The organism is Hydrogenophaga sp. (assembly GCF_019264445.1).
GTDB lineage: Bacteria > Pseudomonadota > Gammaproteobacteria > Burkholderiales > Burkholderiaceae_C > Hydrogenophaga.
The window spans coordinates 56,878-108,179 of record NZ_JAHVAB010000044.1; the positions used below are offsets into that span (position 1 = coordinate 56,878).

48 protein-coding genes, 1 tRNA gene and 3 riboswitches (1 of these 52 running past the window's edge) are annotated in these 51,302 nt (G+C 66.1%); of the genes, 23 read left to right on the forward strand and 26 right to left on the reverse strand.

Annotation, left to right across the window (positions count from 1 at the left end; translation table 11 throughout):
• From glnA to ntrC, 4 genes are all read left to right on the forward strand, one after another.
• Positions 1–80: the 3' portion of a type I glutamate--ammonia ligase gene (gene glnA / locus KXJ60_RS07910; RefSeq protein ID WP_291126072.1), read on the forward strand. 1,336 nt of this gene lie to the left of the window's left edge; the window shows 80 of its 1,416 coding nt (coding positions 1,337–1,416); its start codon lies off the left edge, out of view; it ends in the stop codon at positions 78–80.
• 234 nt (positions 81–314) lie between these two features.
• Positions 315–812, forward strand: coding sequence for a hypothetical protein (locus KXJ60_RS07915; RefSeq protein WP_291126074.1), 498 nt, complete (start codon positions 315–317; stop codon positions 810–812).
• Between the two features lie 119 nt (positions 813–931).
• On the forward strand, positions 932–1,963 hold the full coding sequence (glnL, locus tag KXJ60_RS07920; RefSeq protein WP_291126158.1) for a nitrogen regulation protein NR(II): 1,032 nt from the start codon (positions 932–934) through the stop codon (positions 1,961–1,963).
• A gap of 48 nt (positions 1,964–2,011) precedes the next feature.
• Positions 2,012–3,577: a nitrogen regulation protein NR(I) gene (gene ntrC / locus KXJ60_RS07925; protein WP_291126076.1), complete on the forward strand. Its 1,566-nt coding sequence runs from the start codon at positions 2,012–2,014 to the stop codon at positions 3,575–3,577.
• Here ntrC and xth read toward each other — a convergent pair.
• From xth to KXJ60_RS07960, 7 genes are read right to left on the reverse strand one after another with little or no spacing between them, the layout of a single operon-like run.
• Positions 3,564–4,340 (reverse strand): exodeoxyribonuclease III, encoded by a 777-nt coding sequence (gene xth, locus KXJ60_RS07930; protein WP_291126078.1) that lies wholly within the window; start codon positions 4,338–4,340, stop codon positions 3,564–3,566. The two genes, ntrC and xth, sit on opposite strands and share 14 nt — an antisense overlap.
• A gap of 3 nt (positions 4,341–4,343) precedes the next feature.
• Complete coding sequence (locus KXJ60_RS07935; RefSeq protein ID WP_291126080.1) at positions 4,344–4,844, reverse strand: dihydrofolate reductase; 501 nt, start codon at positions 4,842–4,844, stop codon at positions 4,344–4,346.
• A gap of 4 nt (positions 4,845–4,848) precedes the next feature.
• Positions 4,849–5,742 carry a DMT family transporter gene (locus KXJ60_RS07940; protein WP_291126082.1) on the reverse strand — a complete coding sequence of 298 codons (894 nt, stop codon included), beginning with the start codon at positions 5,740–5,742 and terminating at the stop codon, positions 4,849–4,851.
• 22 nt (positions 5,743–5,764) lie between these two features.
• Positions 5,765–6,577, reverse strand: a complete 813-nt coding sequence (locus KXJ60_RS07945) for a thymidylate synthase (protein WP_291126084.1) — start codon at positions 6,575–6,577, stop codon at positions 5,765–5,767.
• Entirely contained in the window at positions 6,574–7,503 is a 930-nt protein-coding gene (locus KXJ60_RS07950; RefSeq protein WP_291126086.1) for a transglycosylase SLT domain-containing protein, read from the reverse strand. Before KXJ60_RS07950 ends, KXJ60_RS07945 begins: the two co-directional genes overlap by 4 nt.
• Positions 7,500–8,930 (reverse strand): FAD-binding oxidoreductase, encoded by a 1,431-nt coding sequence (locus tag KXJ60_RS07955; RefSeq protein ID WP_291126088.1) that lies wholly within the window; start codon positions 8,928–8,930, stop codon positions 7,500–7,502. The genes KXJ60_RS07950 and KXJ60_RS07955 overlap by 4 nt, the downstream gene beginning before the upstream one ends.
• Positions 8,927–9,400, reverse strand: a complete 474-nt coding sequence (locus tag KXJ60_RS07960; RefSeq protein ID WP_291126089.1) for a DUF2069 domain-containing protein — start codon at positions 9,398–9,400, stop codon at positions 8,927–8,929. Before KXJ60_RS07960 ends, KXJ60_RS07955 begins: the two co-directional genes overlap by 4 nt.
• 35 nt (positions 9,401–9,435) lie before the next feature.
• On the opposite strand from KXJ60_RS07960, the gene KXJ60_RS07965 reads away from it, so the two are divergent.
• Positions 9,436–10,725: a YihY family inner membrane protein gene (locus KXJ60_RS07965; protein ID WP_291126091.1), complete on the forward strand. Its 1,290-nt coding sequence runs from the start codon at positions 9,436–9,438 to the stop codon at positions 10,723–10,725.
• 9 nt (positions 10,726–10,734) lie between these two features.
• Here KXJ60_RS07965 and KXJ60_RS07970 read toward each other — a convergent pair whose 3' ends face one another.
• The 3 genes from KXJ60_RS07970 to KXJ60_RS07980 form a co-directional block, all read right to left on the reverse strand.
• Complete coding sequence (locus KXJ60_RS07970) at positions 10,735–12,018, reverse strand: cytochrome P450 (RefSeq protein ID WP_291126093.1); 1,284 nt, start codon at positions 12,016–12,018, stop codon at positions 10,735–10,737.
• Complete coding sequence (locus KXJ60_RS07975) at positions 12,015–12,836, reverse strand: alpha/beta hydrolase (RefSeq protein WP_291126095.1); 822 nt, start codon at positions 12,834–12,836, stop codon at positions 12,015–12,017. The genes KXJ60_RS07970 and KXJ60_RS07975 overlap by 4 nt, the downstream gene beginning before the upstream one ends.
• 97 nt (positions 12,837–12,933) lie before the next feature.
• Positions 12,934–14,241 carry an O-acetylhomoserine aminocarboxypropyltransferase gene (locus tag KXJ60_RS07980; protein ID WP_291126097.1) on the reverse strand — a complete coding sequence of 436 codons (1,308 nt, stop codon included), beginning with the start codon at positions 14,239–14,241 and terminating at the stop codon, positions 12,934–12,936.
• 127 nt (positions 14,242–14,368) lie between these two features.
• On the opposite strand from KXJ60_RS07980, the gene KXJ60_RS07985 reads away from it, so the two are divergent.
• Complete coding sequence (locus KXJ60_RS07985) at positions 14,369–14,836, forward strand: CBS domain-containing protein (RefSeq protein ID WP_291126099.1); 468 nt, start codon at positions 14,369–14,371, stop codon at positions 14,834–14,836.
• A gap of 155 nt (positions 14,837–14,991) precedes the next feature.
• Here KXJ60_RS07985 and phaZ read toward each other — a convergent pair whose 3' ends face one another.
• Complete coding sequence (gene phaZ / locus KXJ60_RS07990; RefSeq protein ID WP_291126101.1) at positions 14,992–16,200, reverse strand: polyhydroxyalkanoate depolymerase; 1,209 nt, start codon at positions 16,198–16,200, stop codon at positions 14,992–14,994.
• Between the two features lie 136 nt (positions 16,201–16,336).
• On the opposite strand from phaZ, the gene KXJ60_RS07995 reads away from it, so the two are divergent.
• Positions 16,337–16,996 carry a glutathione S-transferase gene (locus KXJ60_RS07995; RefSeq protein WP_291126103.1) on the forward strand — a complete coding sequence of 220 codons (660 nt, stop codon included), beginning with the start codon at positions 16,337–16,339 and terminating at the stop codon, positions 16,994–16,996.
• Positions 16,997–17,305: 309 nt separating this feature from the next.
• On the opposite strand, the gene KXJ60_RS08000 is transcribed toward KXJ60_RS07995, so the two are convergent.
• On the reverse strand, positions 17,306–17,728 hold the full coding sequence (locus KXJ60_RS08000; protein WP_291126105.1) for a cupin domain-containing protein: 423 nt from the start codon (positions 17,726–17,728) through the stop codon (positions 17,306–17,308).
• A 165-nt stretch (positions 17,729–17,893) separates the two neighbouring features.
• Between KXJ60_RS08000 and aroC the strand changes: the two genes are divergently transcribed.
• Together aroC and KXJ60_RS08010 are read left to right on the forward strand one after the other, a co-directional pair.
• Entirely contained in the window at positions 17,894–18,994 is a 1,101-nt protein-coding gene (aroC, locus tag KXJ60_RS08005) for a chorismate synthase (protein WP_291126107.1), read from the forward strand.
• Positions 18,995–19,082: 88 nt separating this feature from the next.
• Positions 19,083–20,261, forward strand: coding sequence for an MFS transporter (locus KXJ60_RS08010; protein WP_291126109.1), 1,179 nt, complete (start codon positions 19,083–19,085; stop codon positions 20,259–20,261).
• Here KXJ60_RS08010 and KXJ60_RS08015 read toward each other — a convergent pair.
• From KXJ60_RS08015 to aroE, 3 genes are read right to left on the reverse strand one after another with little or no spacing between them, the layout of a single operon-like run.
• Positions 20,218–21,108 (reverse strand): DMT family transporter, encoded by an 891-nt coding sequence (locus KXJ60_RS08015; protein WP_291126111.1) that lies wholly within the window; start codon positions 21,106–21,108, stop codon positions 20,218–20,220. The two genes, KXJ60_RS08010 and KXJ60_RS08015, sit on opposite strands and share 44 nt — an antisense overlap.
• 6 nt (positions 21,109–21,114) lie before the next feature.
• A complete protein-coding gene (gene aroQ, locus KXJ60_RS08020; RefSeq protein WP_291126113.1) occupies positions 21,115–21,576 on the reverse strand; it encodes a type II 3-dehydroquinate dehydratase in 462 nt (153 codons plus the stop codon).
• A 39-nt stretch (positions 21,577–21,615) separates the two neighbouring features.
• On the reverse strand, positions 21,616–22,437 hold the full coding sequence (aroE, locus tag KXJ60_RS08025) for a shikimate dehydrogenase (RefSeq protein ID WP_291126115.1): 822 nt from the start codon (positions 22,435–22,437) through the stop codon (positions 21,616–21,618).
• A 77-nt stretch (positions 22,438–22,514) separates the two neighbouring features.
• On the opposite strand from aroE, the gene KXJ60_RS08030 reads away from it, so the two are divergent.
• Positions 22,515–23,180 (forward strand): DsbA family oxidoreductase, encoded by a 666-nt coding sequence (locus KXJ60_RS08030; protein WP_291126117.1) that lies wholly within the window; start codon positions 22,515–22,517, stop codon positions 23,178–23,180.
• A 36-nt stretch (positions 23,181–23,216) separates the two neighbouring features.
• Positions 23,217–24,290, forward strand: coding sequence for an endonuclease/exonuclease/phosphatase family protein (locus KXJ60_RS08035; protein ID WP_291126118.1), 1,074 nt, complete (start codon positions 23,217–23,219; stop codon positions 24,288–24,290).
• A gap of 12 nt (positions 24,291–24,302) precedes the next feature.
• On the opposite strand, the gene KXJ60_RS08040 is transcribed toward KXJ60_RS08035, so the two are convergent.
• From KXJ60_RS08040 to KXJ60_RS08065, 6 genes are all read right to left on the reverse strand, one after another.
• On the reverse strand, positions 24,303–26,237 hold the full coding sequence (locus KXJ60_RS08040; protein ID WP_291126120.1) for a radical SAM protein: 1,935 nt from the start codon (positions 26,235–26,237) through the stop codon (positions 24,303–24,305).
• Positions 26,238–26,544: 307 nt separating this feature from the next.
• Entirely contained in the window at positions 26,545–29,451 is a 2,907-nt protein-coding gene (gene gcvP, locus KXJ60_RS08045) for an aminomethyl-transferring glycine dehydrogenase (RefSeq protein ID WP_291126121.1), read from the reverse strand.
• Between the two features lie 154 nt (positions 29,452–29,605).
• Positions 29,606–29,977, reverse strand: coding sequence for a glycine cleavage system protein GcvH (gcvH, locus tag KXJ60_RS08050; RefSeq protein WP_291126123.1), 372 nt, complete (start codon positions 29,975–29,977; stop codon positions 29,606–29,608).
• A 106-nt stretch (positions 29,978–30,083) separates the two neighbouring features.
• Complete coding sequence (gcvT, locus tag KXJ60_RS08055) at positions 30,084–31,211, reverse strand: glycine cleavage system aminomethyltransferase GcvT (protein WP_291126125.1); 1,128 nt, start codon at positions 31,209–31,211, stop codon at positions 30,084–30,086.
• Positions 31,212–31,268: 57 nt separating this feature from the next.
• A riboswitch (glycine riboswitch) is annotated at positions 31,269–31,373 on the reverse strand.
• Positions 31,374–31,385: 12 nt separating this feature from the next.
• Positions 31,386–31,499: riboswitch (glycine riboswitch) on the reverse strand.
• A 31-nt stretch (positions 31,500–31,530) separates the two neighbouring features.
• Complete coding sequence (locus tag KXJ60_RS08060; protein WP_291126127.1) at positions 31,531–32,034, reverse strand: hypothetical protein; 504 nt, start codon at positions 32,032–32,034, stop codon at positions 31,531–31,533.
• A gap of 128 nt (positions 32,035–32,162) precedes the next feature.
• Entirely contained in the window at positions 32,163–33,848 is a 1,686-nt protein-coding gene (locus KXJ60_RS08065) for an electron transfer flavoprotein-ubiquinone oxidoreductase (RefSeq protein ID WP_291126128.1), read from the reverse strand.
• Positions 33,849–34,027: 179 nt separating this feature from the next.
• Between KXJ60_RS08065 and KXJ60_RS08070 the strand changes: the two genes are divergently transcribed.
• From KXJ60_RS08070 to KXJ60_RS08085, 4 genes are all read left to right on the forward strand, one after another.
• Positions 34,028–34,810, forward strand: coding sequence for an SDR family oxidoreductase (locus tag KXJ60_RS08070; RefSeq protein WP_291126129.1), 783 nt, complete (start codon positions 34,028–34,030; stop codon positions 34,808–34,810).
• A 36-nt stretch (positions 34,811–34,846) separates the two neighbouring features.
• A complete protein-coding gene (locus tag KXJ60_RS08075; RefSeq protein ID WP_291126130.1) occupies positions 34,847–35,791 on the forward strand; it encodes a DMT family transporter in 945 nt (314 codons plus the stop codon).
• A 13-nt stretch (positions 35,792–35,804) separates the two neighbouring features.
• Positions 35,805–36,224 (forward strand): acyl-CoA thioesterase, encoded by a 420-nt coding sequence (locus tag KXJ60_RS08080; RefSeq protein WP_291126131.1) that lies wholly within the window; start codon positions 35,805–35,807, stop codon positions 36,222–36,224.
• A gap of 68 nt (positions 36,225–36,292) precedes the next feature.
• Complete coding sequence (locus tag KXJ60_RS08085; RefSeq protein ID WP_291126132.1) at positions 36,293–37,522, forward strand: PQQ-dependent sugar dehydrogenase; 1,230 nt, start codon at positions 36,293–36,295, stop codon at positions 37,520–37,522.
• A 12-nt stretch (positions 37,523–37,534) separates the two neighbouring features.
• Here KXJ60_RS08085 and KXJ60_RS08090 read toward each other — a convergent pair whose 3' ends face one another.
• Together KXJ60_RS08090 and KXJ60_RS08095 are read right to left on the reverse strand one after the other, a co-directional pair.
• Entirely contained in the window at positions 37,535–37,834 is a 300-nt protein-coding gene (locus tag KXJ60_RS08090) for a DUF5666 domain-containing protein (RefSeq protein WP_291126133.1), read from the reverse strand.
• A 131-nt stretch (positions 37,835–37,965) separates the two neighbouring features.
• A complete protein-coding gene (locus KXJ60_RS08095; RefSeq protein WP_291126134.1) occupies positions 37,966–38,547 on the reverse strand; it encodes a peroxidase-related enzyme in 582 nt (193 codons plus the stop codon).
• Between the two features lie 82 nt (positions 38,548–38,629).
• Between KXJ60_RS08095 and KXJ60_RS08100 the strand changes: the two genes are divergently transcribed.
• On the forward strand, positions 38,630–39,016 hold the full coding sequence (locus KXJ60_RS08100; protein ID WP_291126135.1) for a carboxymuconolactone decarboxylase family protein: 387 nt from the start codon (positions 38,630–38,632) through the stop codon (positions 39,014–39,016).
• Positions 39,017–39,077: 61 nt separating this feature from the next.
• Positions 39,078–40,049, forward strand: coding sequence for a Bug family tripartite tricarboxylate transporter substrate binding protein (locus tag KXJ60_RS08105; protein WP_291126137.1), 972 nt, complete (start codon positions 39,078–39,080; stop codon positions 40,047–40,049).
• A gap of 35 nt (positions 40,050–40,084) precedes the next feature.
• Here KXJ60_RS08105 and KXJ60_RS08110 read toward each other — a convergent pair whose 3' ends face one another.
• Entirely contained in the window at positions 40,085–40,663 is a 579-nt protein-coding gene (locus tag KXJ60_RS08110; RefSeq protein ID WP_291126139.1) for a LuxR C-terminal-related transcriptional regulator, read from the reverse strand.
• A gap of 95 nt (positions 40,664–40,758) precedes the next feature.
• Here KXJ60_RS08110 and KXJ60_RS08115 point away from each other — a divergent pair, with 95 nt between their 5' ends.
• From KXJ60_RS08115 to KXJ60_RS08135, 5 genes are all read left to right on the forward strand, one after another.
• Entirely contained in the window at positions 40,759–41,466 is a 708-nt protein-coding gene (locus tag KXJ60_RS08115; protein ID WP_291126141.1) for a CoA transferase subunit A, read from the forward strand.
• 2 nt (positions 41,467–41,468) lie between these two features.
• The gene (locus KXJ60_RS08120; RefSeq protein WP_291126143.1) at positions 41,469–42,104 is read left to right on the forward strand and encodes a 3-oxoacid CoA-transferase subunit B; all 636 of its coding nucleotides are present in this window, start codon (positions 41,469–41,471) and stop codon (positions 42,102–42,104) included.
• 17 nt (positions 42,105–42,121) lie between these two features.
• Positions 42,122–42,297: riboswitch (yybP-ykoY riboswitch) on the forward strand.
• 3 nt (positions 42,298–42,300) lie between these two features.
• A complete protein-coding gene (locus tag KXJ60_RS08125) occupies positions 42,301–42,879 on the forward strand; it encodes a TMEM165/GDT1 family protein (protein WP_291126144.1) in 579 nt (192 codons plus the stop codon).
• 33 nt (positions 42,880–42,912) lie between these two features.
• Positions 42,913–42,986, forward strand: a tRNA-Gly gene (locus KXJ60_RS08130).
• 302 nt (positions 42,987–43,288) lie between these two features.
• Positions 43,289–45,694, forward strand: a complete 2,406-nt coding sequence (locus KXJ60_RS08135) for an AMP-binding protein (protein WP_291126146.1) — start codon at positions 43,289–43,291, stop codon at positions 45,692–45,694.
• A gap of 12 nt (positions 45,695–45,706) precedes the next feature.
• On the opposite strand, the gene KXJ60_RS08140 is transcribed toward KXJ60_RS08135, so the two are convergent.
• Both KXJ60_RS08140 and KXJ60_RS08145 read right to left on the reverse strand, forming a co-directional pair.
• Positions 45,707–47,314: a gamma-glutamyltransferase family protein gene (locus KXJ60_RS08140; protein WP_291126148.1), complete on the reverse strand. Its 1,608-nt coding sequence runs from the start codon at positions 47,312–47,314 to the stop codon at positions 45,707–45,709.
• Between the two features lie 20 nt (positions 47,315–47,334).
• Positions 47,335–48,825 (reverse strand): NAD-dependent succinate-semialdehyde dehydrogenase, encoded by a 1,491-nt coding sequence (locus KXJ60_RS08145; RefSeq protein ID WP_291126150.1) that lies wholly within the window; start codon positions 48,823–48,825, stop codon positions 47,335–47,337.
• A 268-nt stretch (positions 48,826–49,093) separates the two neighbouring features.
• On the opposite strand from KXJ60_RS08145, the gene alaS reads away from it, so the two are divergent.
• Positions 49,094–51,302, forward strand: a 2,209-nt coding sequence (gene alaS / locus KXJ60_RS08150; protein WP_291126152.1) for an alanine--tRNA ligase, incomplete at its 3' end; no start/stop codon positions are given.

Below are 51,302 nucleotides of genomic sequence, written 5' to 3' on the forward strand. Positions count from 1 at the left end.
TCGAACTGAAGATGGGCGAAGTGACGCGCTTCCGCATGGCGCCGCACCCTGTCGAATTCGACATGTACTACAGCCTGTGATGGGTCTGCCCGGTTGGCCCGGGCAGCCTTTCGCATCGCACAAGAAGGGCCGCGCAAGCGGCCCTTCTTGTTGTTGGGTGGGCTATCGGCGCCGTTCGGGTGAGACCGGGGCACTTTGGCAGGGGTTTTCGGTCATACTGAAAACCGCTTTTGTGAGCCGCTTCCCCCAAACGCTTCCCTGGAGTTGAAGTTACCTTGAATCCGAAGCCTTTCCACCCGATCCGGTCGCTTGTCATGGCGAGCTTGGCACTGTGCGCGCTGCAAGTTGATGCCCAGGGGCGCATCTTTCGCTGCGGCAATGAGTACACCAACGACCCGCAGGTCGCCAAATCCAAGGGTTGCAACGTGATGGAGGGTGGCAACATCACCATCATTGAAGGCACGAAGCCAGCACCCGCACGCAACGCACCCGCCGCGGCGGCTCCGCGCAGCGGCAGTGGCACGGAGCGTGTGGATTCGAGCGCGCAGCGCGCCAGAGACAGCGACGCGCGCGCCATTCTGGAGGCCGAACTGCGAAAGGCGGAAGAGCGGCTCGCCCAGGCCCGCAAGGAGTACGCGAATGGCGAGCCCGAGAAACAGGGCATCGAATCGCGCAATTACCAGCGCTACCTGGATCGCGTGGCCGAGTTGAAGGCGGCTGTGGCCCGCGCGGAGAGCGATGTGTCGGGCCTGCAGCGCGAGTTGAGCCGACTGCCGGGCGCGGCCAACTCGGTCGGTTCTGCCGCAAAATAACCGGCTTGAAAAAGCCTACCTTCTCCTCATTCCTTCCCGCGTCCCAGCGCCGCGCACCTGTTGACCCCGACGGTGACGCGTCGAGAAAACCGCAGGCGACGCTCTCCCGTTTCCAGTCCCTGGATCTGCTGGCCACGCTGGTGGCTGTGGTGGATCCCAGTGGAAGCGTGCTGTACGCCAATGCGGCGCTCGAAGACGCGCTGGGCATGTCCCGCCGCAGCATCACCGGCGCCTTGTTGCAGGACAGCTTCACCGAACCGCCTTTGCTGGAGAACGCGCTCCAGGGGGCCAGTGGCAACCAGTTTGCGGCATTGCGCTACGACGCCTGGCTCAAGCGCCTGAGCCACGATCCGTTGCCCGTGCATGTGGTGGTGGCGCAGACCGACAACCCCGGTGAAGTCATCATCGAGTTGTTGCCGCTGGAGCAGCAGGCGCGGCAGGAGCGCGAAGAGCGCCTGATCGACCAGGCGCAGGCCAACAAGGAACTCATCCGCAACCTGGCGCATGAGATCAAGAATCCGCTGGGGGGCATCCGGGGTGCGGCGCAGCTGCTGCAGATGGAGCTGGAGTCGCGCGAGCTGATCGAGTACACGCAGGTGATCATTCACGAGGCGGACCGCCTTCAGTCGCTGGTGGACCGTCTGCTGGCGCCTCACCGCCGTCCCCATGTGGTGGGTGATGTGAACATCCATGAGGTGTGTGAGCGTGTGCGCTCGCTGATCCTGGCCGAGTTCCCCAAGGGCCTCAAGGTCGTGCGCGACTACGACACCTCGATCCCTGAGTTTCGTGGCGACCGCGAGCAGCTCATTCAGGCGGTGCTCAACATCGCCCACAACGCCGCCCAGGCGCTGGGCGAGCGCATCGCGGCCGGTGATGCGCGCATCGTGTTTCGCACGCGCGTGGGTCGGCAGGTGACGTTTGGTAAACAGCGCTATCGGCTGGCACTGGAATTGCATGTGATCGACAACGGGCCTGGTGTTCCAGACTCGATCAAGGACCGCATCTTTTTCCCGCTGGTGTCGGGGCGCGATGGCGGCTCTGGCCTCGGGCTCACGCTGGCGCAGACGTTTGTCCAGCAGCACCATGGCCTGATCGAGTGTGAGAGCGTGCCAAGCCAGACGGATTTCAAGATCCTGATTCCGCTGCCCTAGCAGTCACCGACATACGAACGCCGCGCCACAAGAAGGGAAGACAACTCAATGAAGCCGATCTGGATAGTGGACGACGATCAATCGATCCGCTTCGTGCTCGAGAAGGCGCTGCTGCGCGAGAACCTGCCCACCCGCAGTTTCACCAACCCGCAGGATGTGCTGAAGGCGCTGATCGACACGCCCGAGCAGGAGGGCCCCCAGATTCTGGTGAGCGACATCCGCATGCCGGGGGGCTCCGGGCTGGAGTTGCTGGAGAAGGTCAAGGAGAGGCTGCCGGGTTTGCCGGTGATCATCATGACCGCGTTCTCCGACCTCGACAGCGCGGTGTCGGCTTTCCAGGGCGGGGCATTTGAATACCTGCCCAAGCCCTTTGACCTGCCCAAGGCGGTGGAGTTGATCCACCGTGCGGTGGAAGAAAGCCAGCGCGAAGAAGTGGCGGAAGAGCGCATGAGCGCCGCGCCTGAAATGCTCGGCCAGGCGCCCGCCATGCAGGATGTGTTTCGAGCCATCGGACGCCTGAGCCAGAGCCAGGTGACGGTGCTGATCACGGGGGAGTCGGGCTCGGGCAAAGAGCTGGTAGCGCGTGCGCTGCACAAGCACTCGCCGCGGGCAGCCGGGCCTTTTGTGGCGATCAACACCGCCGCGATTCCCAAAGACTTGCTCGAGAGCGAGTTGTTTGGCCACGAGCGCGGTGCTTTCACCGGTGCGCAGACCATGCGACGGGGTCGCTTCGAACAGGCCGATGGCGGCACGCTGTTTCTGGACGAAATTGGTGACATGCCGTTTGACTTGCAGACGCGTTTGCTGCGCGTGCTGTCCGATGGTCACTTCTACCGCGTGGGCGGACACAGCGCGGTGCGTGCCAACGTGCGCGTGATCGCTGCGACCCACCAGAACCTCGAGCAGCGCGTCAAGGAAGGCGTGTTCCGCGAAGACTTGTTCCACCGCCTCAACGTCATTCGCCTGCGCCTGCCGGCGCTGCGCGAGCGGCGCGAAGACGTGCCCATGCTCACGCGGTTTTTCCTGCAGCAAAGCGCCAAGCAACTGGGCGTCGAGCCCAAGCGCATTTCGGAGTCGGCTCTGAAGCTGCTGGGCACGTTCGACTTCCCGGGCAACGTGCGCCAGCTGGAAAACGTGTGTCACTGGCTCACCGTGATGGCGCCAGCGCAGGTGATTGAACTCAAGGACTTGCCGCCCGAAGTGTTGTCCATGACGGGGGCATCGGCCGCAGCCCTGGCTGCGGCGCCCGAGGCGTCGGTCGTGGCGAGCGTGCCCATGGGCTTGAGCCTGCCGGTGTCGCCCGCTGCATCGGCTGAGCCGGCGTACGTCACGCACGTGCCCGCTGCGCCTGTGGAGTCACCGGCATTGGTCGAAGTGCTTGCGGTGCCGCCATTGGCATCGGGGGCGTGGGAGAGTGGTCTTCAGGCCGAGGCTTTGGCCTTGCTGGAAGACGGCCGCACCGACGTGTGGGACGTGCTCACCCGCCGGTTCGAAACCCGCCTGATTCAGACCGCGCTGGCCAACACGCGTGGGCGGCGCATTGAAGCCGCGCACAAGCTGGGCATAGGTCGCAACACCATCACCCGCAAGATCCAGGAACTCAACCTAGAGTGACCACCACGGGTGCGTGGTCGCTGGGCTGCGGGTTCTTGCGCGGTGCGCGGTCGATGGCGCAGGCCGTCACGCTCGGGCGCAACGCTTCGCTCACCAGGATGTGGTCAATGCGCAGCCCCCGGTTTTTCTGGAAGCCGAGCATGCGGTAGTCCCACCACGAGTAGCTCTTTTCCGGCTGCTCGAACTGGCGGTAGGCGTCGGTCAGGCCGAGCTGGAGCAACTGCTGGAAGTGGGCGCGCTCCTCCACCGTGTGGTGGATGGTGTCTTTGAGCCCGACGGGATCGAAAGAATCGCGGTCTTCGGGCGCGACGTTGAAGTCGCCCATGAGCACGAGGCGCGGGTGCGCCTTCATCTGTTCGCCCACCCAGCGGTGAAGAGCTTCCAGCCAGCGCAGCTTGTAGGCGAACTTCTCGCTTCCCGGCGCCTGGCCGTTGACGAAATAGCAGTTCACCAGACGCAGCGGCCCCTGTGCGGTCTCCAGCGTGGCGGCGATCACGCGCGATTGTTCGTCTTCGTGGCCGGGAATGTTGCGCACGACGTCGGTCACAGGCGCGCGGCTGAGGATGGCCACGCCGTTGTAGGTTTTCTGCCCGAAGACAGCGGCGTGGTAGCCGGCTTCTTTCAGGGCGTCGTGGGGAAACTTCTCGTCCACCAGCTTGAGTTCCTGCAGGCCCAGTGCGTCGACCGGGTTGGCGGCCAGCCAGTCGAGCACCTGCGGCAGGCGCACGGCCAGGGAGTTGACGTTCCAGGTGGCGAGTTGCATGGTTCAGCGCTCTCGGGTGTAGGTGACAAAGGAGAAGGGCAGTCCGCTGGCTGCGGTATGGCTTTCGCGCGCGGTGACGCGCCATTCGGGGCCGAACTCAGGGGCGAAGGCATCGCCCTCGAAGTCCTGTGCGATTTCGGTGACCACGGCCGTCTCGGCCAGCGGCAGGGCGGCTGCGTAGATCTGCGCACCACCGATCACCCAGGCATCGCTCCCTTCGGGGCAATGCGCGATGGCGGCGTGCAGCGAGTCGGCGCGCAGGGCGCCCTGGGCTTGCCACTGGGCGTCGCGGGTGACGACGATGTTGACGCGCCCGGGCAGCGGACGGAAGCGCGGCGGCAGCGAGTCCCAGGTCTTGCGGCCCATGATCACCGGCTGGCCCATCGTGGTCTGCTTGAAGTGCGCCAGGTCCTCCGGCAGGTGCCAGGGCAGGGTGTTGTTTTTGCCGATCACGCCATTGGCGGCGCGCGCGAAGATGAGGTGCAGACGGACGGGCTTGGGCATGCGCCTATTGTGCCGCCGGGGGCGCGGGTCGAGCGGGCCAGAGCACGCTGGCAATGGCCATCATCACGAAGGCAATGGCGACCCAGTCTTGCCAGTGCGGCACCTCGCCCACGATGAAGGTCGCGCTGAGCGTGCCCACCAGCGGGATCGCCATGACGCTCATGGCGCTGGTGGCCGGCGGCAGGCTGCGCGCCATGCCGAACCAGATCAATTGGGCCACGCCGTAGTTGATGAAGACGCCATAGGCCAGGCTCACCCGCATGGGCAGCGAGAAACGGGTGGGCTGCGGCAGCGGCTCCAGCATGAACGCCAGTGCCCACACCACCGCGCTGCCCAGCAGCAGCATCCACACCGTCACCACCATCGGCGAGAGCGTGAACGTCGCCCGGCGGAACTGCAGCGTGCCCAGGCCCCAGCAGAAGGCGGCGCTCAGCATCCAGGCGATGCCGGCAGGGCGCCCGCTCAGGCGCTGGAGTTCGTGCCACAGCAGCAAACCGATGGCGATGCCGGCGCACACCACGGCGAGGCGCACGCGCGGCGTGATGCGCTCGTGAAAGAAAGCCGCGCCCAGCAGCACCGTGAAGATCGGCATGGTGAAACCCAGGATGGCGGCACGGCCCGAGGCCAGCTCCTTCACGCCGAAGATGGACAGCGTGTGCCAGCCCAGCACGTTGGGCAGCGCCAGCCAGACGATGGTCATCCACTCCGCACGCGTGGGCTTCATGCGCTCGCCTTGGCGCGCGACGTACGCGAACAACCAGAGCGCGCCCAGCAGCATGGTGCTGGCGCGGAAGTACAGCGGGGTGAGCTCCTGCAGCGAGAGCTTCATCATGGGCCAGTTCACGCCCCACATGAGCGTCAGGGCGAGCAGCGCCCAGAGCTGTCGGCGGCTGATCACGCGCGCGCTGTCGACCGGGCGCTCACACCGCCACCGGGGCCTTGATGGCCGGGTGGTGCTGGTAGTCCAGGATCTCGAAGTCGTCGAGCTCGTAGTCGAAGATCGACGCCGGGCGGCGCTTGATGTTCAGCGTGGGGTAGGGGTGCGGCGCGCGGGCGAGCTGCGTCTGCACCTGCTCGTGGTGGTTGCTGTAGATGTGGCAGTCGCCACCGGTCCAGATGAACTCGCCCACCTGCAGGTCGCACTGCTGCGCGAGCATGTGCGTGAGCAGCGCGTAGCTGGCGATGTTGAACGGCACGCCGAGAAAGATGTCGGCACTGCGCTGGTAGAGCTGGCAGCTGAGCTTGCCGTCGGCCACGTAGAACTGGAAAAACGCGTGGCAGGGCATGAGCGCCATCTTGTTCAGGTCCGCCACGTTCCAGGCGCTCACGATGATGCGGCGCGAATCCGGGTTGCTCTTGAGCTGCTTGACCACTTCGCTGATCTGGTCGATGTGCTGGCCATCGGGGGTAGGCCAGTTGCGCCACTGCACGCCATAGACCGGCCCGAGGTCGCCGTCTTCGCGGGCCCATTCGTCCCAGATGGTGCAGCCGCGTTCCTGCAGCCACTTGACGTTGCTGTCACCGCGCAGGAACCACAGCAGCTCCACGATGATGGCCTTGGTGAACACCTTCTTGGTGGTCACCAGCGGGAAACCCTCGTTGAGGTCAAAGCGCATCTGATGGCCAAACACGCTCGTGGTGCCGGTGCCGGTGCGGTCGGTTTTCTGCACGCCCGTGGTGAACACGTGGCGCATGAAGTCTTCGTACTGGGAGCGGATGGGGCGGTCGGTCATGGACGGGCGGCAGACAGGATGCCGGGCAGGGCGGGGGATGGCGCGGTGATGCGCGCATCGAACGGGTGTTGCTGCAGGGCGAAGACCTGCTGGATGCGCTTGATGTAGCCCTGGGTTTCCGGGAAGGGTGGCACGCCGCGGTAGCGGTCAACCGTGCCTTCACCGGCGTTGTAGGCGGCGAGCACCAGCGGGACGTTGCCCCTGAAGTAGGCCAGCAGCCACTGCAGGTAGGCCAGGCCGCCGCGGATGTTCTGCTCAGGGTCGAACGGCTTGCGCACCGCGAAGCGCGCGGCGGTTTCGGGGATGAGTTGCATCAGGCCTTGGGCGTTCTTGTCCGACAGGGCGTTGGCGTTGAAGTTGGATTCGGCTCGGATCACGGCAAACGCCAGCCCGGGCTCGATGCCGAACTGCGGCGCGAGCTTGTAGACGATCTTCATGATGCGCTGTTGTTCGGGCGTGCTCACCAGCTCGCGGTAGCGCAGCGCGGCCAGTTGCGATTCGGCCGCCTTTTTCTCCTGCTCAGCGACGTGCTCTCCACGTTGCAGTTCGGCGCGCTCGGCTTGCAGCACGCAGTCGGGCTTGTCGGCGGGCACGCCCAGTCGCTTGAACATCACTTCGGCATGTGCGTCGCCCATGAGCGCGGCGCGGGCGAACCAGTGCGCCGCGTAGCCTTCGTGGCGCAGGGTGCCACGGCCGTTGGCGTACAGCCAGCCCAGCTTGTAGGCGGAGAACACATCGCCGGCCAAGGCCGCGCGGCAGTACAGCGCAATCGCCGCATCGGTGTCGCGTGTCACGCCTTCGCCCACTTCAAGGGTCCGCGCCTGTTCACGCCAGGCCAGGCGCTCGGCAGCGTCTGCCGCGTGCGCACCCGCGCTGGCACAGAGTGCGCAGGCGAGCAGCAGGCGAAGCAGAAAACGGGCTTTCATGGACGAGCGAGAACGCGGCCGGGGTTCATGAGGTGTTGGGGGTCGAGCGCCTGTTTGATGGCGCGCATCAGGCCCAGTGCCACCGGGTCCTTGTAGTGGGGCAGGTGCGACGCCTTGAGGCTGCCCACACCGTGCTCGGCGCTGATCGAACCATCGTAGCGCGCCACTGTGTCGAAAACCAGCGCATTGACGTGTGCTTCCTGCTCATTCAGGAATTTTTTGGCATCTGCGCCGGCGGGTGCCTGCACGTTGTAGTGCAGGTTGCCGTCGCCCAGGTGCCCGAAGTTGACCAGCCGCACGCCGGGTATCTCGCGCTGCAGCAGGGCATCGGTCTCGGCGCAGAAGGCGGGAATGCGCGACACCGGAATGCTGATGTCGTGCTTGATGTTCAAGCCCTCTTCGGCCTGTGCCAGCGGGATGCTCTCGCGGATGTGCCACAGCGCGCGCGCCTGGGCCAGGCTCTCGGCCACCACCGCGTCGCTCACCAGACCGCGTTCGAAGGCGGTTTCCAGCAGGCGTTCGAACTGGCTGCGCGCGTGCTCTTCGGATTCGCTGTCGCTGTTTTCCAGCAGCACGCAGTAGGGGCTGTCTTGCCACAGCGGCACCCGCAGCGCGGGGAAGTGCCGGTCCACGAGGCCCAGTGCGAACTGACCCATGACTTCAAAACCCGTGAGGCCCGCGCCCAGGTGCTGGTGGGCCAGGCCGAGCAGCGACACGGCGGCGTCCAGCGTGGGCACGGCGGCCCAGGCCGTGAGCTGTGCGGCGGGCAACGGGTACAGCTTGAGCGTGGCCGCGGTGATGACGCCCAGCGTGCCTTCGCTGCCGATGAACAGGTCGCGCAGGTCATAGCCGGTGTTGTCCTTGCGCAGCCCGGTGAGGCCCTGCCACACCTCGCCCTGCGCCGTCACCACCTCCAGGCCCAGGCACAGCTCGCGGGCATTGCCGTAGCGCACCACCTGCGTGCCCCCGGCGTTGGTGGCGAGGTTGCCGCCGATGGTGCAGCTGCCTTCGGCGGCTAGGCTCAGGGGCAGCAGAAAGCCCGCCTTCTCGGCGGCATCTTGCAAGGTTTGCAGCACGCAGCCGGCTTCCACCGTCATGGTGAGGTTGGCCGGGTCGATGGCGCGCACCGCGTTCAGGCGGGTGAGGCTGAGCAGCACCTGTGTGCCGGACTCGTCGGGCACCGAGCCCACCACCAGGCCCGTGTTGCCGCCCTGCGGCACGATGGATGTACCGGCCGCAGCGCATGCGCGCACCACGGAGGCCACTTCGGCGGTGCTGCCGGGGCGCACCACGGCCAGTGCCCGGCCGTGTGCGCGTTTGCGCCAGTCCTGCTCCCAGGCGGCGAGGTCGGCCGCGGGGTCTTCATGGGTGAGCACCTGCGCGGGGCCGACCGCCTCGCGCAGCGCCTGCAGCAGCGCCGCACTCATGGCTGTGCGACCCGCGAGGCGGCCGCTTCCGTGGCGCTGGCCACGTCGGCCGCCACGGCTTCCTTACCGGCGGCGCGCAGGCGCATGCGCACGTGCAAGGCGCAGGCCGCAAACAAGGCGATGCACAGCAGCACTTCGATGATGGCCAGCCACATGGACAGGCCCGATTCGCTCGTGGCGCGTACCACGCCCTCGGTGAAATACAGCCACACCAGCAGGCTGACCCAGCGGTAGGTGTACATGCGGTTTTTCAGCAGGCCGGCCAGCGGCACGGTCAGCGGCAGCACCTTGATGACCCACCACGAGCCGCCTTCGCGCAGCGGCGCGAGCCACAGCTCCCAGGCCAGGCCCAGCACGATCAGGCCCAACAGGCTGCCAACGGCCAGCCATCGGGTGCCGCGCACGGCCAGCGCGGTTTCGGTGCCGTGGGGCGAATCAGAGGGGGGCAGGGGGGTGTGGGAAGCGGGCATGGCGGCGGTCAAAGGGCAGGTGGCATGATACCGGGATGACCCTGAACGAGCGCCTGCGGGCCCTTGAAACCCTGGCGCGCGCCCTGTGGCGCGACGCCCTGAAATTCCCCTGGCGCAACACGGCGCTGACGCTGCGCGAGCGCTTTCGCGAAGACCGGCTCGGCATCACCGCCAGCGCGCTGACCTTCACCACCACGATTTCGCTGGTGCCGCTGTTCACCGTGGCGCTGGCGATCTTCAGCGCTTTCCCGATGTTCGAGCGCCTGCAGGCCACGCTGCAGCGCTGGCTGGTGCAAAGCCTGGTGCCCCCCGACATTGCCAAGCAGGTGTTCAGCTACCTCAACCAGTTCGCGAGCAAGGCTGGGCAGATGGGCTGGGCCGGTGCGCTGGTGCTGCTGGTGACCGCGCTGGCCCTGATCCTGACGATCGACCGCAAGCTCAACGACATCTGGCGCGTGCGCCAGTCGCGTCCCTTTACCCAGCGCGTGCTGGTGTACTGGGCGGTGCTCACGCTGGGCCCGCTGCTGCTCGCGGGCAGCCTCACGGCCACTTCGTATGCCGTGACGGTGTCGCGCGGCGTGGTGTCCGGTCTGCCCGGCGGCGTGCGCTTTCTGCTGGAGGCGGTGCAGTTTGCGCTGCTCACCGGCGGCATTGCCGCGCTGTACCGCTATGTGCCCAACACGCGGGTGCGCTGGAGCCATGCGTGGCTGGGCGCGCTGTTTGTGGGGGCGGGTCTGGAGCTGGCCAAGAAGGTGCTGGCCTGGTACCTGGCGCAGGTGCCCACCTACTCGGTGGTGTACGGCACCTTTGCCACCGTGCCGATCCTGCTGGTCTGGTTCTACGTGGCATGGGTGATCGTGTTGCTGGGCGCGGTGGTCGCGGCCTACCTGCCCAGCCTGCTCTCAGGCATTGCGCGGCGGGGCGACACACCGGGCTGGAGCTTCCAGCTCGCTCTGGAGGTGCTGGCGCAATTGCGGGCGGTGCGCGACGCCACGCCCCGGGGCCTGAGCCTGGAGGCGCTGGCGCAGGCTTTGCGGGTCGACGCGCTGCAGCTGGAAGAGCCGGTGGCCGCCATGGTCAAGCTGGACTGGCTCGGCCGCCTGGACGAAGACGGTGAGCGCTACGTCTTGCTCGTCGACCCCACCGTGACCCCGCTGGCGCCCCTCATGGAGCGCTTGCTGCTGGCACACCAGCCCAACACCGCGCGCTTCTGGTTCGAGAGCCACTGGGCCCGCCTGACGGTGGCCCAGGCGCTCGACACCTCGCCTTCGTGGCCAGCCAACGCGCAGGGCGCGGAGGTCGGTCCGTCGGTGGCGTCGGGCTGAGCGCTTCGTTCAGCCCACGCTGAAGGGCGCGCTCAGGAAGCCGCGAAACCGGGCCCTGCCGCCACGCACGGGCGCCTGCGTGAGGCGGTAGCCGGGAAACCGCTGCAAGAAACGCCCGATGGCGATGCGGCCTTCCAGCCGCGCCAGGCTCAGGCCGGCGCACTGGTGAATGCCGAAACCGAATGCCAGGTGCTTGTTGCCTTCTCGCGCAAGGTCGAGCACCTCGGGGTTTTCAAACTGGGCGGGGTCGCGGTTGGCCGCGCCGATGCACAGCGTCACCAGCGTGCCCGCCGGCAAAGCCATGCCGCCCACCTGCGTGTCTTGCACGGCGCGGCGGTTGCCCAGCTGGTTGGACGACTCGAAGCGCAGAAACTCGTCGACCGCGCGGCTCATCGCGGTTTCGTGGGCGGCTTCGTCGCCCTCGGTGTCTTTCAGCGCTTGCAGCAGTGCGAGGCGCGCAGCGGGAAACTCCTGCAGCGAGATCAGCCCGTTGCCAATCAGGTTGGTGGTGGTTTCGTGCCCGGCGTTGAGCAGGAAGATGCAGTTCTGCAGCAGCTCCACTTCGTTGAGCTGCTCGCCGTTGGTTTCCCCCTGGATCAGGCGCGTGAGCACGTCGCGCTCGGGGTCGCCGGGTCTCTGCCGGCGAGCGGCTACCAGGGTACGCAGGTAAGCGAGCATGTCGGTCACGGCCGCGTTGCCCAGGGCCTGCTGCTCCGCGGTGAGCGTGGGCTCGAGCGCGCCCAGGATGGCGAGTGACCAGGCCCGCAGCGGGCCGCGTTCGGCGTGCGGCACGTCGAGCAGGTTGCCGATGATCTCCACCGGGATGGCCGAGGCAAAGTCCTCGATCAGGTCACCGCCGCCGCGCGCCTGCATGTCGTCCAGCAGCTGGTCCACCAGCTGGACCAGGCCGGGCTCCATCTCCGTGATGGCGCGGCGTGTGAGCGCGCCCATGATGAGCCGGCGCACGCGGGTGTGCAGTGGCGGGTCGTTGAACACCAGGCTGGTGGTGTGGTGCTCGAACAGCGCGGAGCCTGCACCGTACTTGGGGGCGAACTCCACGTGCTTGTCGGAGCTGAAGGCTTGTGCGTCGCGGTACACGGCCATTAGGTCGGCCGAGCGTGTGAGGAACACCGAACCGTCGGGCATGCGGCGCACCGGCTCGCGCTCGCGCAGCGCGGCGTACACCGGGTAGGGGTTGGCGAGGAAGTCGGCGGGCAGGGCGCGCAGGTCGAAGCTGGTGGCGATCTCGTGCGCGCGCGCCTCGCTCATGGGCGGTGTGATGATGAAGCTCATCGGCGGTTCAGGAAATCGCGGATGGCAAACAGCGTGGCATCGGGCGTTTCCGTCATCTGGTGGTGACCCACGGGCAGCGTGACGGTGCTGGCGGCTTTGTCAGCCGAGCGGGCCGCCTGAATGAGGGTTTGAGCGGCCTTCGGGTGGGTCATCTGGTCTTGTCCGCCGAGCAGGAAGAGCACCGGGCAGGTGACGCGGGCCATGGCCGCTTCGCCGCCGGCGTAGCGGTCGCAGGCAACGAAGCCGCGGTGGAACACGTTGACCCGCGTGTTGCTGCGCAGCACGCGGCGGCCCAGGGCCATGCCCGCGCCGTACACCCAGGTGCCGGGGCCCAGCGCCGACGGGGGCGCCGCCAGCGTGCTGCGGCTGAAAACGTTGACCATCTTGAGCGCCTTCTCGGGCTCGTTGAGTGAGGTCTCGATGAGGGCCGGTGACACCTTCATGGGGTAGGCGGTGCCGACCAGCACCAGATGGCTCACCCGGCCGGCGAGCTGGGCCGCTGCTTCCAGTGCAATGAGCGAGCCCCAGCTGTGGCCGACCAGTGCCGCCTGCGTCACACCCGCTGCATCAAGCAAGGCGGCGATGAAACCAGCGGCTTCTTCCACCGTGGAGGGCGCTTCGCCCTCGCTCTTGCAGTGGCCGGGCAGGTCGACCGCGAGCACGTTCCAGCCGTGGTGGGCCAGGTAGCGGCTTTGCAGGATCCAGACGCTGTGGTCGTTGAGCACGCCGTGGATGAACACCACGGTGGGCTTGGCGGCATCGAAAGGCTTGCCGCCGGTGTAGCAGTAGGTGGGGGCGCCGTTGACGAGGATTTCCATTTTCTTGCTCCTTGCATCGCCGTTCGCCCTGAGCTTGTCGAAGGGCCTGCCGCGGTGTTGGCAGGGGCTTCGACAGGCTCAGCCCGAACGGCATTTTTCAGTGGGCTTTTTCGGCGGCCTTGAGTGCGCGCTTCAAGTCGTCGATCAGGTCGTCGGCGTCCTCCAGCCCGATGGACAGGCGGATGGTGCCCGGGCCGATGCCTCCCGCGGCCAGCGCTTCGTCGCTCATGCGGAAGTGCGTGGTGCTGGCCGGGTGGATCACCAGCGAACGGCAGTCGCCCACGTTGGCCAGGTGGCTGAAGATCTTGAGCGCTTCGATGAAGGCCTTGCCCTGCTCGCGGCTGCCCTGGATGTCGAAGCTGAACACCGAGCCCGCGCCCCGGGCGCCAAAGCGCAGCAGCTTGTCTGCCAGCGCATGGCTGGGGTGGCTCTCCAGCAGCGGGTGGCCCACACGGCTCACCAGCGGGTGGCTCGCCAGGAACTGCACCACCTTTTCGGTGTTGGCCATGTGGCGGTCCATGCGCAGCGACAGGGTTTCAAGGCCCTGCAGGATCAGCCACGCGCTGTGCGGGCTCATGCAGGCGCCGAAGTCGCGCAGGCCTTCGCGGCGGGCGCGCAGCAGAAAGGCGCCGACCGTGCTCTCTTCGCTGAACACCATGTTGTGAAAGCCTGCGTAGGCTTCGGTGAGCTCGGGGAAGCGGCCTGACTTCTCCCAGTCGAAGCTGCCCGCGTCCACCACCACACCACCGATCACGGTGCCGTGCCCGCTCAGAAACTTGGTCGCCGAGTGGTAGACCAGATCGGCGCCCAGTTCGAAGGGCTTGATGAGGTAGGGCGTGGTCAGGGTGGAGTCCACCAGCAGCGGCACTCCCGCCTCGTGCGCGATTTGCGACACGGTGGGAATGTCCAGCACATCCAGGCCGGGGTTGCCCACGGTTTCGCCGAAGAAAAGCTTGGTGTCGGGTCGCACGGCGGCGCGCCAGCCGTCGATGTCGCCCGGCTTCACAAAGGTGGTCTCGATGCCGAAGCGGCGCATCGTGTAGTGCAGCAGGTTCTGGCTGCCGCCATACAAGGCGGTGCTGGCCACGATGTGTGAGCCCGCGCCCATCAGCGTGGCCACGCTCAGGTGCAGTGCGGCCTGGCCGCTGGCGGTGGCAATGGCGCCGATGCCGCCTTCGAGCGCGGCCATGCGCTGCTCGAACACGGCATTCGTCGGGTTGCTGATGCGGCTGTAAACATGGCCGGCGCGTTCGAGGTTGAAAAGCGCGGCGGCGTGGTCGCTGGATTCGAAGACGAAAGAGGTGGTGAGGTGGATCGGCACCGCGCGTGCGCCGGTGGCTGGGTCGGGGGATGCGCCCGCGTGCAGGGCGAGCGTGTCGAAGCCTGGGTCTGAGTAGCCGGACATGGTGTCTCCAATGGGTGTCTTTGGCCATCGCCGCCACGGCCAGCGGGATGGTCTTGCGCTTTATTGTGGGCTATATTGTCAGCACCCCAGCCCCCTGCGGGACACACCAGAAACGAGGAGATCGGCCATGAAAGTCAGCGACATCATGCGCGTCAAAGGCGGCACGCTTTACACCATCCAGCCCCAGGAATCCCTGGAGCGCGCCATCGAGACCATGTCGCAGTTCGACATAGGTTCGCTGGCGGTGATGGAGCACGGTGACCTGGTCGGCATGCTGACCTTCCGCGAAGTCATTCACACCCTGGCGCAGAACGGTGGCGCCCTCAACGGCAAGACCGTGCGCTCGGTGATGGACGACCACCCCATGACCTGCACGCCCGAAACCGAACTGGAGCAGGTGCGCCCCATGATGCTGGAGCGGCACACCCGCTACATGCCGGTGATGGACAACAAGATGCTGATGGGTGTGATCAGCTTCTACGACGTGGCCAAGGCCGTGGTCGACAGCCAGAACTTCGAGAACAAGATGCTCAAGGCCTACATCCGCGACTGGCCTGAAGAAGAGTCGACCAAGAACGAGCCCAACTTCCCCTGAGCCGCCCACCCCACCAGAAAACGCCCCGCCAGCCGGGGCGTTTTTCATGGCGCCGGAGCGAAGGGAGTTCGCCCAGGAATGCCGCGGAACTGGCTTTGCCAGGCCGCAGGCATTGCCCCCCCTTTCAGGGGGGTGGCGCGAAGCGACGCGGGGGGTCACTCCGAACTGTGGATCATGTCGCGCACCCGCGGATAGATCTGCTGGTTCCAGCGCCGGCCGCTGAACACGCCGTAGTGCCCCACGCCCGTCTGCACATGGTGGGTCTTCATGTAGGGGCGCACGCTGCTGCACAGGTCTTGCGCCGCCACGGTCTGCCCGACCGAGCAGATGTCGTCCCGCTCGCCTTCCACCGTCATGAGCGCTGTGCGGCGGATGGCGGCCGTGTTCACCGTGCGCCCGTGCCACGTGAGCACGCCGCGCGGCAGGTCGTAGGTCTGAAACACCTTCTCCACCGTCTCGAGGTAGAACTCGGCCGGCAGGTCGTTCACGGCGAGGTATTCCTCGTAGAAGTCCTGGATCACGCCCGCCTCTTCGGTGCGGCCGGCCAGCAGGTGGTCGTAGATGTTGCGGAAGGACTGTTTGTGGCGGTCCGGGTTCATGCTCATGAAGGCCGTGAGCTGGACAAACCCCGGGTAGACCCGGCGCATGAAGCCCGCGTGGGGCAGCGGCACGTGGCTGATGAGGTTTTTCTCGAACCAGTCGATGGGTTTGCTGGTGGCGAGCTTGTTGACCTCGCTGGGGTTCACGCGGCAGTCGACCGGCCCGGCCATCAGCGTGAGGCTGCGGGGCTGCGCCGGGTTGTCGTCCTCGGCCATGAGGGCCGTGGCGGCGAGCGCGGCCACGCAAGGCTGGCACACCGCCACCATGTGCGTGCCCGGGCCCACCGCTTCGGTGAAGCGGATCATGTAGCTGATGTAGTCGTCGAGCGAAAAGCCGCCGTGGCGCAGCGACACGTCGCGCGCGTTGTGCCAGTCGGTGATGTAGACGTCGTGGTCCTGCAGCAAGGTGCGCGCGGTCTCGCGCAGCAGGGTGGCGAAGTGGCCGGAGAGCGGTGCCACCAGCAACACCTTGGGCTGCGGCTCGGCGCCTTCCTTGCGAAAGTGCAGCAAGGTGCCAAAGGGCAGGGTGAGCGTGGCTTCTTCGGTGACCGCGTATTCGCGCTCGCCCACCGTCACGGTGTCGATCTTGTAAGGCGGGCGGGAGTGGGTGAGCCGCATGCGCGCGATCACATCGCAGGCGGCCGCCGCCTTGCGCAGGAGGCTGCCTTCGGTTTCGCGCAGCCAGAGCGCCGCGCTCAGGCCTTGCGCCATCAGCCTCATGGGCGAGATCAGGTCGGACTGGAGTTGGTAAGCCTGATACATCATGGTTTTTTCCTGAGACAACGTGACGCTTTGCAGGCAAGTTGCGGGCCAGCGCTGTCCTGCACCGGGGCAGTGCGCGCACCGTGCACAGCGATGGCACAGCCCTTGCTCATGCTGCACCCCCAGGAGGAGCATGTTCATGGCCAAAGCAGCGGTACTGACGATCAGCAGCAAGAACTACGGTGCCTGGGCCTTGCGCGGCTGGCTCATGGCGCGCATGGCCAAGCTGGACTTCACCGAGCACGTGATTTCCCCGGACGATCCGGCCATGAAGGCCGAGATGCTGCTGCTTTCTTCCTCGATGCGCGTGCCGGCGCTGGACCACGACGGCATTTATGTGTGGGACACGCTGGCCATCGGTGAATACCTGAACGAAATCAAGCCAAAGGCAGGGTTGCTGCCCGCAGACCGCGCGGCGCGCGCGCACTGCCGCGCCATCTGCGGTGAGATGCACTCGGGGTTTTCGGCGATGCGGTCTTCGCTGCCGATGAACATCAAGGCGTCGTTCCCGGGCTTCAAGCTGTGGTCGCGCGCGCAGACCGACATCGACCGCATCGAGGCGATCTGGACGGAGTGCCTGGAGCGGTATGGCGGTCCTTACCTGTTTGGCGAAAAGCCGTGCATGGCGGACGCGATGTTTGCGCCGGTGGTGACGCGGTTCATTACCTACGAGGTGGCCATCAGCCCGGTGTGTGTGGCGTATTGCGACACCATCATGGCCTTGCCGGCGATGAAGGAGTGGGTGGCGGCGGCGGAGGCCGAGCCTGACGACATCGACGAGCTCGACGCAGAGTTCTAGGCGCTCGTTGCTTTTCTTGTCGGTCTCTCGCGGGATCGGGCACCCGTGTGCTCTGCTCCGCGGATGTCCCCCGGCGGCTCGAGCCGCCTCCTCCTTTTATTCCGCTGCGCAGAGCACCCGGATACCCGATCCGAAAAGCATTTGGGCATTTCGGCACGGGCGCGCCTGCATGTTGGTGGGGAAGGGGTACCGGGTGGCCGGCGCAGCGGAATAAAGGGAGGAGGGGCGGCGAAGCCGACCCGGAGGACATCCGCGGAGTCGGCCACCCGGTGCCCCTTCCCCTGGAAGATCAAGCTCGCAAGAAACGCATCAAGCCCAGGGCGTCGGCTTCGGAATCTCGCAAACAGGCTCCACGTCCACCGTCTTGAAGTCCGCCGGCGACACGATCTCCAGGTACTCCATGTCCGGCGAATAGTCGAACAGGAAATGGCGAATGCCCGGGCGCTGGTGCACGCAGTCCCCCGCCTTCACCAGCGTCACCTGGTCCTCGTACATGAAGCGCGCCCACCCCTTGAGCATGATCACGATCTGGAAGTCCGCCTCGTGCCGGTGCCAGCCCGTGCCTTCCTCGGGCGGCAGGTTCGCCTTGACCAGGTGGGCGATCACCTTGCCATGCGTGGCCGCAGCCACCCCGAGGTCTCGGTACAGGAAAAAATCGCGCAGGCCGCCGCTCACATAGTCGCCTTCGTCGCCCTTGACGTGCGAAAACAGGGTGGAGGTTCGATCGAGCATGGGACGCTCCTTTCTGGGGATGGACAGCAACCATCTGCTGCAGTGCAGCACAAAGCACAAAGTGTTCCCATCGCCCATGAGGCATCGCCGGCTGCCCGCCGTGCGTTGCGTGCACCAGACTGGCTCACCGGCGCACCAGCACGCCTCAGGGATAATCGCGCCTCTATGAGCGGCAACACCTTCGGCACCCTGTTTTGCGTCACCAACTTCGGTGAATCCCACGGCCCGGCCATTGGCTGCGTGATCGACGGCTGCCCGCCGGGCATGGCGCTCAGCGAGGCCGATATCCAGGCCGACCTCGACCGCCGCCGCCCCGGCACCAGCAAGTTCGTCACCCAGCGCAACGAACCCGACACCGTGGAAATCCTCAGCGGCGTGTACGAGGGCAAAACCACGGGCACCCCCATCGCCCTGCTCATCCGCAACACCGACCAGCGCAGCAAGGACTACGGGAACATCCTGCAGACCTTCCGCCCCGGCCACGCCGACTACACCTACTGGCAGAAGTTCGGCATTCGCGACCCGCGTGGCGGTGGCCGCAGCTCGGCGCGCCTCACCGCACCCACCGTGGCCGCCGGTGCGGTGGCCAGGAAGTGGCTCAAGGAGCGCTATGGCACCACCTTCCGCGGCCACATGACGCAGGTCGGCGAGCTCGCCATCGGGTTCGAAAGCTGGGAGCACGTGCCCAACAACCCGTTCTTTGCGCCGGTGGCCGACGTGTCCGCCATCGAGGCCTACATGAACGAGCTGCGCAAGAGCGGCGACTCGTGCGGCGCGCGCCTGCGCGTGACCGCGCAAGGCATGCCGGTGGGACTGGGGCAGCCGCTGTACGACCGGCTCGACGCCGACATTGCCTATGCCATGCTGGGCCTCAATGCGGTCAAGGGCGTGGAAATCGGCGCTGGTTTTGCCAGCGTGGCGCACAAGGGCAGCACGCACGGCGACAGCCTCACGCCCGATGGCTTCAAGGGCAACAACGCGGGTGGCGTGCTGGGCGGCATCAGCACCGGGCAAGACCTGGAGGTGCAGATCGCCATCAAGCCGACCAGCTCGATCCTGATCCCGCGCGAAACCATCGACACCCAAGGCCATTCCACGGAAGTCATCACCAAGGGCCGCCACGACCCTTGCGTGGGCATCCGTGCCACGCCCATCGCCGAAGCCTTGCTGGCCCTGGTGGTGATGGACCACGCGCTGCTGCACCGCGCGCAATGCGGCGACGTGCAACTGCCCACGCCCGACATCGCGGCTCAGGCGCGCGCTTGACAATCGCCCCGTTCGAACTGAGCTTGTCGAAGTCTTCGCCAACTTCGTTGGAAGCGTTTCGACAGGCTCAACGCGAACGGGGATTGCCTTGAGCACCCGAAGGCAACTCTTTCCATTTGCTGCGCTCTCCGCGAGCTACTTCGCGCACATCGGCTTTTTCAACCCCTACCTGCCGCTGTGGCTCAAGGAGCTGGGGTTCAGTCTGATCGCCATTGCCGTGCTCACCTCGGTGCAGTCGGCCACGCGGCTGTTTGCGCCCTACCTGTGGGGCTCGCTGAGCGACCGCACCGGTGAGCGCGTTCGGCTGCTGCGCTATGGCGCCACGGCGGCGCTGCTGTTTTCCCTGGGCCTGTGGTTTGACGCGGGGGGCGTGGTGCTGTTCGTGGTGCTGTTGCTCATGTTCAGCCACACCAGCGGCATGATGCCGATGAGCGAGGCGGCGCTGGCGCACCTGGTGAGCCAGGGCGGCGCTTTCGATGCCCGGCGCTATGGCCGCGTGCGCCTCTGGGGCTCCATGGGTTTTCTCGTGACGGTGGTGGCGGCCGGGCTGTGGTTCGAGCGCTTTGGCCTGGTGCACTTCCCGGCCTGGACGCTGGGCACGCTGGCGGCCGTGGCGCTGAGTGCCTGGCTTTTGCCGGATTTTCGCGAGCCGGCCCATGCCACCCAGGACGCCGCCAGTGTGTGGCCGGTGCTGCGCCAGCCGCCCGTGCGCTGGTTCTTTGCAGCGGTGTTCTTCCACGTGCTGGCGCACATCTTCATTTATGTGTTTCTGTCGCTTTACCTGGACTCGCTGGGCTACAGCAAGACGGTGATCGGGCTGCTCTGGGCGCTCTCGGTGGTGATCGAGATCGCCTGGTTCTTCACCCAGAGCCGCTGGTTGCCCCGCTTCTCGCTCTCGGGCTGGCTGGTGCTGGCGGCGGCGCTCATGTCGCTTCGCATGGCGCTCACCGCCGGCCTGCCGCTGGTGTGGCCGGTGCTGCTGCTGGCGCAGGCGCTGCACGCCATCACCTTTGCTGCGCACCACACGGTGTGCATTGCGCTGCTGTCGCACCATTTCCCCGGCCGCCTGCGCGGGCGAGGGCAGGCGCTCTACACCGTGGTGGGTTACGGCTTGCCCGGTGTGGTGGGCGGCCTGGCGGGCGGGCTGCTGAGTTCGGCTTTCGGCCTGGCCAGCGTGTTCTGGCTGTCGTCGGCCTGCGCGGCGGTGGCCTGCCTGTGCGCGCTCAGGGCGCGGGCGTTGCAGCCCACCAGCGCCGCAGCGGGTTGAATCCGGTCACCAGCGCGGTGGCCAGCAGCACCAGCGCGCCGCCGGCAAAGATGCCCGAGGAGACCTCTTCGCCCAGGAACAGGTGGCCCCAGGTGACGCCAAACACCGGAATGAGGAAAGCCGGGCTCATGGCCGCCACGGGCGTCACGTGGCGAATGATGCGCAGGTGCGCCCAGTAGGCCAGGCCTGAGGTGACCACGCCCATGACGAACACGGCCACCAGCGCCAAGGGGGTGAACTGCGCCTGCGGCCAGGCCCAGACCGCGCCCGGCAGCACCAGCACCATGGCCGCGAGGTGGATGCCCGCCGCAATCGCCAGCGGCTGCATGCGGGTGGTGGCGCGCTTCATGAGTGGCGTGGAGCAGCCGTAGCAGGCGGCTGCCGTGATGCAGGCCAGCGCGGCGGCGATGGTGGCCGCGTCCGGCTGCACCGGGCCGAGTTGCACGATCAGCCCCACGCCGATGAAACCGCACACGCAGCCCAACAGCTTGCGCGCAGTGAGCGTGTCTTCCTTGAACCAGGCCGAGGCCAGTGCCCCGAAGAGCACCGCCGTGGTGTTGAGCAGCGCGCTGTAGCCGGCCGGCAGGCGCAGCCCGGCCCAGGCGTAGAGCAGGAAGGGCACAGCCACCGACAGCGCCCCCAGCACCAGCAGTTCGCGCCAGTGGGCCCAGGGCCAGCCTTGGCGCAGGCCGCGCATGATGAAGGCCAGCGTGAGACCGGCGAGGGCCACGCGGCAGCCCGCGAGCACGAGCGGCCCCATGACGGGGCTGGCCACGCGGATGAACAGGAAGGAGGCACCCCACAGGGCCGACAGGCCCACGAGCTGCGCGAAGTGGCGCGTCTGCACCGGGGCTTAGCCCGCGGCGGCGATCTTGCGCACCAGCCCCTCGATGGCCAGCGTGTAGCCGTCCGTGCCAAAGCCGATCACGATGCCCGCGGCAGCGGGCGAAATGTACGAGTGGTGGCGAAACGCTTCGCGCGCGTGCACGTTGGAGATGTGCACCTCGATGACCGGCAGCGGCTTCACGCCGCCGATGGCATCGAACAACGCCACCGAGGTGTGCGTGAACGCCCCGGGGTTGAACACCACGCCGGCCAGGTCGCCGGTCTTGTGACGGCGCCCGGCCTCGTGGATCTTGTCAATCAGCGCGCCTTCGTGGTTGCTCTGGAACGCCTCCAGCGCAAAACCCAGCCGCTGTGCGGCGGCGAGGCATTGCGCCTCCACATCGGCCAGCGTGGTGGCGCCATACACGCCGGGTTCGCGCGTGCCCAGCAGGTTGAGGTTGGGGCCGTTGAGCAGCAGGAGGGTGGGCATGGGAGGCGTCTCGGTGTGAAGGTGGTGGTGAGGTTCAGCTTAAACCAGCGGCACGGTCAGCCGATCGACGACGGGCCGGGTGTCGGGGCGCACACCGCGCCACCACAGGAAAGCCTCGGCGGCCTGTTCCACCAGCATGCCGACACCGTCGGCCACGCGGGTCACGCCAGCCGCCTGCGCTTGCTGCAGGAAAGCGGTCAGGCCTTTGCCGTAGACCATGTCGTACGCCAGCGCGCCGGGTGCGAAGAGGCCTGCGGGCAGCGGCAAGGGCTCATGCGTGAGGCCGGTGGAGGTGGCGTTGATCACCACATCAAAGGCGTGGCCGGCGAGCTCGGCGTAGCCACTGGTCTGCAGCATGGCGTGGGCGGCGAAGTCGCGGCCGAGGGCATGGGCCTTGTCGGCCGTGCGGTTGGCCACCGCCAGCAGGGCGGGCTGTTCGGACGCAATGGGCAGCAAGGCCCCGCGTGTGGCGCCGCCAGCACCCAGCAACAGCACGCGCTTGTCCTTGAGCAGGCAGCCCAGGTTGCGCTGGAGGTCGTTGACGAGGCCCACGCCGTCGAAGTTGTCGGCCAGGATGCGCTCGCCCTCGAACTTCAGGCAGTTGGCCGCGCCGGCCAGGCGCGCGCGTTCGCTGGGGTGGGTGGCGATCTCGAACGCCTGGAGCTTGAACGGCAGACTCACGTTGAGCCCGCGCCCACCGCCCGCGCGAAAGCCCGTCACGGTGTCGGCAAAGCCGTCCAGTGGCGTTTCGATGGCGGTGTAGCCCATGTCCTGAGCCGTGGCCTGCGCGAAGAGGCTGTGGATCAAGGGCGATTTGCTGTGGCCAATAGGGTGGCCGAGAACGGCGTAGCGGTCGGTCATGGGAAGGGCGGCGTTGGGGAAGGCGCCATTGTCGCGCAAGCCCCTGGCGTGGCCGCGGGCTTGCGCAGCGGCCTACCATGGCGCCCATGAATACCACCCCACTCAAGATCGATTTCGTGTCCGACGTGTCCTGCCCCTGGTGTGCCGTGGGCCTGGGCGCGCTCGAAGAAGCCTTGCAGAAGCTGCAAGGCAGCGTGGCCGCCGAGCTGCACTTTCAGCCCTTCGAGCTGAACCCGAAGATGGGCCCCGAAGGGCAGGACATTGGCGAACACCTGCGCGAAAAGTACGGCTCCACGCCCGAGCAGCAGGCGCAGATCCGCGACACCATTCGCGCGCGCGGCGCCGAGGTGGGTTTTGCCTTCAACCCCGAAGGCCGCGGCCGTATCTGGAACACGTTCGACGCGCACCGGCTGCTGCACTGGGCCGAGGAGGAAGGCCAGCCCGGTCAGCAGCACGCACTGAAGAAGGCGCTGCTGGCCGCCTGCCACACGCGCTCGGAGGCCATGGGCCACCACGACGTGCTGCTGGCCTGCGTGCGCGAGGTGGGCCTGGACGAGGTGCGGGCGAAGGCGATTCTGGCCAGCGACGAGTTCGCGCAGGACGTGCGCGAGCGCGAAGCCTTCTACACCGGCCATGGCATCCATTCGGTGCCGGCGGTGATCATTAACGACCGACACCTCATCTCGGGCGGGCAGCCCGCGGCGGTGTTCGAGCAGGCGCTGCGGCAGATCGCCGAGGGTTGAACCGCGCGCCGGTCGGTGTTGCATCTGGAGGAGCCCATGCCCAGCTACGTCGAGCTCAACCGCATTCAAGACAAGGCCCTCAAGGCCAGGACCATCGAAGGCCTCCAGCGCCTGCGCCATGGGTTGACCCAGGCGCTGCCGGTGAGGACCGCCACGCAGACCCTGTTGCTGGCGACCTGGAACCTTCGCGAGTTCGACTCCGGAAAGTACGGCTACCGCTCTGACGAGGCGTACTTCTACATCGCCGAAGTGGTGAGCCGCTTTGACCTGGTGGCCATCCAGGAAGTGCGCGAAGGGCTGTATGCGTTGCAACGCCTGTGTCGATTGCTGGGGCCCTCATGGTCGTATGTGGTGACGGACGTGACGCTGGGTACGTCGGGCAATTCGGAGCGGCTGGCGTATCTGTTCGACACCAGCAAGGTCAGCTTCACTGGCCTGGCCGCCGAGCTGGTGCTGCCCACAGCGAAAGACCCCGACCCGGAAGTCTTGCAGTTCGCTCGTTCGCCCTACGTGGCCGGATTTCGGGTGGGTTGGGCTTATCTCACACTGGTGACGGTGCACATCTACTACGGTCAATCCGTGGCGGTCGATCCACGCCGGCTGCAGGAGATCACGGCATTTGGCAAAACGCTGGCCAAGAACGCCGCCAAGCTGTCGGCCGCACCGGTCTATTCACCGCAGGGTGAACCACAGCGGGACAACCTGCTCATCCTGGGCGACTTCAACATCTTCAATCGCAAGGACGTCACCATGGAAGCGCTGACGATGGCGGGCTTTCTGGTCCCGTCCGAGTTGCAGGATGTGCCAGGCTCGAACGTCGAGAAGTCCAAGCACTACGACCAGATCGCCTACTACCGGCAATTGCAGGCGCTCAAGCCGCAGGGAAGAGCCGGGGTGTTCGACTTCTACGAGCACGTCTACCGCCTCGAAGACGAGCCCCTTTATGCCGCGCAGCGGGCGCAAAAACCGGGGCGCAGTTTCAAGGACTGGCGCACGTACCAGATGAGCGATCACCTGCCGATGTGGATCGAGTTCGGTGTGGACGACGCCGACGCTTACCTTCAGAAGCTGGGTTCGTCGCTTGACGATGTGACGCCGGGGCCCGTCTGACGCTGCGGAGGGTCAGGCGGCTTCGCGCCGCTCCAGCGCGCGCTGGATGAAGTGCTTCTTCACCCGCGTGCGTGGCACCGGGTCGGGCAGGTGGCTGAACCAGGCGCGCACGTCTTCGTCCAGCCCGATGCCGTGCATGTAGTTGTAGATCGCCTTGCGCAGGCCGACGCCCAGTGCGTCGTGGTCCACCCCGCTGGGGTCGATGAAGCCAATGTCGTTTTTGGCAAACCTGACCTCGGGCAGCGGGATCAGCTCGATGCCATAGGCGGCCGGGTCCAGGCCCACGGGTGAATGCACGGTGCAGGCGAAGCGGTGGAAAAAGCCGCTCTGGATGCAACCGTTTTCGAACAGCTGGCGCACGTATTCGAGCGAGTCCACGGTGTCCTGCACGGTCTGCGTGGGGAAGCCGTACATGAGGTAGGCATGCACCAGGATGCCGGCGTCCGAAAAGCCCTTGGTGACGCGCGCCACCTGCTCGACCGACACGCCTTTTTTCATCAGCGTGAGCAGGCGGTCGCTGGCCACTTCGAGCCCGCCGCTCATGGCGATGCAGCCGCTGTCGGCGAGCTGCTGGCACAGCTCGGGCGTGAAGGTTTTTTCAAACCGGATGTTGCCCCACCATGAAATGGGCAGCTGGCGGCGCAACAGCTCGTCGGCCAGCGCCTTGAGCGACTTGGGCGGTGCGGCTTCGTCCACGAAGTGAAAGCCGCTCTGGCCGGTCTCGGCCACGATGGCTTCGATGCGGTCGACCAGGGTGGAGGCCGACGCCGTCTCGTAGCGGCTGATGTAGTCCAGGCTCACGTCGCAGAAGCTGCACTTCTTCCAGTAGCAGCCGTGCGCCACGGTGAGCTTGTTCCAGCGCCCGTCGCTCCAGAGGCGGTGCATCGGGTTGAGCATGTCGAGCAGGCTGAGGTAACGGTCCAGCGGGAGGCCGTCCCAGGTGGGCGTACCCACGTCCTCAAAAGGCACGTCCGGCTCGGCCATGTGGATGTACTTCACCGCGCCGTTCTCGCGCACGAAGCTGCGCACCAGGCGCTGCTTGGAACGCTTGCGCTGCAGGAACTCGATGAGTGCGAGCAGGGGCCGCTCGCCCGCGTCCAGTGTCACGAAGTCGACGAAGTCAAAGAGGCGCGGCTCGGCGAGTTCGCGCAGCTCGGTGTTGACGAAGCCACCGCCCAGCGCCACGTGGATATGCGGGTTCTGTGCCTTGATGGTCTGGGCGATGCGAAGCGCAGCGTAGAGCGCGCCCGGAAAGGGCACGGAGAGCAGCACCAGGTCGGGCTTGTGCTGGGCCAGTGTGGCCAGGGTGAGCGTGTGCAGGATGTCGTCGACCAGCGTGGGCGGTGCGGCCAGCGCGGCGGCCATCGGGTCAAAGCTGGGCTGGCTGCTGGCCAGCGACTCGGCGTAGCGCACAAAGCCGAAGCGCTCGTCGACCGCGTCGCGCAACACGTCGGCCAGGTCGTTGAGAAACAGCGTGGCCATGTGCCGGGCCTTGTCTTGCACGCCCAGCGCGCCAAACGCCCAGGCCAGCGGGTCGCCGCCTTCTTCGCTGAGCGCGGCGTCCACGTACACCTCGAGCGCGGCAAAGCGCGGGCCTTCGGGCAGCAGCTCGCGCGCTGCGACGCGGTGCGCCAGCGTCGCGTCGCGCCCTTGCAGGAAGGCGATGACGGGCCCGATGGTGCTGCGGTAGCGCTCGAACTGGTCCAGGAAGGCGTGCACGCTGGCGGTTCGTTGTGCTTCTGGCAGGGCCAGCGCGCGGCCGCGCACGGCTTCCAGGCCGGCCGGCGTGAAGATCTTGAGCACCAGCGCCAGCGCCAGGTCGGCCTGCACGGCGTCAAAGCCGCGCGAGCGCAAAAAGCCGGTGATGTAGGCGGTGGAGGGGTAGGGCGTGTTGAGCTGCGTCATCGGCGGGATGAGGCTCAGCACGCGCAGTGCGGGGGTGGTCATGGTGTGGCTTCTTGGGGTTCCCGATTGTGAGGCTTGGGGGCGTTGGGTTGGGGCGTCAGGCCTTCCGTGCAGGGGCCTCGCGTCAGGACGGTGGCGGCGCCCGCCTGCTCCGGCCTTGCTCGCGGGGGTCTGCCCAGGTTCGCCTGCATCGCTTCGTCAAGGCCTTGGCTGGTGCGCTGCGTCTGTGGCAACCGCGAATGGGGGCCTGCGCAGGCGGGCACCGCCACCATCCCGCAAGCAAGGGTCGGACCACGACGCCTTGCTTGCCACCCGCCCTCACCTCAAAAGGGGCTGAGAAATCCCAGGCTCAGGCCGCGTAGTCAGAAAGCGGAACGCAGCTGCAGAACAGGTTGCGGTCTCCGTACACGTTGTCCACGCGCCCCACCGGTGGCCAGTACTTGGCATGCGCCCGGGTGGAGGTGCTGGCGGCGCCCACGTCGCGGGCATAGGCGTGCGGCCAGTCGGCTTTCATCAGGCTGGCGGCGGTGTGCGGCGCGTTCTTCAGCGGGTTGTCGTCTTGCGGCCAGGTGCCGGCTTCCACGAGGCGGATTTCTTCGCGGATGGCGATCATCGCGTCGATGAAGCGGTCCAGCTCTTCCAGCGTCTCGCTCTCGGTGGGTTCCACCATGAGGGTGTTGGCCACGGGGAACGACAGCGTCGGCGCGTGGAAACCGTAGTCCATCAGGCGCTTGGCCACGTCTTCGGCCATCACGCCGCTGGTGTCCTTGAAGTGGCGCAGGTCCAGGATGCACTCGTGCGCCACATGCCCGTTGGCGCTGGCGTACAGCGTGGGGTAGTGGGGTGCGAGGCGTTTGCTGATGTAGTTGGCCGCGAGAATGGCCGCTTCGGTCGCGTGCTTGAGTCCATCGGCGCCCATCATGCGGATGTACATCCAGCTGATCGGCAGCACGGCCGCGTTGCCCAGCGGCGCCGCAGAAATGGCCCCCACGCCGTTCACGGGCAGGCCAGCGGTGGCATGACCGGGCAGGAAGGGCACAAGGTCTTCAACCACGCAGACCGGGCCAACGCCCGGGCCGCCGCCGCCGTGCGGGATGCAGAAGGTCTTGTGCAGGTTGAGGTGGCTCACGTCGCCACCGAACTCGCCTGGCGCGGCCACGCCCACCAGGGCGTTCATGTTGGCGCCGTCCACGTACACGCGGCCACAGTGCTGGTGCACCAGCGCACAGAGCTCTTTCACCTGCGTTTCAAACACGCCGTGGGTGCTGGGGTAGGTGATCATCACGGCCGCCAGTTGGGCGCTGTGCTGCTCGCACTTGGCTCTAAGGTCGGCCAGGTCGACGTTGCCGTTGTCGTCGCACTTGGTCACCACCACCTGCATGCCCACCATCTGAGCGCTGGCGGGGTTGGTGCCGTGCGCGCTGCTGGGGATCAGGCAGATGTTGCGGTGGCTCTCGCCGCGCGACGCGTGGTACGCCTGGATCACCAGCAAGCCGGCGTACTCGCCTTGCGAACCGGCGTTGGGCTGCAGGCTGATGCCGGCGTAGCCCGTGGCCTGGCACAGCCAGGCGCGCAGTTGCTCGTCCAGCAGCTGGTAGCCCTGCAACTGGTCGGCCGGCGCAAACGGGTGCACGTTGGCGAACTCGGGCCAGGTGATGGGAATCATCTCGCTCGTGGCGTTGAGCTTCATCGTGCATGAGCCCAGCGGGATCATGCTGCGGTCCAGCGCGAGGTCCTTGTCGGACAGCGCGCGGATGTAGCGCAGCATGCCGGTCTCGGAGTGGTGGCTGTGGAACACCGGGTGCGTCAGGTACTCGCTGGTGCGGCGCAGCTCGGCGGGAATGAGGGGCTCGACGCCTTTTTCGAATGCGTCGAAAGCCGGCAGCGCCTGACCGGCCGGGGCGAACACGCTCCACAGGGTGCGGATGTCGTCGCGCGTCGTGGTCTCGTCCAGCGTGACGATGACGTACTCGTCCCACGCCTTGCGCAGGTTGATGCCTGCGGCCACGGCGCGCGCGAGGATCGCATCGGTCTGGTCCTGCGTGTGCAGCGCGATGGTGTCAAACACGCCGTTGTCACCGTGGTGGGTGTCTGTGTAGCCCAGCTGCTCAAGGCCTTTGGACAGGATGGCGGTGTACGCGGCCACGCGCTGCGCAATGCGCTTCAGGCCCTGCGGGCCGTGGTACACGGCGTACATGCTGGCCACCACGGCGGGCAGCACCTGCGCGGTGCAGATGTTGCTGGTGGCTTTCTCGCGGCGGATGTGCTGCTCGCGCGTTTGCAAGGCCAAGCGGTAGGCGGGTTGGCCATGGGCGTCCACGCTCACGCCCACCAGGCGCCCGGGCAGCGAGCGCTTGAATTCATCGCGGCAGGCCATGTAGGCCGCGTGCGGGCCGCCCGCGCCCATGGGCATGCCGAAGCGCTGCGTGGTGCCCACCACAATGTCTGCGCCCATTTCGCCGGGCGACTTGATCAGCGTGAGCGCCAGCAGGTCGGCCGCCACGATGAAGGCGGCGTTCTTGCCATGGATCACCGCGGCGTCGCTGGTCCAGTCGTGCAGCCAGCCGCTGGAGGCGGGGTACTGGGTGAGGGCCGCGAAGTAGTCGTCGCCCGCCAGCAGGCTGTCCCACTCTTCGCCAGACATCGCCACCTTCACCGTGAGGCCCAGCGGCTTCGCGCGGGTCTGCACCACTTCAATGATCTGGGGGTGGATGTCACCCGAGACCACCAGCGTGTTGCCTTTGGCTTTGACCGAGCGTTTGGCCAGCGTCATGGCTTCTGCGGCGGCGGTGGCCTCGTCGAGCATCGACGCGTTGGCAATCGCCATGCCGGTGAGGTCGGTCACCATGGTCTGGAAGTTCACCAGCGCTTCCATGCGGCCCTGCGAGATTTCGGCCTGGTAGGGCGTGTAGGCGGTGTACCAGGCGGGGTTCTCCAGGATGTTGCGCAGGATCACGCCCGGCGTGTGCGTGCCGTGATAGCCCTGACCGATGAAGCTCTTGAGCAGGCGGTTCTTTTGTGCCAGCGCCTTGAGCTCGGCCAGCGCGGCGGCCTCCGTGACCGCCGCCGGCAGCTGCATGCCCTGGCTGCGCGCGATGCTGCGCGGCACGATGCCTTCGATCAGCGCGCGGCGCGAGGCCTCGCCAATGACCGAGAGCATGAGCGCTTCATCGGCCTCCCCGATGCCGATGTGGCGCGCCACGAATTCGGACGGGTTTTCGAGTTCACCGAGGGGTTTGACAGTGGGCATGAGCATGGTGGGTAACCTGTTTCCCGTCCGCCCTGAGCCTGTCGAAGGGCGGCGAACGTGACAAAGTGCGAAGGCTTCGACAGGCTCAGCCCGAACGGTGTGGTGGGTATTCCGATCATCGTGAGCTTGTCCAAGGGCAGGCTCAGTCCGAACGGAGCGGTCAGGCGTTCGAAGCGAAGGCGTTGTAGGCGGTTTCGTCGAGCAAGGCGTCGACCTGCGCGGGGTCGGCGAGCTTGACCTTGAAGAACCAGCCGGTGGCCAGCGGGTCGCTGTTGGCCAGCGAGGGGTCGGCGCGCAGGGCTTCGTTGACTTCGGTGATCTCGCCGCTGACCGGCATGTACACGTCGGCCGCTGCCTTCACGGACTCGACCACACCGGCCACGTCCTTCTGCGCAAAGCTGGCGCCGACGTCGGGCAGGTCGACAAACACGACATCGCCCAGCGCGTCTTGTGCGTGCACGGTGATGCCCACAGTGGCAATGCCGCCGTCAACGCGGATCCATTCGTGGTCTTCGGTGTACTTGGTGGTCATGGTTTCTCCAGTTTGGGTTGAATCGGTGTCCGTTGGCCCTGAGCTTGTCGACGGGCATGAAACGGTGGGAAAGGGCTCGACAGGCTCAGCCCGAACGGGTGGTGGGTCAACCGCGGAAATAGCGGTTGGGCACGAAAGGCATGGCGCTCACCTCCATGGGCACGGGCTTGCCGCGCACGATCGCATGCACGCGCGTACCGATGGTGGCGTGGGCCGGGGTCACGTAGCCGATGGCCACAGCCTTGTCTGCGCTGGGGCCCAGCAGCCCGCTGGTGACTTCGCCAATGGCCTGCCCATCGGCACTTTGCAAGACGGTGTGCTCGCGCACGGGAATGCGCTCCAGCGCGATCAGCCCCACGCGCTTGCGCGGCAGCGCCTCGGTGCCGTCGAGTTGCGCCAGCACGCGGTCCGCTCCCGGGAACCCGCCAGCGCGTGCGCCACCCGTGCGGCGCACTTTCTGCATGGCCCAGTTGAGGGCCGCTTCCACGGGCGTGGTGGTGGTGTCGATGTCGTTGCCATAGAGGCACAGGCCAGCTTCCAGGCGCAGCGAGTTGCGCGCGCCCAGGCCCACAGGCTTCACCTCGGGTTCGGCCAGCAGCGCGCGGGCCAGGGCCTCCGCGCGGTCGCCCGGCACCGAAATCTCGAAGCCGTCTTCGCCGGTGTAGCCGCTGCGGGTGATGAAGAGCTCAGCGCCATGCCAGGTGAAGGCGGCACCGGTCATGAACACCAGCCGCTCGACACCGGGCACGAGCCGCTGCAGGGCGGTCACCGCTTGCGGGCCTTGCAGCGCGAGCAGGCCGCGATCGGGCAGGGGAACCACCTCGCACCGTGAGCCGATGCGCGCCTGGATGTGGGCGATGTCGCCCGCCTTGCAGGCCCCGTTGACGATCACGAACAGGTCGTCGCCCCGGTTGACGAACATCAGGTCGTCGATGATGCCGCCTTCGTCGTTGAGCAACAGGCCGTAGCGCTGCTTGCCCACCGCAAGGTCGATCACATCCACCGGCATGAGCGATTCGAGGGCAGCGGCGGCGTCGGGCCCGACCAGCTTGAGCTGGCCCATGTGCGACACGTCAAACAGACCGGCGGCAGCGCGGGTGTGGTGGTGCTCGGCCATCAGGCCGGCGGGGTACTGCACCGGCATGGAATAGCCGGCAAAAGGCACCATGCGGGCGCCCAGCTCAAGGTGCAGGGCGTGCAGCGGGGTCTGGAGGAGATCGGTGGCGTCGGACACGGCGAAAAGCTCTCGGCAAGGGGCAGGCCCGTGGGGGCGGGACACGGTTCATCCGTGCGCTGCCCCGCTGTCCGCTTTACCTGAGAGATTCACGCGGGCGATGCCGCGCTTGCTCCTTCGGTGGGCCGCTTCAGGGAGCGGCCTCTCTCCAGGGGGGTACATCGGCCTTGCGGCCCATGTTTGCCAGTCCTTTTGCCTGAGCGTTCAGGGCACCCGGTGTGCGGTGCCGTCTGCGCCTTCGGCGAGCCTTTTCCGCGACGGAATCGGCTTCTCTCCTGACCGCGCGAGTGTAGCCGACCACCCAAGCCCCGCACGCGCCTCAAGGTGTTTCGAGGGCGGATTCCGGCAGAAGGCGCGCCAGCCGCTCGCTGATGCCATCGGCCCGCTCGCTGCCGGCCAGGCGCTCCACGTCGCTGATCAGGTCGCGGCTCACGGCCATCATGGCGGGCAGGTCGCGGGCTTCGCGCAGGGCGTCGCGGTAGCGTTGGGCCAGCGATTTGTCGCGAGGGGCAAACATGCGTTCGCTCAGGTCAAAGAGAAACATGCGCGCGCTGGCCAGCGAGCGCGGGCCTGAGAAGGCATCGGCCGACACCGCCGGCACGGCGCGTGGCGCTGGGCTCGCGGCGGCTGCGCTTTCGTTCACCAGATAGCCACGCGCCAGCAAGCCCGCCACCAGGGCACGGCCCTGGCCTTCGAACAACGCGAAGAGCTCATCATCGGCCTTGCGGCCGTCCGCCATGAGGAGCACGGCGCGCTCGCGCTGGGCGAGCTGTCGTTGCCCGGGAACCAGTTCGGCCCGGCCTTTGTCGGTCTTGTTCAGCATGTGGTGCAGGGAGTCGTTCGCGAACCCTGCACTGTGGTCAGTGCGTGTGACGAAGCGGTGAAGCACAGACATGAAAAAGCCACCCGAAGGTGGCTCGATCGACAAAGCCGGCGACAGCGTGACTTCGCTCACATGCCCGCGTAGTTCGGGCCACCGCCGCCTTCGGGCGTGACCCACACGATGTTCTGTGTCGGGTCCTTGATGTCGCACGTCTTGCAGTGCACGCAGTTCTGCGCGTTGATTTGCAGGCGGTCGCTGTTGTCGGCGTTCTTCACGAACTCGTACACGCCCGCCGGGCAGTAGCGCGCTTCGGGGCCGGCGTACTTGGCCAGGTTGATCTTGACCGGGACGCTTGCGTCTTTCAGCGTGAGGTGGGCCGGCTGGTGTTCTTCGTGGTTGGTGTTGCTCACGAACACGCTGCTGAGGCGGTCGAACGTGAGCTTGCCGTCGGGCTTGGGGTAGACGATCTGCTCGCATTCGGCGGCGGGCTTGAGGTAGAGGTGATCGGCCTTCTCGCGGTGCAGCGACCAAGGCGGCGACTTGAAGCCCAGGCGCGGGAGCAGCCAGTGCTCCACACCGACCATGAAGCCGCCGAAGAGGTTGCCGTACTTGAACCACGACTTGAAGTTGCGCGAGGCTTCGAGCTCTTCCTTGAGCCAGCTCTTGTCGAAGGCGACCGGGTAGGCCTTGAGTTCGTCGTGCTGGCGACCCGCTTGCACGGCTTCAAATGCGGCCTCGGCGCAGAGCATGCCGCTCTTGATGGCGGCGTGGCTGCCCTTGATGCGGGCGCCATTGAGGTAGCCCGCGTCGCACCCGACCAGCGCGCCGCCCGGGAAGGTGGTTTGCGGCAGGCTCATGAGGCCGCCGGTGGTGATGGCGCGCGCACCGTAGCTGATGCGCTTGCCACCCTCCAGGAAGGCCTTGATGCGCGGATGCGTCTTCCAGCGCTGCATTTCCTCGAAGGGGCTGAGCCAGGGGTTGCTGTAGTTCAGGCCGGTCACCAGGCCCAGGGTCACCTTGTTGTCTTCGAGGTGGTACATGAAGCCGCCACCGTAGGTGTCGTTCTTCATGGGCCAGCCCGCGGTGTGGATCACCAGCCCAGGCTGGTGCTTGGCGGGATCGATTTCCCAGAGCTCTTTCACACCAATGGCATAAGCCTGCGGGTCCTTGCCCTCGTCGAGGTGGAACTTCGCGATCAGGCGCTTGCCCAGATGGCCGCGCGCGCCTTCGGCAAACACCGTGTATTTCGCATGCAGCTCCATGCCGAGCTGGAAGTTCTCGGTGGGCTCACCGTCCTTGCCCACGCCGAGGTTGCCCGTGGCCACGCCCTTGACGGAGCCATCGTCGTTGAAGAGCACTTCGGCTGCAGCAAACCCGGGGAAAATTTCCACGCCGAGCGCTTCGGCCTGCTGGCCCAGCCACTTGACCACATTGCCCAGGCCGACCACGTAGTTGCCTTCGTTGTGGAAGTTGTTGGGGATCAGGAACTTGGGCGTGTCGATGGCGCCGGTTTCGGTGAGCCACAGCAGCTTGTCGTCGGTTACGGGCTGATTCAGCGGGGCGCCGTCGGCTTTCCAGTTGGGGAGCAGCTCGCTGATGGCCTTGGGGTCCATCACGGCGCCACTGAGGATGTGCGCGCCCGGCTCGGAGCCTTTCTCCAGCACGCACACGTTGATCTCGCCGCCCTTTTCTGCGGCGATCTGCTTGAGGCGGATGGCCGTGGCCAGGCCACCTGGGCCGCCACCGACCACGACCACGTCGTACTCCATGGCTTCGCGCGGGCCGTAGGTGCTGATGATGTCTTCGGGGGTCATGTGCTGGGTCTCGCTCTGTCGGGCCGTGGGCCCGGGGGTGTGCATGACGGCGCTGCAGTCGTGCAGGCCGGTGTCGTGGTCGCGACCGATTTTAGTGGGCCATGGCGCACAATCGTGTCGCAAAAGCCTGCGGTGCGCGATGGGCACGCAGAACGCATGACTTTAGAGGAGCCTCTCTCATGGCATACAGCCTGGATTTGTCGGGTCGCGTGGCCCTGATCACCGGTGCATCGGGTGGACTCGGTGAACAATTCGCCAAAACGCTGGCCAGCGCGGGCGCCGCCGTGGTGCTCGCGAGCCGGCGCACCGACCGCCTGATGGCCCTGCGCGCGCACATCGAAGCCGCCGGCGGCGATGCCCACGTGGTCGCAATGGACGTGACCGACACCGCGTCGATCAAGGCGGCGGTGGCGCACGCAGAAACCGAGGTGGGTGCCATCGACATCCTGGTGAACAACTCGGGTGTGAGCACCACGCAGCGCATCCAGGACGTGACCGAAGAGGACTACGACTTCATCTTCGACACCAACACCAAGGGTGCCTTCTTCGTGGCGCAAGAGGTCGGGCGGCGCATGTTGGCCCGCGCCAAGGGCGCCGCACCCGGCACCTACGTGGGCGGGCGCATCGTCAACATCGCCTCAATGGCGGGGCTCAAGGTCTTGCCGCAGATCGGCGTGTATTGCATGAGCAAGGCGGCGGTGGTGCAGATGACCAAAGCCATGGCGGTCGAGTGGGGGCGCTTCGGCATCAACGTCAACGCGATCTGCCCCGGCTACATCGACACGGAGATCAATCACCACCACTGGCAGACCGAGCAGGGCAAGAAGCTCATCGACATGCTGCCGCGCAAGCGCGTGGGCTCGCCCACCGACCTGGACGCGCTGCTGGTGATGCTGTGCTCGAACGAGAGCCACTTCGTGAACGGCGCGGTCATTGCCGCTGACGATGGCTTCGGGGCGTGATGGGCTTGCGCGTGCCACTCCTTCTGATCTGCTGACATGAATACCGCTGTGTTGGGCCGGCCCTCGGGCTGGCCGCCGGGCATGGTCGCCGGCATTCTGGCGGGTCTGGGCGCCGGCGCGTTCTGGGGCTCGGCATTTGTGGCGCCATTGCTCACGCCGGGCTTCAGCTCCATCGACCTCACCGTGGGGCGGTTCTTGTCTTGCGGTGTGCTCTCTGCGCTGTTGCTGTTGTGGGCGCGTGTGCGTGGGGAGCGCCAGCAACCCACCTGGCGCCAGGCGGGGGCCGCGCTGTGGCTGAGCCTGCTGGGCTACACGGGCTACTACCTGCTGCTCGTGCTGGCCATTCAGGCAGCGGGCGCTGCGCTGCCTGTGCTGATCATCGGCACCATCCCCCTGTGGATCATGCTGCTGGGCAAGCCAACGGGGCTGCGCTGGCGCTCGCTGTTGCCGGGGCTGGTGCTCACGGTGGCCGGGCTTGTGCTGATGATGCGCGTGTCTGCCCACGGCAGCGACGCGGGCGAAGGCACGAACTTCTGGCTGGGCATCTTGTACGCCGTGCTGGCCATGGCATCCTGGACGGCCTTCGGCCTGCTCAATGCGCGATGGCTGGCGCAGCACCCGGAGGTGAACTCCACCGTCTGGGCCAACTGGCTGGGTGTGGCCGCCGGGCTGGGCTCGCTGGTGATCTGGGCCGCTGTGGGCTCCGACTTCGACACGCTGGCGCAGCGCCCCGGCTTTGACACCTTCCTGATCGTCTGCGCGATCACGGGCATCGGTTCTGCGTGGATCGCTTCGGTGCTCTGGAACATGGCCAGCCGGCGCCTGAGCCCGAGCCTGGCCGGCCAGCTGATCGTGAGCGAAACCGTGTTCGGCTTGGTCTACACCTTCGCCTGGAGCGCCCAGTGGCCCGCCGCCCTGCAGTGGGTGGCCTGCGCGCTGTTCGTGCTGGGCATCCTCGCGTCCATCAAGGCGCATCGCTGAAGAACCTGCACCCATGAAACTCGAACTGCCCGATCACAAGAAACGCGTGTTCAGCATGACCATCCCCATCCGCTGGGGCGACATGGACGCCATGGGCCATGTGAACAACACCACCTATTTCCGCTACCTGGAGACCGTTCGCATCGACTGGATGCGCTCCATCGGTTGCCAGCCCGATCCGGCCGGTGAGGGACCGGTGATCGTCAATGCGTTCTGCAATTTCTACCAGCAGCTGGAATACCCCGGTGACGTGATCGCCACCATGTACGTCAGCGACATGGGGCGCAGCAGTTTCGAGAGCTGGTGCACGCTCACGCGCAGCGACGACCCCACGGTGATCTATGCCGAAGGGGGCGCCACCACCGTGTGGGTGAACTTCCCGCTGAAGAAGTCGGCACCGCTCCCCGATTGGCTGCGCGAACACCTCGCCTGATGCCCTGCGCCGCAGCGCGCGCACAAATGCTTGCAGACGGGATGCGCAGCCATGCCTAGCATGGCGGCATGAAAACACCCGTTCTTTTCCTGGGCAGCATCGGTTTGTCCCTGGGCTTGTTGAGCGCGTGCGGCGGTGGCGGCGGCGATGGCGATGCCAGCAGCCCAGGCGGCTCCCAAGGCAACGCACCGGACTTCGTGCCCACCACCGGACCGGTGACCGTGACCGAACTCGCCACCGGCCTGCCCAGCCCCTGGAGCCTGGCCTTTCTGCCGGACGCACGCATGCTCGTGACGGGGCGCACGGGCAGCCTGCGGCTCTATGCCGCCAACGGCCAGTCGTTTGCCAACATCAGCCTCAATGGTCTCTCGGGCCTGACCACGACCGGGCAGGGTGGGTTGCTGGACGTGGTTGTGGACCCCGCATTCGCGACCAACCGGCGCATCTACTTCACGTTCTCGGAAACCGACAGTGGCGATGCCAACCTCAATGGGACGGCTGTGGCGCGGGCCGAGCTGGACACCGGTGCGCTCACGCTCCTGAACTGGCAGGTGATCTACCGGCAGACACCCAAGGTGGCCAGCAGCGGGCATTTTGGCTCGCGCCTGGTGTTCGACCGCGACGGCCATTTGTTCGTCACGCTGGGTGACCGGCAGAACAGCGATCAGAGCCCCTTCGCGCAAGATCTCGGCCGCGGCAACGGCAAGGTGGTGCGCATCACCACCTCGGGCGCACCCGCACCGGGCAACCCCGTGCTCGGCGGCGCGCAACCCGGGCTGTGGAGCTATGGCCATCGCAACCCGCAGGGCGCCGCGCTGCATCCGGACACCGGGGAGCTGTGGACGAGTGAGCACGGCCCGCAAGGGGGTGACGAGGTGAATGTCACGCGGCCTGCGCGCAACTATGGCTGGCCGGTGATCAGCTATGGACAGGAATATGGCACCACGCAGCAGGTGGGCGAAGGCACCGCCAAGGCGGGCATGGAGCAGCCAGTGGCGTATTGGGAAACCAACGACGGGAGCGCGTGGAAGGGTGGGCAGAAGTCGTCTATTGCGCCCAGCGGCCTCGCGTTTTTCACGGGCACGCAACCCGCTCACTGGAACCGCAGCCTGTTCGTGGGTGCGCTCGCCGGGCAGGCGCTGTGGCGGTTACAGCTGGATGGCACGCGGGTCGTGGGGCGGGAGCGCCTGCTCGGCAACCGCAACGAACGCATTCGCGATGTCCGGCAGGGGCCCGACGGGCGCCTCTATCTCCTGACCGATGGCAGCAGCGGCAAGCTGCTGCGCATCGGCAACTGACGGCGGCCGCGCTTACTGCTTGTTCTCGCGGGCGTTGGCCTTGTACTCGATGTCATCGGCGTACAAGCGGCCGTCCTTGCGGTCCACATCCACCTCGACGTAGTGGCCCTGCCGCAGGTCCTCGAAACGTTTGTAATCGTTTTCGTAGTCGGTCTTGTCGGTGACATAGATCGTTTCCGCATTCACGACAAAGGCTTTGGCGGCCAGGTCGATCGACTGAATGCGGCCCTTGACGTCTTCGGCGTGTGCGGCGCCCGCGCCGAGCGCAAGGGCGGCAGAGACGAGCAGGGCGCGGGTTGTGTTGGTGGTCATGGACATGGGGTCCTCCGTTGTTGTGGTGCAAGGATGGAACCCATCGTGGAGGAAAAGTGCCCCGATGTCTGGTGCGTTTCGTATCGCACGGTAAAGGCGGTCTTGTCCTACAGACACCACGCGCGAAGCCTTTACTGGGCTGGCTTGACCTTGGGCACGCGACCCATCAGGAAGAACTCCGGGTTGGGTTGCATGTTGCTGAAGCTCGCCAGCCGGTTGGACAGGCCGAAGAACGCCGTGATGGACGCGATGTCCCAGATGTCTTCATCAGAAAATCCGTGCGCATGCAACGGGGGGAAATCGTCGTCATTGACTTCATGCGAGCGCAGGCACACCTTCATCGCAAAGTCGAGCATGGCCTTTTGTCTCAGTGTGATGTCTGCCTTGCGGTAGTTCACCGCCACCTGGTCGGCCACCAGCGGTTTCTTCTCGTAGATGCGCAGGATCGCACCGTGTGCCACCACGCAATACAGGCACTGGTTGGCCGCGCTGGTGGTGGTGACGATCATCTCGCGCTCGCCCTTGGTCAGCGAGCCGTCTTCCTTGAGCATCAAGGCGTCGTGGTACGCAAAGAAGGCGCGCCACTCGGCCGGGCGGCGCGCGAGCGAGAGGAACACATTGGGAATGAAGCCGGCCTTCTCCTGCACTTCCAGCACTTTGGCCTTGATGTCGTCGGGCAGTTGGTTGAGGTCGGGGGCGGGGTAGCGGCTCATGGTGGTGTCTCCGGGTGTGGGTATGGATTCATCCTACGGTATCGTGCGGGTCGCCAACGATTCACTCTTCGAGGAGCCAGCAATGCAAGACCACAACGATCCCGAGTTTCAGCGTGGCCTAGCCATGCGCACCCAGGTCATGGGCGAGGCCTTCGTGGCCCAGGCCTTCGACAACATGACGCCATTTACCGAGCCGATCCAGCAGCACATCACGCGCAAGGCCTGGGGCGATGTGTGGCAGCGCGGTGTGCTCGATCTCAAGACCCGCAGCCTGATCACGGTGGCCATGCTCACGGCGCTGGGCAGGCAGCACGAGCTCAAGGGCCACGTGCGCGGTGCGCTCAACAACGGCGCCACGCCGCAGGAACTGCAGGAGGTGCTGCTGCATGCGGCCGTGTACTGCGGCCTGCCCACAGCCGTGGAAGCGTTTCGCACGGCCGCCAGCGTGGTGGAGGGCGACAAGCCGTGAGCGCGCAGCGCTACGATCAGCGCTTTCCCACCATCCTCCCACCTTCCCTCGGAGTTCCGTCATGACCGCTTCCCGTCCCTCCCTGGTTCGCCGCGCCCTGCTGGCTGCAGGCCTGGTCTGTGCCGTTGGCCTGGCCCAGGCGCAGTCCACCACCCGCATCCTGGTCGGCTTTCCGCCCGGTGGCGGCACCGACGCGATCGCGCGCATCCTGGGTGACCGCCTCAAGGACGAGCTGGGCCACGCCGTGGTGGTGGACAACAAGCCAGGCGCCGGCGGTCAACTGGCCGCGCAGGCGCTCAAGGCGTCGGCGGCCGATGGCAACACGCTGTTTCTCAGCCACGACCACAGCATCACCATCCTGCCGATGGTGACCAAGAACCCGGGCTACGAACCGGCCAGGGACTTCGTGCCGGTCGCTGGTTTTGCCACCTTCGTCAACGCGTTTGCGGTGTCCAGCGGTACGCCCGCGCAGTCGTTCAAGGCCTATGTGGACAGCGTCAAGGCGTCTGGCGGCAAGGGCACGGTGGGCATTCCCGCGCCGGCGTCGGTGCCCCAGTTCCTGGTGCAGGTGGTCGCCAAACAAAACGGGCTGGATCTGGTGGCTGCGCCGTACCGGGGCAGCGCGCCCATGATGTCGGACATGCTGGGCAACCAGATCCCGGCGGGCGTGGCCTCCATTCCCGATTTCATCGAGAACCACAAGGCGGGCAAGCTGCGCGTGGTGGCGGTCATGGGCTCGCAGCGTCAGGCGGCCATGCCCGAGGTGCCCACCTTCGCCGAACTGGGTCTCAAAGGCTTTGAGGACGTGCCTTACTACGGTCTGTTCGCGCCCGCAGGCACACCCAAAGCCACGCTAGACCGGCTCGCCCAGGCGGTGCAGAAAGCGGTGGCGCAGCCCGATGTGCGCGAGAAGCTCACCGCGATGGGATTGACCGTGGGCTACATGAGTGGCGAGCAACTGGGTGCGCGCGAACAGGCCTACGGCAAGGTGTGGGCCAGGATCATTCAGGACAGCGGCTTTCAACCGCAGTGAGGCTGGCGCCTCTCGCCCTCACGCAGTGAGCAGGCTCAGCCCGATAGCAGGCGTTGCATGAGGTCGGGCGTGCTGTGGGCCTCGTACTTGCGCATGAGGCGCGCCCGGTAAATCTCGACCGTGCGGTGGCTGATGGCGAGGGCCTTGCCGATCTGTTTGCTGGTCAGGCCGTCCATCAGAAACGCCGCCACCTCCCGCTCGCGCGCCGTGAGCTCGGCCTTGACCGTGCGGCGGGAGCTCAGGTCCTCAAAACTCCAGATGCCTGCCGCGTGCGGTGCGTCCAGCCGCAGGGCGCGCCCCGTGACGTGGCACCAGAAGGTCTCGCCCTGCGACCGCCCACCCACGCGTTTCATGATGCGATCGTCCGCGTACGTGCCGCTGCGGCCCAGCAGCGGCGCCATGCGCGCGCCGGTGCGTTCGTATTCGTCGGCACTGGGGTACAGGATCTGGAAACTCTGGCCCACCAGCTGCTCGCGGCTGGCACCGAACATGTCGCACAGCGCCTGGTTGCAATCCACCATGATGCGCTGCCTGGAGAGCGCGAGCCCGACGGGAGCGAGGTCGAAAGCGAGGCGGTAGTCCACCTCCGGGAGCGGGCTCGCTGCAGCGTTCATGGGCATTCGGATGCGGGTTTGGCTTTACGAAATACTACGTACTTGGTTACGTAGTATCGTAGCGGCTTCCACGGTTCAACCCAGGAGACACCGACGTGAACAAGATTTTTCCGGACGCGGCCGCCGCGCTCAAAGGCATCGTGGCCGACGGCCAGTTGCTCGCCGTGGGAGGCTTCGGCCTTTGCGGCATTCCCGAGGCCCTCATTGACGCGCTGCGCGACAGCGGTGCGAAAAACCTCACCGTGATTTCGAACAACGCCGGCGTCGATGGCTTTGGCCTGGGCAAGCTGCTCGAAACGCGTCAGATCAGCAAGATGATTTCGAGCTACGTGGGCGAGAACAAGGAGTTCGAACGCCAGTACCTGGCCGGCGAACTGCAGCTCGAATTCACACCGCAGGGCACGCTGGCCGAGAAGCTGCGCGCTGGCGGCGCCGGCATTCCGGCGTTCTTCACCAAGACCGGGGTGGGCACCATGGTGGCAGAGGGCAAGGAGCTGCGCGAGTTTGACGGCGAGACCTACGTGATGGAGCGCTCGCTGGTGCCCGATATCTCGCTCGTCAAAGCCCATCGCGCCGACAAATCGGGCAACCTGCAGTTCCGTCTGACGGCACGCAACTTCAATCCCGCCGCTGCCATGGCCGGCAAGATCTGTGTGGTGGAAGTCGAGGAGGTCGTCGAGACGGGCGCCCTGGATCCGGACCAGATTCACTTGCCCGGCATCTACGTGCACCGCATCGTGCACAACGCCCATCCCGAGAAGCGCATCGAGAAGCGCACCATCACCGAAAAAGCAGGAGTCTGAACATGCCCTGGACCCAAGACCAGATGGCCGCGCGTGCGGCCCACGAACTCGAAGACGGCTTCTACGTCAACCTGGGCATCGGCATCCCGACGCTGGTGGCCAACCACACGGGATCCAAAGAGGTGTGGCTGCAGAGCGAGAACGGCATGCTCGGCATCGGGCCTTTCCCGACCGAGGACGAGGTCGATGCCGACCTCATCAACGCGGGCAAGCAAACCGTGACCACGCTGCCCGGCTCCAGCATCTTCGGCAGCCACGACAGCTTCGCCATGATCCGCGGGGGCAAGATCAACCTCTCCATCCTGGGCGCCATGCAGGTGAGCGAGAAGGGTGACCTGGCCAACTGGATGATCCCCGGCAAGATGGTCAAGGGCATGGGCGGCGCCATGGACCTCGTTGCTGGCGTCAAGCGCGTGATCGTGCTCATGGAGCACGTGGCGAAAAAGAAAGACGGCACCGAAGACCTCAAGATCCTGCCGGCGTGCACGCTTCCATTGACGGGCGTGGGTGTGGTCGATCGCATCATCACCGACCTGGGCGTCATGGACGTGACCCCCGCAGGGCTCAAGCTGGTGGAGCTGGCGCCTGGCGTCACCAAGGAGTTCATCCAGTCCAAAACCGGCGTCGCGCTGGTCTGACCGGTATACTCCACCCCCTACCCGTCATTGGGGAGTAGCCGACCTGCACCCTGCAGGGGTCTGCGTCAACACACTTGGCCCTCACGGCCATGGCGCAGACAGCTTCCAGCCTGGCAAGACCTTTGACCACACTGCCTCCGGATGGGCCGGGGATGCCGTGTGGTCTTTTGGTTTCTGCCGGCCCTCGGAGCATCTTTTGGAAGCCTTCCTCATCTCAACCGGCATCGTCGCCCTCGCCGAAATGGGCGACAAGACGCAACTTCTCTCCCTCGTGCTGGCCGCGCGCTTCAAGCGCCCGTGGCCCATCGTGTGGGGCATTCTTGTGGCGACCCTGCTGAATCACGCCCTGGCCGGTGCAGCGGGTGCCTGGATCATGGCAGCCGTGGGCCCGAACGTGATGCGCTGGGTACTGGGCGTGTCGTTCATTGCAATGGCCATCTGGATGCTCATCCCTGACAAGCTCGACGACGAAGACGCTGTGCCCAAGCGGCAGATGGGCGTGTTCATTGCCACCACCTGGGCCTTCTTCCTGGCCGAGATGGGCGACAAGACCCAGATCGCCACCGTGGCGCTGGGCGCTCAGTACGAGCCCCTGGTCGCTGTGGTGCTGGGTACCACCTTCGGCATGATGCTGGCCAACGCGCCCGTGGTGTTCTTTGGCGACGCCATCACGCGCCGGGTGCCGATCAAGATCGTGCACATCGTCGCTGCACTGATCTTCGCGGTGCTCGGTGTGCTCGCGCTGTTGGGTGTGGGCGCCTCCATGACCGGCTGACGCGCGGATTGGGGCGCTAGAATGCCCCCTGCTGCGGGTGTAGTTCAATGGTAGAACGGCAGCTTCCCAAGCTTCATACGAGGGTTCGATTCCCTTCACCCGCTCCAGTTTCCTGCGCTGCGCCTCAGCGCATGCACGCCAAAGCCAGCCTCAGCCTGCTGGCATCCTTCGTCGGTCTGTGTGCCCAGTGACGGGCCCGATGCCTGCAGACTGAAGTGCACATCCGGCCTTGCCGATGTCGCTGCGGAGCGTGATTTATTCAACCTTTCCTGCTCCCTTTTGAGCGCCAGAGTGGTTTGGACCGCACGGGCCGATTGGCGTGTGAAACAATTCCAAACGTTAACTTTTGGTTAGTTCTGAAGCGCAGCCAGGCTTCAGCTGTTGTCTTCCTTCCAGCAAGGAAACTGAAATGAATATTCCCAGCTTGCAGGCCACCGCAGTGGTCAGTAAAAACTCGATCGCGTTCGTCGAGCAGGTGTTTGCCCTCTATGGAGCCCGGCGGCCACTGGTGACGGTGTCGAATGCGTCGCAGGCGGAAAAACTGCCGGGTGTGGTCATTGATCGGTGCGTCACACCGGAAGAGCGTTCGGGTTGGTTTACCGCCCAACACCCCCTGATTCACGATGACCTGCCAGCGCAGGTGACCTACACCTCGGGCACCGAGGGCCTGCCCAAAGGCATCCTGCTGACCTACGCCAATCTGGCGGACGCTGCCGAGCGCATCATCGACCAAATGAAGATGACGGCCGAGGTGCGTGAGTACGTCGGTGTCCCGGCGACTTTCAGCTTTGGCATGGCCCGCTATCGGGCCATCAGTGCGGTGGGTGGCCGGGCGTACCTGCCGCCTCGCGGTTTCGATCCCATGGAGCTGGCGCGCATGCTGGCGGCTGGAGAGGTCAATTCGCTGTCCGCCGTGCCAACGCTGTTGCGCATCCTGTTGGCCACACCTGAGGTCATTGGGCAGGCGGGCAAGAACTTGCGCTGGATGGAGATCGGCTCGCAGCACATGACGTCGGACGAGAAGCGGCGCATTCGCGATCTGTTCCCGAACGCGCTGATCGTGCAGCACTACGGACTGACCGAGGCCTCGCGCAGCACCTTTCTGCAGATTTCCGATGCGCCTGCGGAGCTGCTCGATTCCGTTGGCCGCCCCGTGGGCCGCACCGAAACGCAAGTGGGTGCCGATGGACGCATCCGCATCCGGGGGCCACATGTGGCGAAATCGCGGGTGGACGCCAACGGCTTGCACGATCTCCAGGATGCGGACGGCTGGCTGCAGACGAACGACCTGGGACACATGCGCGACGGCTATCTGTTTTTCGATGGCCGGGCGGATGACCTGATCAACTTCGGTGGCATCAAGATCGTTCCCGACCAGCTCGAAGACCGCATGCGCTCGCGTCTGGGGGCCGGCGTCCAGATTGCCGTGACCAAGGTACCCGACGCGCAGCGCGGCGATGGTGTGCTGGTGGCTGCAAAAACCGATGCGTCCGACGTGGCGCGCGTGCGTGAGGCCGCTGTGGCTTCGCTGCGTGACATGGGCATTGACGCTGGAGGGTCGCTGCATGTGATGCCGGTGGACACCATCCCTGCGACAGGCACGGGCAAGGTGCAGCGCAGCGTGCTGGCGGCACAGTTCGTGGCGCAGCAACCCAAGGTCGTCTCGAATGCGAAACCTGCCAAGGGCGAGATCAGCGACGTGCGCTCGCTGTTTGAGCACGAGTTTCCGGGACAGAAGGTGGGGCCAGACGATACCTTTGAGTCGCTGGGCGGCGACTCGCTCCACTACATCAAGTTTTCGTTGAGTTTTGAACAGCGGTTTGGACCCCTGCCGACCAACTGGGAGCGGATGACGCCTTCAGCGCTGCAAGAACTGGTGGGCAAGTCCGAGAAGACCTTCTGGCGCCGCCTGGAGTCGGTGACGGTGGCGCGCGCTTTTTTCATGATCTGCATCGTGGCGTTGCACACCGATGCATTTGTGTACAGCCCCAACTGGGGTGCCGCTTACTTTCTGGTGATGCTGGCGGGCTATTCGGTCGCGCGCTGGCAGTTGCCGGAGATCATTCGAGCCGGTAGCGTCAAGACGCTGCTCAGAACCATTCGCTATGTGGCCATTCCGACGGTGCTGATGGTGGCCGTGATGCAGCTCCTGACGCACAAGTTCGAGGTGACGCCGCTGCTGCTGGTATCGAATTTCCTCGATCCGCACACGCTCAAGGGCTATCTTTTCTACTTCGTCGAGTTCTACATCCAGCTGCTGTTGCTGTCTGCCTTGCTGTTCTCCTTTGCGAGCGTTCGCGAAGCTTTCCGTGCGCGCCCGATGGTCAGCGCACTGGTGGTGCTGGTGGCCGTGGTGGCGATTGACCGCACCGTCGAGCATTTCTGGAACACCGACTTCAACTACCACCGCGTTCCCTGGCACTACGCATGGACCTTCGCGCTGGGCATGGTGCTGGCAGGGGCGAATGACATGCGCACGCGCTTTGTGGCGTTGGCGGTGTCGATCGTGGCGGTTTCCATCGTCTGGGGACCCACGTCGGCGGCGTTCTATGTGGGCGGCGGATGCGCGATCGTGTTGTTCGTGCGGGCCTTTGTGGTGCCGGCGCCTGTGAAGGTGCTGGTGGCCGAGATCGCTGGCGCGTCCATGTTCATCTACCTCAGCCACTCGCAGATGATCTCGATCGTCACGAAGATCTACGGGCACAACAAGCCGTGGCTGTCGCTCATCTCGGCCATCATCGTGGGCACCGCATTGACCCACGCATACGCGTGGTGCGAGCGCCGCTTTGCGCAGCTGAGGCAAGGCGCCCATTGAGGGCGGCTTGTCTCAGAAACCCACCGCCTGCCCGTCGCGCCGTGTGTCGCTGGCGGCCACGTAGCCGTCGGCGATGTCATCGCTCAGTCTGGCAATGAACTGGCCGCTGCCAAAGTCGAGGTAGGTGTCGGCGGTGGGCTCGAAGCGGTGACCCAGTGCCTTGAGGCCGTCGCGCAACGCGGGGGCCATCGTGGATTCAAAGTCCACATCCATGCCCTTGCCCCATTTCCAGCGCGGTGCGTCGCACGCAGCCTGGGGTTGCTGTCCGTGCACCAGCATGCGCACCAGCGTCTGCACATGGCCTTGCGGCTGCATGTTGGCACCCATCACACCGAAACTCATCACGCCCTGGCCTTCGCGCGTGACGAAGCCGGGAATGATGGTGTGGAAGGGCCGCTTGCCCGGTGCCACCTGGTTGGGGTGACCGTCCTGCATGGTGAAGCCGTGGCCACGGTTCTGCAGGCTCACGCCCCAGCCGGGCACCACCACCCCGCTGCCGAAGCCGAGGTAGTTGGACTGGATCAGGCTCACCATGCGCCCCTGCGCATCGGCCGTGGTGAGGTACACCGTGCCTCCGCGGGGCGGGTGACCGGCGCCTGGGTCGATGGCGCGCTTGGGGTCGATGAGACGGGCGCGATTGCGCAGGTAGCCTGGGTCGAGCAGGTCGGCCGCGCGCACTTCGGTCATGAAGCGTTCGTCCGCCACCCAGCGGTAGGTGTCGGCAAAGGCGAGCTTGATGGCCTCGATCTGCAGGTGCTGGCTCTCGATGCTGTCGGGGCCGTACTGGCCGATGTCGAGCTGCTCCAGCATACCCAGCGCCATGAGCGCGGCGATGCCCTGGCCGTTCGGTGGCAGCTCGTGCACGGTGTGATCGGCAAAGGACATTTCGATGGGTTTGACCCACTGCACTTCGTGCGCGGCCAGGTCGCTCGCGCGCAGCTGCGCGCCATGCTCGCGCGCGAAGGCCTCGATGGCCGCGGCAATCTCGCCCCGGTAGAACGCCTCGCCTCGCGTTTGCGCAATGCGGCGCAGCGCGCGACCGGCTTCGGCAAACGTGAAGCGCTCGCCGGGCAACGGCGCCCGCCCACGCGGCAGAAACGCCTGGGCGAAGCCGGGCTTGTCGTGCAGCAGCGGCACCGCCAGCGCCCATTTGTGGGCAATGACGGGCGCCACCGCCGCGCCACCTTCGGCCAGTTCGATGGCGGGTTCGAGCAGGTCGGCAAAGGGCAGGGCGCCAAAGCGCTCCGACAGCGCTGCCCAGCCGGCCACCGCGCCGGGCACGGTCACGGCATCGAAGCCGCGCAGTGGAATCTGGCCGCCGTGCTTCTGGTCAAAGTAGGCCTTGCTCCAGCCGGCCGGCGCCACGCCGGATGAGTTCATGCCATGCAGCGCTTTGCCGTCCCAGACGATCGCGAAGTTGTCGCTGCCCAGACCGTTGGAAATGGGCTCCACCACCGTCAGGGCGGCGGCCGCCGCAATGGCCGCGTCGATGGCGTTGCCGCCCTTGAGCAGCATGCGCAGCCCGGCCTGAGCGGCCAGGGGTTGCGAGGTGGCCACGGCATTGCGCGCCATGAGCGGGCTGCGAACGGTGGGGTAGGGGTTGCTCCAGTCAAACTGCATGGTGTGGTCTCAAGTGGATTTCACTTGAGGATATCGCCGATGCAGAGGTACTTGATCTCCACGTAGTCGTCCATGCTGTGATGCGAGCCTTCTCGGCCCAGGCCGGACTGCTTGACGCCGCCAAACGGGACGTGCTCGGTGGCCAGAATGCCCACGTTGATGCCGACCATGCCGTACTCCAGCGCCTCGCTCACGCGGAAGATGCGGCCCACGTCGCGGCTGTAGAAGTAGCTCGCCAGGCCGAACTCGGTGTGGTTGGCGGCGTCGATGGCTTCTTGTTCTTCGTGGAACTTGAAGACCGGCGCAAACGGCCCGAAGGTTTCTTCGCGGGCGCAGAGCATGTCGGCGGTGGCATCGGCCACCACGGTGGGTTCGAAGAACTGGCCACTGCCCAGGCTGCGCAGGCGCTGGCCGCCCGCCACCACGCGGCCGCCCTTGGCGAGCGCATCGTCCACATGGCGCTGCACCTTTTCCAGCGCGGCCTCTTCAATCAGTGGCCCCTGGTTCACGCCGTCGCTGAAGCCATTGCCGACCTTGGCGGTCTTGACCTTGGCCGCGAACCTGGCGACGAACTCGTCGTACACGCCCGCCTGCACGTAGAAGCGGTTGGTGCACACGCAGGTCTGGCCGGCGTTGCGGTATTTGCTGGCAAAGGCGCCCTCGACCGCGCTGTCGATGTCGGCGTCGTCAAACACGATGAAGGGCGCGTTGCCGCCCAGCTCCAGCGACATCTTCTTGACCGTGGGCGCGCACTGCGCCATGAGGATGCGGCCCACTTCGGTGGAGCCGGTGAAGCTGATGTGCCGCACCACGTCGCTGGCGCAGAGCACCTTGCCCACGGCAATGCTGTTGTCGCTGTCGGCGGTGATCAGGTTGAACACGCCCGGCGGAATGCCCGCCCGGATGGCGAGCTCGGCGGCGGCGAGGGCCGTCAAGGGGGTGAGCTCGGCGGGCTTGATGATCACCGGGCAACCCGCTGCCAGCGCCGGTGCCACCTTGCGCGTGATCATGGCCAGCGGGAAGTTCCAGGGTGTGATGGCGGCGCACACGCCAATGGGCTGCTTGAGCACCATCAGGCGGCGGTTGTTGTCAAAGGTGGGCAAGGTCTCGCCATTGACGCGTTTGGCCTCTTCGGCAAACCACTCGACGAAGCTGGCGCCGTAGGCCACTTCGCCTTTGGCCTCCGCCAGCGGCTTGCCCTGCTCAGCGGTCATGAGGCGGCCCAGGTCGTCCTGGTGGGCCATCAGCAGGTCAAACCACTTGCGCAGGATGGCGCTGCGCTCCTTGGCGGTTTTGGCCTTCCACGCGGGCCAGGCCGCATTGGCGGCGTCGATGGCGGCTTGCGCGTCCTTCGGTCCGAGGTTGGCCACGTCGGCCAGCTTCTGGCCGGTGGCGGGGTCGAGCACGTCGAAGCGGCTGGCACCCGAGACCCACTGGCCATTGATCAGGCCATCGGTCTTGAGCAGGGTCGGGTCCTTGAGCAGGGCCAGGGGGGAGGTCTTCATGTCCATCGGTGTCTCCGTCGATGCATTGCGCTGATAAAGGCTGTTGGCGCCATTCATTTAACTTGTTAAATAAATGGCGCCCGATTGTGCCGCCGAATGGCTCGCCAGCATAGCCCTGGGTGCTTTCGGGCACGGTGCCGCTCGCGACGCGGGCGCGTGGTCCACACGATTTCGCCGGTCGGACACGCGGGGTGGCCGGCATGTTGGAAAATACCGGGTTCCGCGCGCGCGAGCGCTGCCCCAGTCTCTCCTGACCGACAACCACAAGGCCACCATGACCCGCCCCGCCTCCGTCGCCGACATCCGCAAGAGCTTCCTGGATTTCTTTGCTTCCAAGGGCCACACCGTGGTGCCCTCCAGCCCGCTCGTGCCGGGCAACGACCCCACGCTCATGTTCACCAACTCGGGCATGGTGCAGTTCAAGGACGTGTTTCTCGGCACCGACAAGCGCCCCTACGTGCGCGCGGCCTCCGTGCAGGCTTGCCTTCGCGCCGGTGGCAAGCACAACGATCTGGAAAACGTCGGTTACACCGCGCGCCACCACACCTTCTTCGAGATGCTGGGCAACTGGTCTTTCGGCGATTACTTCAAGCGTGAAAGCCTGAAGTGGGGCTGGGAGTTGCTGACCGAGGTCTACAAGTTGCCCAAGGAACGGCTGCTGGCCACGGTCTACATCGACGACGACGAGGCCTACGACATCTGGACGAAAGAGATCGGGTTGCCCCCCGAGCGCGTGATCCGCATCGGTGACAACAAGGGCGGCAAGTACAAGAGCGACAACTTCTGGATGATGGCCGACACCGGCCCCTGCGGCCCGTGTTCGGAAATCTTCTACGACCATGGCCCGCACATCGCCGGCGGCCCTCCGGGCAGCCCCGAGGAAGACGGTGACCGCTTCATCGAGATCTGGAACCACGTGTTCATGCAGTTCGACATGAAGGAAGACGGCAGCATCGTGAAGCTGCCCGCGCCTTGCGTGGACACCGGCATGGGCCTGGAGCGTCTGGCGGCCATCCTGCAGCACGTGCACAGCAACTACGAGATCGACATCTTCGACGTGCTGATCAAGGCCGCGGGCCGTGAAACCGGCACCGCCGACCTCGCCAACCCCTCGCTCAAGGTGATCGCCGACCACATTCGCGCCACCTCGTTCCTCATCAGCGACGGCGTGATTCCCAGCAACGAAGGCCGCGGCTACGTGCAGCGCCGCATCATCCGCCGCGCCATTCGCCACGGCTACAAGCTGGGCCAGAAGACGCCGTTCTTCCACAAGCTCGTGCCCGATCTGGTGAAGATGATGGGCGAGGCCTACCCGAACCTGGCTTCGCAGGCGCAGCGCATCACCGAGGTGCTCAAGGCCGAGGAAGAGCGCTTCTACGAAACGCTGGCCAACGGCATGGAGATCCTGGACGCGGCGCTGGCCGATGGTGCCAAGGTGTTGCCGGGCGACGTGGCCTTCAAGCTGCACGACACCTATGGCTTCCCTCTCGACCTCTCGGCCGACGTGTGCCGTGAGCGCGGCCTGTCGGTGGACGAAGCCGGTTTCCACGCCGCCATGGAAGCGCAAAAGGCCAAGGGCCGGGCGGCGGGCAAGTTCAAGATGGACAAGGCACTTGAGTACGGCGGCGCGGGCAACACCTTTGTGGGCTACGAGCAGCTGGAAGCCCCTGCGAAGGTGGTGGCGCTCTACCTCGACGGCACCGCCGTGAACCAGCTCAAGGCCGGGCAGCAGGGCGTTGTGGTGCTGGACACCACGCCCTTCTATGCCGAGAGCGGCGGTCAGGTCGGGGACGAGGGCACCATCTCCGTTCGGGCTGTGCCTGTCGAAGCCTCCGCGAGCCCTTCGACAGGCTCAGGGCGAACGGCTGAGTTTGTGGTGCAAGACACGCAGAAGATCAAGGCCGACGTGTTTGGTCACCACGGCTCGGTGGAGCAGGGCGCGCTGTCGGTGGGCGACCACGTCACCGCCTCGGTGAACCTGGCCCTGCGTGCTGCCACCGTGCGCAACCACAGCGCCACCCACTTGATGCACAAGGCCCTGCGCGAGGTGCTGGGCGATCACGTGCAGCAGAAGGGCTCGCTGGTGAATGCCGAGCGCACCCGCTTCGACTTTGCACACAACGCACCGGTGACCGATGCGCAGATCCGCGCCATCGAAGCCATCGTCAACACCGAGATCCTGGCCAACGCCGCCACGCAGGCGCGGCTCATGGACATCGAAGCCGCCCAGAAAACCGGCGCGATGATGCTCTTCGGCGAGAAGTACGGCGACACCGTGCGCGTGCTGGACATCGGCAGCAGCCGCGAGCTCTGCGGCGGCACGCACGTGCAGCGCACCGGCGACATCGGCTTGTTCAAGGTGGTGGCTGAAGGCGGCGTGGCCGCGGGCGTTCGCCGCATCGAAGCCATCACCGGCGCCAACGCGCTGGCCTACCTGCAGTCGCTCGAAGACACCGTAGCCCAGGCCGCGGGCGCCCTGAAGG

Bases quoted from the DNA above. Each gene is read 5' to 3' on its own strand.
- KXJ60_RS08095 (WP_291126134.1), bottom strand. From the start codon at position 38,547: ATGAGCCGCTACCCCGCCCCCGACCTCAACCAACTGCCCGACGACATC.
- KXJ60_RS07975 (WP_291126095.1), bottom strand. From the start codon at position 12,836: ATGGAAATCCTCGTCAACGGCGCCCCCACCTACTGCTACACCGGCGGC.
- KXJ60_RS08085 (WP_291126132.1), top strand. From the start codon at position 36,293: ATGAAAACACCCGTTCTTTTCCTGGGCAGCATCGGTTTGTCCCTGGGC.
- KXJ60_RS08100 (WP_291126135.1), top strand. From the start codon at position 38,630: ATGCAAGACCACAACGATCCCGAGTTTCAGCGTGGCCTAGCCATGCGC.
- aroQ (WP_291126113.1), bottom strand. From the start codon at position 21,576: ATGCCCACCCTCCTGCTGCTCAACGGCCCCAACCTCAACCTGCTGGGC.
- KXJ60_RS08135 (WP_291126146.1), top strand. From the start codon at position 43,289: ATGAATATTCCCAGCTTGCAGGCCACCGCAGTGGTCAGTAAAAACTCG.
- KXJ60_RS07995 (WP_291126103.1), top strand. From the start codon at position 16,337: ATGGCCAAAGCAGCGGTACTGACGATCAGCAGCAAGAACTACGGTGCC.
- KXJ60_RS08110 (WP_291126139.1), bottom strand. From the start codon at position 40,663: ATGAACGCTGCAGCGAGCCCGCTCCCGGAGGTGGACTACCGCCTCGCT.
- KXJ60_RS08145 (WP_291126150.1), bottom strand. From the start codon at position 48,825: ATGGACATGAAGACCTCCCCCCTGGCCCTGCTCAAGGACCCGACCCTG.
- KXJ60_RS08140 (WP_291126148.1), bottom strand. From the start codon at position 47,314: ATGCAGTTTGACTGGAGCAACCCCTACCCCACCGTTCGCAGCCCGCTC.
- KXJ60_RS07970 (WP_291126093.1), bottom strand. From the start codon at position 12,018: ATGAGCTTCATCATCACACCGCCCATGAGCGAGGCGCGCGCGCACGAG.
- gcvH (WP_291126123.1), bottom strand. From the start codon at position 29,977: ATGACCACCAAGTACACCGAAGACCACGAATGGATCCGCGTTGACGGC.
- aroE (WP_291126115.1), bottom strand. From the start codon at position 22,437: ATGACCGACCGCTACGCCGTTCTCGGCCACCCTATTGGCCACAGCAAA.
- KXJ60_RS07965 (WP_291126091.1), top strand. From the start codon at position 9,436: ATGACCCTGAACGAGCGCCTGCGGGCCCTTGAAACCCTGGCGCGCGCC.
- KXJ60_RS08035 (WP_291126118.1), top strand. From the start codon at position 23,217: ATGCCCAGCTACGTCGAGCTCAACCGCATTCAAGACAAGGCCCTCAAG.
- KXJ60_RS08070 (WP_291126129.1), top strand. From the start codon at position 34,028: ATGGCATACAGCCTGGATTTGTCGGGTCGCGTGGCCCTGATCACCGGT.
- xth (WP_291126078.1), bottom strand. From the start codon at position 4,340: ATGCAACTCGCCACCTGGAACGTCAACTCCCTGGCCGTGCGCCTGCCG.
- gcvP (WP_291126121.1), bottom strand. From the start codon at position 29,451: ATGCTCATGCCCACTGTCAAACCCCTCGGTGAACTCGAAAACCCGTCC.
- KXJ60_RS07915 (WP_291126074.1), top strand. From the start codon at position 315: ATGGCGAGCTTGGCACTGTGCGCGCTGCAAGTTGATGCCCAGGGGCGC.
- KXJ60_RS08105 (WP_291126137.1), top strand. From the start codon at position 39,078: ATGACCGCTTCCCGTCCCTCCCTGGTTCGCCGCGCCCTGCTGGCTGCA.
- KXJ60_RS08075 (WP_291126130.1), top strand. From the start codon at position 34,847: ATGAATACCGCTGTGTTGGGCCGGCCCTCGGGCTGGCCGCCGGGCATG.
- KXJ60_RS07950 (WP_291126086.1), bottom strand. From the start codon at position 7,503: ATGAAAGCCCGTTTTCTGCTTCGCCTGCTGCTCGCCTGCGCACTCTGT.
- KXJ60_RS07945 (WP_291126084.1), bottom strand. From the start codon at position 6,577: ATGACCGACCGCCCCATCCGCTCCCAGTACGAAGACTTCATGCGCCAC.
- KXJ60_RS08060 (WP_291126127.1), bottom strand. From the start codon at position 32,034: ATGCTGAACAAGACCGACAAAGGCCGGGCCGAACTGGTTCCCGGGCAA.
- phaZ (WP_291126101.1), bottom strand. From the start codon at position 16,200: ATGATGTATCAGGCTTACCAACTCCAGTCCGACCTGATCTCGCCCATG.
- KXJ60_RS07985 (WP_291126099.1), top strand. From the start codon at position 14,369: ATGAAAGTCAGCGACATCATGCGCGTCAAAGGCGGCACGCTTTACACC.
- KXJ60_RS08040 (WP_291126120.1), bottom strand. From the start codon at position 26,237: ATGACCACCCCCGCACTGCGCGTGCTGAGCCTCATCCCGCCGATGACG.
- KXJ60_RS07960 (WP_291126089.1), bottom strand. From the start codon at position 9,400: ATGCCCGCTTCCCACACCCCCCTGCCCCCCTCTGATTCGCCCCACGGC.
- KXJ60_RS07980 (WP_291126097.1), bottom strand. From the start codon at position 14,241: ATGTCCGGCTACTCAGACCCAGGCTTCGACACGCTCGCCCTGCACGCG.
- KXJ60_RS08065 (WP_291126128.1), bottom strand. From the start codon at position 33,848: ATGACCCCCGAAGACATCATCAGCACCTACGGCCCGCGCGAAGCCATG.
- KXJ60_RS08090 (WP_291126133.1), bottom strand. From the start codon at position 37,834: ATGACCACCAACACAACCCGCGCCCTGCTCGTCTCTGCCGCCCTTGCG.
- KXJ60_RS08120 (WP_291126143.1), top strand. From the start codon at position 41,469: ATGCCCTGGACCCAAGACCAGATGGCCGCGCGTGCGGCCCACGAACTC.
- KXJ60_RS08030 (WP_291126117.1), top strand. From the start codon at position 22,515: ATGGCGCCCATGAATACCACCCCACTCAAGATCGATTTCGTGTCCGAC.
- KXJ60_RS07955 (WP_291126088.1), bottom strand. From the start codon at position 8,930: ATGAGTGCGGCGCTGCTGCAGGCGCTGCGCGAGGCGGTCGGCCCCGCG.
- KXJ60_RS07935 (WP_291126080.1), bottom strand. From the start codon at position 4,844: ATGCCCAAGCCCGTCCGTCTGCACCTCATCTTCGCGCGCGCCGCCAAT.
- aroC (WP_291126107.1), top strand. From the start codon at position 17,894: ATGAGCGGCAACACCTTCGGCACCCTGTTTTGCGTCACCAACTTCGGT.
- KXJ60_RS08000 (WP_291126105.1), bottom strand. From the start codon at position 17,728: ATGCTCGATCGAACCTCCACCCTGTTTTCGCACGTCAAGGGCGACGAA.
- ntrC (WP_291126076.1), top strand. From the start codon at position 2,012: ATGAAGCCGATCTGGATAGTGGACGACGATCAATCGATCCGCTTCGTG.
- KXJ60_RS08080 (WP_291126131.1), top strand. From the start codon at position 35,805: ATGAAACTCGAACTGCCCGATCACAAGAAACGCGTGTTCAGCATGACC.